Raw genomic sequence first — 57671 nt, forward strand, 5'->3', positions numbered from 1 at the left:
CGCCGCCGACCCAGCCGAGATGGGCATAAAACAAGAGCAGGCCGACCATGCCCACCCAGAAGATCGGCGTGGAGTAACCCGCCAGGCTGATGATGCGCACCAGATAGTCAATCACGCTGTTGCGACGCGCGGCGGCCCACACGCCCAGCGGGACGCCGAGGCCGGTACCGATCACAATCGCCAGCGTTGCCAGTTCCACCGTGGCCGGGAAGACGCGCAGGATATCGTTGATCACCGGCTGGCCGGTCAGCAGCGCCAGCCCGAGGTTGCCGTGCAGCAGGCCTTGCAGATAGATACCAAACTGCACCCACAGCGGTTTATCGAAGCCGAGCTGGTGATAAACCTGCTGATAGGTGTTGTGGTCGGCATCCGGCCCGACAATCGCCAGCACCGGATCGAGCGGCATCACGCGACCAATAAAGAAGGTCAGCAGCAGCAGGCCAAACAGCGTGATCGCGACCTGCACGCTGCGGCTACGCAGGCGTCGCCAGTGGCTTTTTGTTAGCTTCATTGCGCACCTCCCGCCAGGCTGTCTGGCGTTTTCCAAACGTCACGCAGGAAAGTGGTGGCCGACGGATGCGGCACGTAATCCTGCACGCGATTATTCACCACCACCGAATCGGTCATTTGCGAGATTGGCATCAGCGCCGGAATCAGCTGGTCGTAGCGCTGCTGGATGGCGAAGTAATCCTGCTGTTGCTGTTTTATATCGCGCTCCAGCAGCGCTTTATCGATCATGCTGTTCAGCTGCGCGTCATAAAAACCGGTGCGCCAGCCCTGAAAATTGGTGAGTCGCGCGCTATCGGCATTATTCGGGTTATACACCAGCGCGCGCAGGCTGGAGTGCGGATGCGGCTCCACGCCGCTGCCGCCGCGTCCCACCAGCAGGTTGAACTGGCGTTCACGCATCGCACCGTAAATCTGGTTGCCGGTGCCGGTGATGATTTTGGCGCGAATCCCGCCCTGCATTAGCGTGGACTGAATCGCAATGGCGACATTAAGGAACGGCTGATCGGCCAGCACGCGCAGCGTGGTATCAAAACCGTTGGGATAACCGGCGGCGGCGAGCAGCGCTTTGGCGCGTGGCACATCCAGCTTGTAGCCCGGATCGGGCAGCGTCGCCGGCATGCCGGATTGAATCGGCCGCTGATGCAGCGTGCCGTAACCGGCCATCAGCGTTTTGTTAATCCCCTGATAATCCACCAGATAACGCAGCGCTTCGCGCACCTGCGGATTGGCGAAGTGATCGTCTTTCATGCTCATCGCCAGGTAATAAATCGTGCCTTTTTGTACCGCGTCGATGGTGAGATCGGGATCGTGGCGCAGCGCTTTCACATCGGGGATCGCCATATTGCTGGCGATATCAAGATCGCCTTTTTCCATCATCAGGCGCAAGGTTTGCGACTCCTGCAGATGACGGAACACCACGCGCGTCAACTTCGGCGCACCGCGCCAGTAATTGGCATCGCGGCTGATGCGCAGCACATCTTTGGCCTGCCACACATCCAGGCGAAACGGCCCGGAACCCGCTTCATGGGTGGTGAGCCAGCGATTGCCCCAATCGTTATTCACCGCCTGCGCCTGCACGGTTTTGCTGTCGAGCACCACCATGCTGCCGAGCGCTGCCAGCGAGTAGAGCACCAGCTTGGGATCGTTAGGCTTGGGCAGGCGAATCACCACCGTGCGCGCGTCCGGCGCGGTGATCATCTGATCCACGTTCTCTTTGCTAAAGCCGTAAGATTTCCATACCGACGCCTGCGCCAGATTAAGGTGCAGCACGCGGCGCATCGACCAAATCACATCGGCGCTGCTCAACGGATTGCCGGAGTGGAAGGTGACATTGTCACGAAGATGGAAGGTGAGTTGACGATTGTCGGGGCTGATCTCCCAACGCTCCGCCAGCGCCGGGCGCACGTTGGTGAGCTGTTGCGGATCTAACTCGACTAAACCGTCATAGAGATTAACCACAATGCCGACCACTTCATTGCCGGTCATGGCGGCGGGATCGAGTGTGAGTAAGTTGTTCATGTTCATGCCCACAATTAGCTGGTCGTCTGGCGTGGACGCCAGTAGCGACGGGCTACAGGTGAGCAGCAGCAGCGCGGCGCACCACGCTCTGCAGGGGTTCATCAGGTTCATAAGCAAAGTCCAGCAGGTCAGAGGTTTATAGTTTTTTGCCGTACTGCTTGTGTTGGGCGCTTACCAGCGATTTAGCGTGTGCGTCTCAATCCACGCGAAATTGATGTCCTCCCCAAGTCCAGGGCGCGTTGGCAGATGCACAAAACCGTCGGCATCCATCGGATCGACCAGCGCGTTGAGATAGGCGGGTGGCTGTTCGTAATCAAGGAACGGATGCAGCAGACCGCGTTCGTACCAGCGGCAGTTGCGGATGGCGCCAACCACCGCGATGCTGGCGGCGCCGTTGCCGTGCACTTCGCAATCCATACCAAAGGCTTCGGCGAGACTGGCTACCTTCATGGTGGCGGAGATGCCGCCAACGCCGTTCGCACCGGCGCGCAGAATGTCGCAGGCACCGGCACGCACCCAATCGGCGCGGCTGTGGTGTTTACCGCCGAGACTTTCCGGGCCGAGCACATCAATACTGAGGTTTTCCGCCAGCCACGCGTACGACGCCATGCTTTCTTCTTCCATCGGCTCTTCGAACCAGGCGAAATTGAGTTTTTCCAATGCTTTACCGATGGTGAGCGCATCGCTGCGGCTGTACCAGTGATAGCCGTCGAGCATCAGGGCGATGTCTGGACCAACCGCTTCGCGCACCGCAGCGCAAGCTTTGATGTCCATTTGTGGACTTGGCGCGAATGACACCGGCGGCATCCAGGTGTGCAGTTTGATGGCTTGATAACCGCGCGCGACCAGCTTTTCGGCAAACTGCGCGTATTCGTCGGGGGTGGATAAACCGCCCTCCAGCTCATCGCCGCACATGGTGCTGCCGTAAGCAGGGATTTTCTCGCGATAGCCGCCGAGCAACTTATGCACCGGCTGCTTGAGTTTGCGGCCAATCAAATCCCACAGCGCCTGTTCCACCGCCGATAACGCGCGTTCGGTGAGTTGATGGGCGCTACCGCGCTGCCAGTGCACCAAATCCTGCCACAGACGTTCGCGATCAAAGGCATTTTGCCCAATCAGCACTTTGCGGAAGAAGGCGTTTACCACGTGCGGACGAATCACTTCGGCCGGGGCGAAGGCGTAGCCGCAATCGCCATCTTCGCTGGTGATGGTCAGCAGCGCCATTTGCGCATCGGTCTCTGCGCCGGGATGCGAATGTCCGGCGCTGTCAGAGACGCGGCGCGTAGGGTAGCTAAACAGGGTGACATCAATGGCACTGATCTTCACGGTAACTCCTCCTTCAACTCGGTAGCTTGCCCAGTTGGGCATTAACATAAAAAATAAAACGCCGTTTCATTTTGTAATTTAGCGTTCACATTTTGTTTACGCATTAGCCAAAGCGCGGGATAGCGCGGCGATTAATTGGGCATTTGCCCGGTACACTGTGAGGTTTTTCACGAATGAAGGGCATTTTGTGAGCGATTGCACAGTGGGAAATCTCTGAGGGAATGTAAAAAAATGTGTCTCCTGGGCTTTTCATTTGCTGTCAGCCAGGTAATAGTGACGCCGCGAAATTTTAATAATAATCATTATCATTCCGGGTAGATCAAATGAAAAAATGGCTGTTTGCACTGGGGTTACTGGCGGTGGCGAGTTACGCTTCTGCTAAAACGATTACCGATGTGGCTGGACGACAGGTTGAAGTCAAAGAAGAATCCAAACGCATCATTCTCGGCGAAGGTCGTCAGATGTATCTGCTGGCGGCGTTTGATACTGCCGCGCCGTTCCAGCGCGTGGTGGGCTGGCGCGACGATTTCCATAAAGCCGATTACGACGGCTATATGGCGTATGAGAAGAAATATCCGCAGATCAAAAAGCTGCCGACCTTTGGTGGCGCGAAAGATGGCACCTTTAACGTCGAGCAGGCGCTGACACTTAAGCCGGATTTGGTGCTGATGAACCTCGAATCCAAAGCCGCGACCGACGAAGGCAAGTTGATCGAGAAGTTGCAAGCGGTGGGCGTGCCGGTGGTGTTTATCGACTTCCGCGAGAAGCCGATGGAACATGCTGAGCAAAGCATTCGCATTATGGGCGAGCTGGTCAACAATCCGCAGCGCGCCGAAGAGATCGTGGCGTTCCGCCGTGCGCAAATCGAAAAGGTGACCGATCGCCTGAAGAACTTCAACGGCACGCGCCCGAAAGTGATGATTGATCGTGCTGGCGGCTACACCGACGAGTGCTGCATGTCGTTTGGTAACGAGAACTTTGGTCAGATGGTGGAACTGGCGGGCGGCAGCAATATTGCCAAAGACCTGATTCCAGGCACCTTCGGCACGCTCAATCCTGAGCAGATCATCGCTAGCCGTCCCGATGTGGTGGTGGTAACCGGTGCGAACTGGAAAAACTACAACACCGTTGGCAAATGGGTCGGCGTGGGTCCCGGTGCGGATGTGAAAGAAGCGACAGCGCGTTTGCAGCTGCTGATGATGCGTGATGCCTTCAAAACGCTGCCGGTAGCGCACAACGGTAACGCGCATGCCATCTGGCATCAGTTCTACGACAGCCCGTATCAGTTTGTCGCGATTCAGGCGCTGGCGAAGTGGCTGCATCCTGAACTGTTTGCCGATCTCGATCCGGACGCCACGTTCCGTGAGTTCCACGAAAAGTTCCTGCCATTGCCTTATCAGCCCGGTTATTGGGTAAGCCTGCCGGCAGATAAGTCTTAAGTTTGAACGTGTTAGATAAGTGTTAAACGTTACTGTTTATCTTTACTAATATTTCACAGGTGGTGGCGCGTTGTTTCAGAAAAGCGAAACGCGTGCACCATCTGATGTTAATACGGTAAAAGGGAGAGAGTAATGTTTCATACCTCAGGAAGATCGGTGTTCGGTGTGACGTTGTATACGCTGCTGGAACCGTTGCCGCTGGGCTTTTTTGTTGCCGCCTGGTTTTTCGATATCCTCTATTTGCAAACCTTCGTCATCATGTGGACCAAATCGGCCAGCTGGCTGATCACCATTGGTCTGGTGCTGGCTATCCTGCCACGATTAATCAGTTTGATTTATTTATTCCGCGGCGCGCGGCCAAACGAGAAAACCCATTTCTGGCTGTCGCTGCTGGCAATCGTACTGGCGGTGGTTAATGCCTTTATTCACAGTCGCGATGCGTACGCGGTGGTGCCATTGGGCGTGACGCTGTCGACGTTGGTGGTAGCGCTGCTGCTGATCGCTAACGTGCAGCTGGTGTTGCGCGAACGTCGCACGCAAGGAGGTCGCGTATGAAACACTTACTCAGCGCGGTAGCCATCGCGATGCTGCTCAGCGCTTGTGACGACGGGGCGCTGATCGATCCTCAAAAGCAAATTGGCCCAAATCCTGAACTGCCGCAGGCGCAAAACTTCTTTATGCCGCCGATGCAGGTTCCGGAAGGCACGCCGTGGAAAGCCGGTGAAATGCCGAAAGTGGCGGATGGGTTGAAGATCGAAAAGATCGCCGAAAATCTGCAGCATCCACGTCAGGTGTTGGTGCTGCCGAACAATGACGTGCTGGTGGCGGAATCCAATGGCATGGCTAAAACCATCAGCGCGCCCAAAGAGTTGATCATGGGACTGGTGCAGAAAGCGTCCGGCAAAGGCGGCGCGGGCGGTAATCGCATCACCTTGTTGCGTAACGTTAACGGCAAATGGGAGCAACATCGCTTCATCGAAAATCTAACCGCACCGTTTGGCATGCAGCTGGTGGGCAACACCTTGTATGTGGCGAATGCCGATAGCCTGGTGAAATTCCCGTATGAGACCGGGCAAACCGAGATCCGCACGCCGCCGGTGGAAGTGACCGAACTGCCGGGCGGGCCGATTAACCATCACTGGACCAAATCGCTGCTCGCCAGCCCCGACGGCAGTAAGCTTTATGTCGGCGTGGGATCGAACAGTAACGTGACGGAAAACGGCATTGGCGAAGAGTATCGCCGTGCGGCAGTGCTGGAAGTGGATGCGGCCAGCGGCGCCAGCCGGATTTATGCCAGCGGCCTGCGCAATCCAACCGGCTTACAGTGGGAGCCGCAAAGCGGCAAGCTGTGGGCTGTCGTTAATGAACGCGACGAGATCGGTTCGGATTTAGTGCCAGATTACCTGACGTCGGTGCAGGACAAAGGCTTCTACGGCTGGCCCTACAGCTATTATGGCCAGCATGTAGATGAACGCGCGCAGCCGCAAAGGCCAGATTTGGTGGAGAAAGCGATCAAACCGGATTATGCCCTGAGCTCACACGTTGCACCGCTCGGCCTGTTGTTCTACGGCGCGGATAATATGCCGCAGTATCGTGGCGGCGCGTTTATCAGCGAGCACGGCAGCTGGAACCGCACGCCGCTCAACGGCTATCAGGTGGTGTGGGTGAAATTCGAGAATGGGAAACCGGTAGGGCAGCCACAGCCGGTAGTGACTGGTTTCCTGACGGACGATCAGAAGCAGGTGCGCGGTTTGCCGGTGGGTTTAGCCACCGATCAGCAGGGCGGCGTGTTGATTGCCGATGATGCGGGAAATACCATCTGGCGTATCAGTTCCGCCAGATAATCAATCGCGGGCAATAAAAAAGGATTTGGCATTAAGCCAAATCCTTTTTTTTATGTTCGCTAACCGGCTGGTAACCGCGCCGCGAACGGGGTGCTCAGCACTCCTCACAAAGGCGATAATAAAATGTGCGGCGATATATTTCAAGTTTTGCCATAATACTGTATGGTTATACAGGTGTTGAGTGACGAGCGAAGCCTCATTGTTTTTCTGATGACTCCAGGGGCGCGGATAGTCAAATCCCGGCAGGTTTCAGGTGGTGCTGGCCTGTGGCTTTTACAATGAGAGCCGCTCAGCACTCCTCACAATTGTGCTTAGGCGGTCGGCGGGTGGAGTCAAAGCCCCGGCAGCTGAAAGGCGCGCTCCTCTCAGAGGAGAAGGAAAGTGATGGAACTTGTTCGATTGCTGCTGGACATCGTCCGCATCATTCTTCAAATCATCGTTGCCCTTTTGCAACTGACCGGTCAGGCACACTGATCGGAACTTGAGACAAGGCGGAGCTCACCCCTCCGCCTTTTTTCGCGTGGATCAAAATCCGCTGCGCTAAAAACGCTACTATCCTCATCTCATTCTGTAATGCGAGGAAGTGCATCATGGCAATCACGTTTGGGCCGATTAGCGCGCCGGTGAAGTTCAGCGACGTGGAACCGGTTTTTCTCACCGATGACACGCTGTTGCAGCGCAAAAACACGCTGCTGGCGGGCATGCAGCGCGAGGGTTTTGACTGGCTGGTGATCTACGCCGACAAGGAACACGGCAGCAATTTCGAATATCTCACCGGATTTATCCCGCGTTTCGAAGAAGGATTGCTGCTGCTGAATCAGTTCGGGGATTGCACGCTGGTACTGGGTAACGAAAACCTCAAAATGGCGCGCTTCTCACGCACCTCTGCTGCGCTGGTGCACACGCCATACTTCTCGCTACCCAATCAGCCCATGGACAATGAAGCGCCGCTGGAAAGCCTGTTCAAAGACGCTGGCTTAGCCAACGGTGATAAAGTCGGGCTGGTGGGCTGGAAGATGTTTACGCCTGCTGCGGGCAATGGGCGCGCTATGTTTGATCTGCCGTACTTTATTGTCGACGCCATCCAGCGCACGCTCAGCCATAACGCCTTATTAGAAAATGCCATCCACTTGTTTATTGGCGATCACGGCGCGCGCACCACCTGCAATGCCAATGAAATCGCGCATTACGAATATGGCGCAAACCTCGCATCAAATTGCATGCTGGAGGCGCTAAATGCCATCGAGGTGGGCGTGCGTGAAACCGAGTTGGGCGCGTTACTTCAGGCGGAAGGGCAATGCAACACGGTGGTGACCATCGCCGCGACCGGCAGCCGTTTCGACAAGGCGAATCTCTATCCGACTTACAAAAAAGTGCAACGCGGCGATCCGATCTCGCTGACTACCGCCTTCAAAGGCGGGCTCTCCAGCCGCAGCGGTTTCGTCATTGCCGAGCAAAGCGAACTGCCGCCAGGCCAGCAAGATTATCTGGATCGCATCGCCAAACCCTATTTCTCGGCGGTGGTGGCGTGGCTGGAAAATATTCGCTGCGGCATGAGCGGCGGGGCACTGTATCAGCTTATCGAGCAGATGTTGCCAAAAGAGCGCTTCGGCTGGCATCTCAATCCGGGACATCTGGTGGCGGATGAAGAGTGGATGTCTTCACCGATTTATCATCATTCCACCGAATTGCTCAAAAGCGGCATGATGCTGCAAATTGATATCATCCCATCGGTGCCGGGCTACAACGGTGCCAGCGCCGAAGAGTGCGTGCTGCTGGCTGATGCGGCGCTGCAAAGCGACATCCGCAATCAATATCCGGCGCTGTGGCAACGCATCGAAACCCGCCGCCGTTATTTGCGGGAAACCATCGGCATTCAGCTCAGCGATGAAATCTTGCCGCTGTCGAATAGCGTGGCATATTTGCGGCCGTTCTTTTTGGCGAAGGATTTGGCATTGAGCGTGGTGAGTTGATGTTATTAGCTGAGGTCGCCATGAATGGCGACCCTACAAAATCGTGCTCATTGTAGGGTCGCCATTTATGGTGACCTAAAGGCTCAATTGACGATCTTTCAGCCCTTATATTTAATGGCTTCAATCAATTTCTCAAACGCGGCGGTGTGCTGTTTGCGGCTCGGATAATAGAGATAATATCCGCTAAAAGGTTCGCTCCAGTCTTCAAGCAGGCATTGGAGTTCGCCGGTGGCGATGTGCTGTTTAACGGTATCCTCGGGGACATGAGCGATACCCATGCCGGACAGTACCGCATCAATACGCGAAGCCAGATTATTAAATATCAGCTGCCCTTCAACTTTAACGCGAATATCTTTGCCATCTTTGCTGAACTCCCAGCTATATAATCCTCCCAGCGTAGGAAGGCGCATATTAATGCAGTTGTGATTCTGCAATTCGTAGGGCGTGGTGGGAATGCCGTGTTTTTGCAAATAGTCAGGCGATGCAACAGTTACCATTTTCCAGTCAGGCCCGATTCGCACCGCCACCATATCTTTCTCAATGCTTTCACCCAGTCGCACGCCAGCATCGAAACGCCCGCTGACAATATCCGTTAAGGTGTTATCGACAGAGAGTTCCACATTCACTTCTGGATAGGTTTGCAGAAACGGTTTGAGCAGCGGCCACAACGTCGAAGACAACGCATGTTCACCAGCGGTAATACGAATATTCCCTGACGGCTTGCCCTGATTATCGGCTAGTTGCAGCAGAGCTTTCTCAATATCGGCCATCATCGGCGCCACACTTTGAATCAGGTTTTCACCGGCTTCGGTTGGCGCGACGCTGCGCGTGGTGCGCGTTAATAAACGCGTGTTTAATCGCTCTTCAAGACCGCGAATCGAGTGGCTTAATGCCGATTGCGACACGCCTAATTTAGCTGCGGCGCGCGTGAAGCTACATTCGCGCGCCACCATCACTAAATAGATCAGGTCGTTGAAGTTTTCCCGCAGCATGTGGTTGACCTTATTACTGTCGTAGCGTCAAAAGAGGAAACGCAAATTAGTTAGGCGGATTATGGGTGGCGTACAGCGGCCAGGATTCAAACAGATAACCATCGAAATCGATATCATCGACGTCTGAGAACTCCAGCAGCCGTTGTTTCACGTTTTCCAGATGTTGCCACATCGCCAGTTTGGCGGCGCGCGCGTCTTTTTTGATCAGCGTCGCGAGGATCTTTTTGTGATCGTCGAGCCACTGTTTGCGGTAATTGTTGTTGACCAGGTGGCGATGCAGTTGGCTCCACATCACGTTATCTTCACGCCATTGCCAGGATTGTTTAAACAGCTCAACCAGCATGCTGTTGTGCGTGGCTTCAGCAATCGCCAGATGGAAATCACGATCGCCATTTTCGCTTTGGTTGACCGCACCGGAAGCCAGCTCTTTCTCTTCCAGCTCCAGCGCCTGGCGCATCTTCATGATGTCTTCACGCGTGGCTTGCAGCGCAGCAAACTCAGCGATATTGCTCTCCAGCAACTGGCGCGCCTGCAACATCTCAAAGGGTCCGGCATCGTTGCTGGCCTTGTGAAGCGAAACGGGCTGTTGCGGCGAGTCGTGAATCACGTAGATGCCCGCACCGCGACGCACCTCGATTAATCCTTCCAGCTCCAGCATGATCAGCGCTTCACGCACCAGCGTGCGCGTCACGTCCAGCAGCGCGGCGAGTTCGCGCTCCGGCGGCAGCCGTTCGCCCACCGCATACTGCTTCTGCGTGATCATCTGGCGGAGCATTTCCCCGACTTCCTGATAAGGGCGCTGTGCTGAAGTTTGAGTTTTCATCGTGCTCTTTTCTGTGTGTTAAAGGATTCACAACCTCTGATACAGCCTCACTCAGAGACGCGCACTATAGCATAGCGAATAAGAATCGGCCTGGTCACGACGTGCAGTGACTAGGCCTTAATGACTAAGCGTTAAGTGCGAAATAGCGTTCGGCATTATTGAAGCAGATGTCGCGCAGCATGCTGCCAAGCATCGGCTCATCATGCGGCACAATGCCATCTTCCACCCACTGCGCCAGCAGATTACACAGAATACGGCGGAAGTATTCGTGGCGCGTGTAGGAGAGGAAGCTGCGCGAATCGGTCAGCATGCCAACAAACTGGCTAAGTAAGCCGATTTGCGACAGCTGCTCGAGCTGACGTAGCATGCCGTCGCGCTGATCGTTGAACCACCAGCCGGAGCCAAACTGCACTTTGCCAGCGATACCCGCGCCCTGAAAGTTGCCCGCCATGGTGGCCAGCACTTCGTTATCACGCGGATTGAGGCAATAGAGAATGGTTTTTGGCAACTGATCGTTGAGGTCCATTGCATCCAGCAGGCGCGCCAGCGGCCAGGCGATATTGTTATCGCCAATCGAATCAAAACCGCTGTCTGGCCCAAGCTGGCGGAACATGCGCGTACTGTTGTTACGGATCGCGCCGATGTGCAGCTGCATCACCCAGCCGCGCCGCGCATATTCGCTGCCGAGCCACACCAATACTGCGCTACTGAACTGGGCGATTTCCAATTCATCCAGCACATCGCCACGGCGACGTTTCGCCAAAATTGTATCGAGCACGCTGTCTTCAGGCACCGGCGCAAAGCGCAGGGTTTCGATACCGTGATCCGATGCGCGACAACCGTGAGCGGAGAAGTGGTCAAGGCGTCGTAACAGCGCGCGGCGTAACGCATCGAAGCTGTCGATGGCGACATCGGCGGCGGCTTCCAGACGACCAAGATAGTCGACAAAACCCTCCAGCTCGATTTTGAAGACTTTGTCCGGACGCCAGCTCGGCGCAACGTCGATATCAAAGCTGCTGTCTTCGGCGATTTGGCGGTGATAGCGCAGCGAATCAACCGGATCGTCGGTGGTGCCCACCATGCGCACCTTCATCTGGCGCATGATGCCGCGCGCGGAAAATTCCGGCGTCGCCAGTTGTTCAGCGCAGCGCTGCCAGATAGCAGGCGCGGTGTCCGGGCCAAACAGCGTATCAGTGATGCCAAACGGACGACGCAGCTCAAGGTGCGTCCAATGATAAAGCGGGTTGCCAAGGGTTTTGGGCACCGTTTGCGCCCACGCGAGATACTTGTCGTAGTCGCTGGTGTTCTTGCCGGTAATTAACGACTCATCCACGCCCGCAGCGCGCAGCGCGCGCCATTTGTAGTGATCGCCTTCCAGCCAGATTTGGCCGAGGTTGGCAAAGCGACGATCTTCAGCAATCTCCTGCGGATTGAGGTGACAGTGATAATCGTAGATCGGCATGTCCGCAGCGAAGTCGTGGTACAAGCGCCGCGCGATGTCGCTCTGCAGCAGAAAATCTTCATCCATAAAGCGCATTATTGGGCTTCCTGAGCAAAATAGGCGCGGTGGATCGCCAGTTCGACACCGCGAATTTCAGCCAATCCTTTCAGTCGACCAATCGCCGAGTAGCCGGGATTGGTTTTCTTCTTCAGGTCATCCAGCATTTGGTGGCCGTGGTCGGGACGCATTGGAATCAAATCTTCCTCGCCCGCAGCTTTACGGCGCTGTTCCTCTTCGGCAATCGCCTTGATCACCGCAAACATATCCACATCGCCACCTAAATGCGCGGCCTCGTGGAAGCTGTTGGGGTTCTCTTCACGTTTGGTGGATCGTAGATGCGCGAAGTAGATGCGCGGGCCGAAGCGTTTGACCATGCCGGCTAAATCATTCTCTGCCAGTACGCCGTACGAGCCGGTACACATGGTGAATCCGTTGGCGGGGCTGCTGACGGTATCGATCATCCACTGCAGATCGTCAGCGTTGGAAACAATGCGCGGCAAACCAAGAATCGGCCGCGGCGGATCGTCCGGATGCACCGCCATGCGCACGCCCACTTCTTCCGCAACCGCAACAATGGCACGCAGGAAAGTGGCAAAGTTCTCACGCAGTTCGGCTTTACCGATGCCTTCATAACGCGCCAGCTGGGCGCGGAATTGATCCAGCGTGTAACCTTCCTCAGCGCCCGGCAAACCAGCAATGATGTTACGCATCAGGCGGTTACGGTGCTCTTCACTCATCGTTGCAAAGCGTTCAGCGGCCTGGGCGATCTCTTCCACGCTGTAATCCTGCTCCGCGCCGGGACGTTGCAGAATGTGCAGTTCGAATACCGCGAACTCAATCTGATCAAAGCGCAGGGCTTTCGCGCCATCCGGCAGCCGATATTCGAGATCGGTACGCGTCCAGTCGAGGATTGGCATGAAGTTATAGCACACGGTTTTGATGCCGCACTGCGCCAGATTACGCAGCGACTGCTGATAGTTGCTGATCCAGTGCTGACAGCGGCCGCTGCCGGTTTTAATCTCTTCATGAATCGGCACGCTTTCCACCACCGACCACACCAAACCTGCGGCTTCGACCAGCGCCTTACGCTGCATGATTTCGTCGACTGACCACACTTCGCCGTTGGGAATGTGATGCAGTGCGGTGACGATGCCGGTTGCGCCCGCCTGGCGCGCATCGGCCAGAGAGACAGGATCGTTGGGGCCGTACCAGCGCCAGGTCTGCTTCATGTTGTTACCTCACTCACGATTGGTTGACCAATATTCCTTGCTAGCGTGTTACTTCAAACATTAACCACGCGATTCGCGGTTAAAACTCTGCTCTTTGTCCGGTTAAGTCAACCTGGTGAGTGATTTTGGTTAACCAGATCACATTTGCGACATCGAGCTGGCGACCACTTTTCGCAACTGTGGTTCACTCCTGGCGGATGGTTAGAAATGACTCACTAACGGAGAATCAGATGAACCGCAGTTTAAATCCAGGGATAACCGCCGCTGGCACCAAACGCACCTTCCGCCATTTGCGCTGGTGGGTGCTGGTGCTGTTCTTAGCCGGCGTGACGGTCAATTACATCACGCGTAACTCGTTAGGGCTGCTGGCCCCAGAGCTCAAAGACAGCCTTAACATCACCACCGAGCAATATTCCTACATCGTCGGTGCCTTCCAGCTGGCCTATACGTTCTTCCAACCGATTTGTGGCTGGTTGATTGATGTGATTGGCCTGAAAGTAGGCTTCCTGATCTGCGCCTCGGTGTGGGCCATTGCCTGTTTATTCCATGCTGGAGCGGGCAGTTGGCTGCATCTGGCGATTCTGCGTTTTGTTATGGGCAGCGCAGAAGCCGCTGCCACGCCAGCCAACGCCAAAGTAATTGGTGAATGGTTCCCGAAAAAAGAGCGTCCTATCGCCGCGGGTTGGGCGGGTGTCGGATTCTCCCTCGGCGCTATGCTGGCACCGCCGATTATCTACTTTGCCCATGCGGCGTTTGGCGGCTGGCAGGGCGCATTCCTGTTCACCGGCGCGCTGGCACTGGGTTGGGTGTTGCTGTGGTGGTGGCTGTATCGCGATCCCGATCAGCACCCTAATTTGTCGAAATCCGAACTGGATTTCATCCGCCAGGACAACGAACCACCGGCAGTGAAACTGCCATTCTTTACCGCGTTGAAAACCGTATCGAAGAACAAGCGTTTCTACGGCATTGCCATTCCGGCATTCATGGCCGAACCGGCGTGGGGCGTACTGAGTTTCTGGGTGCCGCTCTATCTGGCAAAAGAGCTCGGCATGGATCTGAAACAGATCGTCATGTTCGCCTGGCTGCCGTTCCTCGCCGCCGACCTCGGCAGCGCCGCCAGCGGCTATTTGACGCGCCTTTACACCAAAATTTTTGGCTTCACCCAGGTGAACTCGGTAGTCGCCAGTTCAGTTACCGGCGCGTTCCTGATGCTGTCTCTGGCCGCAGTGGCGATGACCAAAGATCCGTATATGGCGATTGCGTTGATCTCAATTGGTGGCTTCGGTCATCAGATCATCTCCTGCATGCTGAGCGCGCTGGTGGTAGAGAAGTTTGATAAAGGCCAGATGGCCACCGTCAACGGCATGCGCGGCTCGTTCGCGTGGATTTCCAGCTTCCTGTTCTCACTGCTGATCGGCGTTACCGCCGACACCATTGGATTTAATCCGCTGTTTGTCGCCATGGGCTTCTTCGACCTGATTGGCGCCATATTCCTGATTGCTTTTATTGCTGAACGTCGCGCACAGCGCGCATGAAAAAGTAGGTAACGATGAAAACGTTAAAAAATTGGTCATTAGCCGGTTCCGATGCGCACCACGTGGCGTTAACCGTCGACGGCAAACACACGCTGTGTCTGTATGTGCTGGAAACGGGCATGTTCCGCGTGGTGATTAAACGTCAGGGCGCGTATAGCCTTGACCGCACCTGGAGCATCGCGCCTGAAAGCGATGTGCCGTGGGAAGGGCGTCAGCGCGACAGCTTGGCCGGCTTCGCCTTGCCATCGTTCACGCTGGAAGAAGAGGGCGACACGCTGGTGGTCGCCACCGATAAGCTGCGGGTGATCGTGCATCAACCGCTGGCGCTGGAGTGGCAATATTGCGACAGCCACGGCGCATGGCAGTTGCTGACCTGTGACCGTCCAACCAGCGCTTATCAAATCAACGCGCACGGCGATGGCGTGGCGCACTATCAGTGCCGCATGAACGACGATCGTTATTACGGCCTCGGCGAGAAAAGCGGCGATTTGCAGCGTAACGGTCAGCGCTACGAGATGCGTAACCTTGACGCGATGGGCTACAACGCCGCCGCGACCGATCCGCTGTACAAGCATGTGCCGTTTACCATCACGCGCCGCACCGACGTCAGCTTTGGTCTCTATTACGATAACCTCAGCAGCAGCTGGTTTGATCTCGGTAATGAGCTCGATAACTATCACAAGCCGTATCGCCGCTGGCAGGCTGAAAGCGGTGATATCGACTATTACCTGTTTGTCGGTGACAAGGTGCTGGATATCACCAAAGCCTTTGTGCGTCTGACCGGTAAAACGCTGTTCGGCCCGAAATGGAGCCTTGGCTACAGCGGTTCAACCATGCATTACACCGATGCGCCGGACGCGCAAAATCAGCTGATGAACTTCATCCGCCTGTGTGAAGAACACGATATTCCGTGCGATTCGTTCCAGCTCTCGTCCGGTTACACCTCGATTAACAACAAGCGCTACGTGTTCAACTGGAACTACGACAAAGTGCCGCAGCCGGAAGTGATGAGCCAGGCGTTTCACGACGCGGGCTTGCGCCTTGCCGCTAATATCAAACCGTGCCTGTTGCAGGATCATCCGCGTTACAACGAAGTGGCGGAACAAGGCCTGTTTATTCGTGACTCGGAAGAGGATGCGCCCGAGCGTTCGGTGTTCTGGGATGATGAAGGTTCACATCTCGATTTTACCCATCCGCAAGCCGTTGTCTGGTGGCAGGAAAACGTCACGAAACAGCTGCTGGAAAAGGGCATCGATTCCACCTGGAACGATAACAACGAATATGAAGTGTGGGATGGCGAAGCGCGCTGCCATGGTTTCGGCACGCCGATTGCCATCAAGCACATTCGCCCGGTGATGCCGCTGCTGATGATGCGCGCCTCCATGGAAGCGCAGCAGCGCTTCGCGCCAGAAAAGCGTCCGTTCCTGATTTCCCGTTCGGGCTGCGCCGGGATGCAGCGCTACGTGCAAACCTGGAGTGGCGATAACCGCACCAACTGGACCACGCTGCGCTACAACATCCGCATGGGATTGGGCATGAGCCTGTCCGGTTTGTACAACGTGGGACATGATGTGGGTGGCTTCTCTGGCGATAAGCCAGATGCAGAACTATTTGTGCGCTGGGTACAGAACGGTGTGATGCATCCGCGTTTCACTATTCACTCGTGGAATGACGATCACACCGTCAATGAACCCTGGATGTATCCGGCGGCCACGCCAGCGATCCGCGCCGCAATTGAGCTGCGTTATCGTCTGCTGCCTTATCTCTATACGCTGCTGTGGCAGGCGCATGCTGACGATGAACCGATGCTGCGTCCGACTTTCCTCGATCATGAACAGGATACGCAGACGTTCGCCGAGTGTGATGAGTTTATGCTGGGCCGCGATCTGCTGGTGGCCAGCGTGGTTGAGCCCGGTCAGCGCGAACGTCGCCTGTGGCTGCCTGACAACCAAACCGGCTGGTATGACTTTGCCACTCAGCAATGGTACAGCGGCGGTCAATGGATCACGCTGGCAGCACCGCTGGAAACCCAGCCGATGCTGGTGCGTGCCGGTGCGGGCTTACCGCTCAGCGAGCGCCTGCGTCATGTTGATGCTAAAACTGACGATCGCCGCACCTTGCAGCTGTTCCCGCTCAAAGGCAAAGGCGTCAGCCACGGTGTGCTGTTTGAGGATGATGGTGAAAGCTGGGGTTATCAGCAGGGCAATGCGCTGTGGCTCAACTGGGAAATGCGCAGTGATGCTGAGGCAATCCACCTTAACTTCCAGCGCAAAGGCAGCTTCCAGCCAGCCTGGCAAACGCTGAACGTTACGTTGCCGCCGGGTGAACAGCGTCAGTTGTTTATTGATGGCGTAGCGGTGGATAAGGCGCAGGCAGAAGCGGTGTTGGCAGATATTGCTGCGGCGTAATCTTTGTTATGGGTCGCCATGAATGGCGGCCCTACATCGATGTTGTATTCGCAGGGTGCACATTAATGCGCACCTGGAATAAAGCCGATAGATCAGTCGATTAACCTTTTCGCACGCGCCAATAGAAACGCGGTCACCGACGTTGCGTCGGTGATCTTTCCTGCCAGAATCAGTTCAAGAAACGCATCGATTTTAATTTTTTTCGCGGTTAATCCAATCTCTTCTGCATCCAGATTTTGTCCCTGATAGCTCAGGTTGCGCGCCAGGTAAATGTGATAGCCCTGTGCGGAGTAACCTTGCGCTAATTTTTGATAACCCACGTGTTCAAGCTGCCCGGCAATGAGCCCGGTTTCTTCTAGTAGCTCGCCAGCGGCAAGATCTTCAGGCGCGGCATCGGGCGCAAGTTCCCAGCTTCCCTGTGGCAGTTCAATAGTGCGTTCACCCAGCGGATAACGGAACTGTTCAACCACGTAAATGTAGTCATCCTCGACTGGCAAAATCACCACAAAATCATTCTTCTCAATCACCGAATAGATGCCTTCGCTGCCATCGGCGCGCTGGATTTTGTCCTCTTTCAAGGTTAACCAGCGGTTACGGTAAATCTCAGTTGAAGCAAGCGTATGGATTTCAGGTTTCACTGTTGGCCTCCGTGATCTCAATAAGTGAATAACTATAACCACGATCGCCGTTAGCTTTTTCTGAATTCTCACGCCATCGCCTGTTTCAGGGCATTCAGAAAGACCGTGACGCGCGTTGGCAAATGGCGAGCGGTGGGAAACAGCGCCCAGACGCCGAGCAGCTGCGGTTGCGCATCTCGCAAGGCAATCTCAATAGCACGCGCGGATTCCAGCTCGGCGGCGCTGGAGCAGGGCGCGGATTATGTATCGATTGGCAAAAGCGCACTGGCGAATCCCGACTGGCCGATGCGGATTCGTGATGCTGTAGAACTGCGCGTCTTTGATAAAAACCTGTTAGCGCCGTCTGCGGATGTGAAAAACTGCGAGTTGGTGTAACGTCTGGCAAAAGTGCTGATTAAGCGTAATTTTTGATTCAAGCATTAATTTGCATATGTATGCAGGTGCGCATGAATGCGCACCCTACGAAAAACGCGGCAACCTTTTGTACGGTCGCCATTTATGGCGACCGTATGGTTAATGTGCGAAGGCCCACGTCAATTTGCCGTCATCGGAGATCAGCTTTTCCAGCTTCTTCTCGTTCACTTTCTTGCGTGCGCCTAACCGATCCGCCGTCAGCGGGCCGCTATCGCTGTGCGCAATTACCATGTCTTTTGGCACGCTGGTCATCTTCTCAGCGATGATTTCCAGCGCTTTGGCGTAACCGCCGCGATTGTTGAGATCAAAGTTCTTCAGTGGGAGCTGAGTTTCCAGCCATTTGCCCCAGTAGAATTCGAGGAACGGCGGCGGATTTTGCTCTTTATCAAAGCCAATATCGCGCACGAAATAGACCAGCGAGCGATATTCATCATTCTGCATGTGCTGGCGGCCCAGCTCTTTCGGCAGCGCATCCGGTTTAATTTTGCCGGATGGCGTGTCCAGCCACACCAGATGTGCCGCTTCCATTTTTTGCCAGAAGGCGGACATGGTTTTCAGACTGCGGAAGTCGTTGGTAATGCGTACCTGCACCGGCGTGTTGAGACCGGCGATATCGGCGAAATTACTGAAAGTATGATGACCATCGGTAAGGTACAGCACATTATCCGGTGCAATCACCGCCGTTTTCATCGGGCCAGGTTCGCTGCCGACCGGCGCTTTACAACTGAAGCTGCTGGGCTGCGAGAGACGTGATTTACTATCAAATTTATCGACGCCTTTCTGACCCATGCTTTCGCAATAATCATCAAACAGCTTTTTCGGTTCGGCTTCATAACGATGTTGTTTGTAATCCAGCTGACGATAGCCAATCGCGGCCTGCGTCGGATGGAGTTGCGCTAACTGCACTTGCACAATATCACCGGCTTTAATGTCGGCGGGCAGCGCGGCAGATGCCTGTCCGGCTGACCACAACAGCGCCAGTATTGACCACGGTGTTCTCATTCCCTTTCCTCAAATCGCCCATTGCAGATGCGCACAATAGCATTTCTGTCATCTTGTCGCTGTAGCGTGATGGCTCGCGGTTGCCCAGTCGCAACCGCTTATCCAGACATCTGACCACACGGAGCTTTGATTATGGCACTCGCTGCTGTGCAACCGGCAAAACTGCAACACACCGTTATCGATCCCAGCGTGCGTATGCGCGAAACCCAGATTGGCGCGCAATGTGAAGTGCTGGCCGAAACCTATATCGAATATAGCGAACTCGGCGATTTCTCCTATCTCGGTGAGCACTGCTGTGTCGCCGATGCGCAGATTGGGCGCTTTACCGCCATTGCCAATCATGTGCGGATTGGCGCGCCCAATCATCCGATGGACCGCGCTTCGCAGCACCGTTTCACCTACTGCCCGGAATACTACGATGGGCAGGCGGAGCGCGATAATGGCTTCTTTGCCGAGCGACGCGCCGATCGCGTGATTATTGGTAATGACGTGTGGATTGGGCATGGCGTGATCGTTCTGCCGGGCGTAACGGTGGGGGATGGCGCGGTGCTGGCGGCCGGTGCGGTGGTGACGAAAGATGTACCGCCTTACACCATTGTCGGTGGCGTGCCAGCCAAAGTGATCCGTGCGCGTTTCGCTGCGGATATTGCCGCACAACTGCAGGCAATTGCCTGGTGGAACTGGCCGCTGGAGAAATTAATGACGAATCTGGCGGATTTCCAGTCATCCGATCTCCGCGCTTTCTGCCAGCGACACGGCAGCTAAGCGCGCTGCAAGCGCCATTTGTCGTCGCAGCTAATATCAAGTAAACTCAAAATACACTGTTTTTGAGATTGCTTGAGATGAAACTGCGTCGTCCGCCTGCTCAACTTATTGATTCGTTAAGTATCAGTGAGATTAATTCGCTCCTCGCTAGTCATGCCGAGTGGGATGAGCGCTATCTGCATTTCGATGAATTGTATCGTCGAGTCAGTGATGGCCAGATGCGTGAGAAACTGTGGAGCGCATTGAAATTCAAGCGCCGCAGCAGCGCGCAGCACTTTGTGATCGCCGATCAAACCGTGACCTGTAACCTCACGGCCAAAATCACGGCGGCGATGTCGGTGGTCGATCGTATGACCTTTGCGCGCAATGGCGAACCGACGGATGAGGACGCGGCTTCTTACCTGATGTCTCAGCTGATCATGGAAGAGGCGATTTCCTCCAGTCAGTTGGAAGGCGCGGCGACAACCTCGCGGGTGGCGATGGAGTTGCTGGCGGTGGGGCGTGCACCGCGCAACGAAGATGAAAGCATGATCATGGGCAATTGGCGGTTAATGCAGCACATTGCCACGCTGGGTGATGCGCCGTTAACACGCGCCGATATTCTGGAAATTCATCACATTGCCTGCGCTGGCATTAATGATGACAAATATCGGCCCGGCGCCGTGCGTGACAATAACGATGTGTTTGTTGCCGGGCGGGATGGCGAAATCATTCATCAGCCGCCGGATTATCAGCGGCTGAATAGCCTGCTGGACGCGTTATGCGCCGAAGTTGCGTGGCTGGAGCAGCAGGGCACGCATCCGTTGCTGGTCGCCTGCGTAATGCACTTTGCCATCGGCTACATTCATCCCTTTAATGATGGCAACGGTCGCACCGCGCGCGGGCTGTTCTACCATCATCTGATTCGTCACGGTTATAGCGCATTCCGCTACATCTCTATTAGCAAGCTGTTGAAAGCCGCATCGGTAAAGTACGGCATCTCCTATCTGTACAGCGAAACCGATGAGATGGATCTGACCTATTTCGTGCAGTTTCAGTGTGAAGTGGTGATGCGCGCGGTTAATGCATTCACCGAGCAAATCGCCACGCTGCACAAAGAGCGGGAGCGTCTGGTGACGTGGGTGGAAGAGAATATGACCTTAGCCAAAGGTGAGCTGGATATCATGGCAATCGCACTGAATGCGCCGGGTTCATTACTCAGTTCTGCCGGGATTAAATCGCGGCTCGGCATTGCGGATAACACCGCGCGTGCGCGCCTGAAAAATCTCACCGAACAGGGATTGTTGCGTCCACTCAAGGAGGGGAAAGGAACGGTGTATCAGGCGCCTGTTTCACTGCGCAAGCTGCAAGAGTGGCTGAAAAAGCGCGAAGGGTAACAACGTCATCGCAAGCAATCTCAAAATACCCTGTTTTTGCGATTGCTTGCGATGTGGATTAGACCGGCGGATGCATCACCATCGCCGACAGCACCGCTTCCTGTGGCAGCCCGACATGCAACAAAATCTGCTGGCGATAGTGCTCATCGGCGTCGCGCGCATCGTCGCTGAGCAACACGCCAACTTCATTGACGTTCTTGCCAGCCACCTGCACCTTGTCACGCGCGGCACTACGCATCCATTCATACTCGATATCAATGTGGCCGGTATCAATACAGCGAATGCCATGCTGGCTGAGATCGTAAGCCAGCACCGTTGCGGTGGGGCCGAGCGACATCAGTACCATATCGTACTCGCGTGCGTGCGCCAGGACGGCGCTGTAGAGATCGTTGTAAACCGAGAAGGCGTTGCGATTGAGCGTGGTGATGCGCTTAATCTCCCGCGCGCCGCCGAGCAAATCGTTGCCGATGCCGAGACGCGTGCCGCTACCTTCCACAATTAATATCTTTTTGTCACTGAACAGTTGCCTGAACTTATTAAACACACGAGCAGCCTGTTGCTTATCCTTATAATCATGATAGGGACGCGTAACTGAAGTATTACCGTAGCGATAATCTTTCTTTAATAACGCTTCATAATGGCGGAAATAAAACGCTTTATGAAAAAACCAGAATAGGGCCGAACCAAAACGCATATTCGAGGTGCCGCGAAAAGCATCGGGCAAACACAATAAGCACGTATTCTTCGGCTGGCTTCCGCGACGTAATATCTCTTTAAGACGAATCGAGAGACGTTCATCGAAAGATTGAAAACCGATATTCTTGAACAAGGTCATTTCCAGTTCGCCGTCGCCATAGCGGCTTATGGAGAGCTTGTCGTTGTTGAGCAGCAGGTCAATGGTTTGTTCAGGCGACATCACCTGATATTGCCGGGCATGCGCGTTGGCAACCGGAAACTTAAAAGCAGCGTGTGTGAGTTTAAAAGGAAAACGTAATTTACGATAAAAGAAATCTGCGCTAATCATCATAACCTTCTTTTTTATAGCGGACTTGCCGCAGAGCAGTTATGTGATTTATATCACGCTCAATCGGTGATAACAGGCTGAGGAAACTCTCAAAAAGGTATTGGGTCGTAATAGTTAATCAATTCAAAAAATCTTAAATAAAGACTACGGAAATGAAAATGTAATAAAAATGCGCTTATTCGCACCGCTGCGATAATCGTTGCCAGGAATAATCGCAGCGGTGCTTTTATAATCTATTAAGTTATTTCAATTAATGTCTAACTGTGAAAGCGATTTTCCGGCTTTACTAAGCCTAAACGATCGCGCAGCGTACCCGGCTGATAGTCGTTGCGGAAGACGCCCGCGTCCTGCAGGCGCGGTACAACCTGTTCGAGGAAGCGATCTTCGTTCTCATCAATGTAGGTGGGCAAAATGACAAAACCATCGCAGGCCTGATGCTGATACCAGTCAATCATCTGCTGCGCAATGCTATCCGCTGTGCCGGTCGGCGCCGGGAAAGACAAGCTTTCCGCGTAGCGTTTCGCCATCTCACCCAGCGTCAGGTTCTGCTCAATGGCGCTGGCAATCACGTACTGGAAACGGCCTTTACTGCCGGTGATCTTTTCACGCAGATCCGGCACCGGACCGTCAATCGGATACTGCGACAAATCGATATTCATGCTGGCCGAGACAAAGCTCAGGCCCGATTCCACGGTAATCAATGATTTTAGGTATTCCGCACGCTCCTCGGCATCGCGCTGCGTGGTGCCGACAATCGGCACCATGCCAGGCAGAATGCGCAGTTGATCGGGCTGACGCTGATACTGCAGCGCACGCTGTTTCAGGGTTTGATAGAACTGCTGCGCGCGTTCCCGATTGGGTTGCACCACAAACAGCACTTCCGCCTGTTGCGCCGCCAGATCGATAAAGGCCTCCGAGACGCCAGCCTGAATCACCACCGGATGCCCTTGCGGCGGGCGCGGCAGGTTCAGCGGGCCCTGCACGTCGAAAGATTCACCCTGATGATCAAGTCGATGGAAGCGCGATGCATCGGCAAAGTGCGCCTGGGCTTTATCCAGAATCAGCGCGTCCTCTTCAAAGCTGTCCCACAGCGCTTTCATGACGTCGATAAATTCGGCCGCGCGGCGATAGCGATCCTCATGGCTGAAGTGTTCGCTGCGACCAAAGTTGCGCGCTTCGGCGTGGCTCAGCGAGGTAACCACGTTCCACGCCGCGCGCCCGCCGCTGATATGGTCGATGTTGGCCAACTGACGCGCGGTGGTATACGGCACCGAATAGGAAGAGGAAACCGTGCCGCCGAGTCCGATGTGGTCAGTCACCGCCGCCAGCGCGGCTAATAATGTTAAGGGTTCAGACCAGCCAACCTGACGATGCTGCACGGTGTGTGCCAGATGACCGCCATAAACATCATCAATCGCCAGCTTGTCAGCGACAAAAATCATGTCCAGCTTTGCGGCTTCGGCGCGCTGGGCGATTTTGCGATACAGCGGCCAGCTGCTGCCACCGGTCGCAGCCGAATCGGGATGACGCCAGCCGCCCTGATGAATACCGGAGTCGAGGTAGAGCGCCAGATTCATCATGGTTTGGCGGCCCCGTTGGCGTTAAAGAAGGAGGCATCCACCAGTTTGTCGGCTTTTAAGCCGGGTTTGATCAGGCCGCCGCGGGTAAAGGTATCAATCGCCAGTTGCTGGCGTTTTTCCACCAAGGCGTAATCTTCTACCGGCGCGTTGTTTTCACGCTGTACTTTGCTCAGCGCAACCGCATCTGGCAGACGCAGCAGTTTGGCGATCTCGCTGGCGTACGCTTGTGGATGCGCCACGCCCCAAGCGCGTGCGCGGATCAGGCGCTGACGGAAGTCTGCGAGCTGCTCTCGCTTGCTGGCGATGGCGCTATCGGTCGCCACCAGATAGTTTGAAACCGGAGAGTTTTTGCCATCGATGGCGATACGATCGCCGGATTGCGCCACGGCAAATGACACATAGGGTTCCCAGGTTGCCACCGCATCCACCGCGCCATTATCCAGCGCCAGCGTTGCTTCCGACGGCGTAGTAAAGACAAAATTGACGCTGTCGTCTGGCAAACCCGCTTCGTGCAGCGCATTCAGCACCATATTTTGTCCGGACGATCCTTTTACCGTCGCCACTTTTTTACCTTTTAAGTCGGCGATGCTGTGCAAGGCGCTGTTGTTTTTCACCCCGATGGCATTGCCGAGATATTGCGATGCCTGAATGGCGCGGATCTGCGCGCCCGCCGCCACGGCAAATGACAGCGGACCATCGCCGACCAATCCGGCATCCAGATGCTGGGAATTGAGCGACTCCAGCAGTGGCGCAGCGTTGGGGAACTCATACCATTTGATTTCATATGGCACATTGTTGAGCTCGCCGGCGGCGGACATCACCGCGCGAGCATTACCTTTTTGATCGCCAACGATCAGTTCGTTGCTGGCAGCCTGTGAAGTCACCGTGAGGAGCAACAATGAGCAAGCTAATAAAGTGATTTTCATAACGTTTCCCGGGTAAAAAGAAAACAGCGTAAGTTTTCAACTACAGCGGGCGTAGTAATAAATCCGCACAAGGTTATGTCTCAGGCGCAAAAGCCAGCAAATCGCGTACTCTCGCCATTTCCCGTTATCAAAAAATGCGAATTTTCCTGACTAATGATTAATTCTCTCAACGAAAATGAAACGTGATTTCAGTCACGCATTGAGCGAGGCGGTAGCTGGCAGCCATTAGCCAAACTACATTCATTAGCGGAGCTAACGACACACCTCGCAACGGGTTTTTACTAAACGGTAACGTACGTTAAAATTCTGTTGATTTTATGTGGGGTTATTTTTGAGGTTTTTCGATGAAAATGGTTGAGGGATTAGCATGGTTAACAAACTAACCAGTATCGTGCTCGCGATTCTGGCGATTGCCTTGCTGTACATGGGCGGCAAGCTGTTAATGCTGGGTGGCAGCGCCTTCTATGCGCTGATGGCGGTGGGCTTACTTATTACCGCAATTTTACTGTTCCGCAACCAGCGCAGCGCGCTGGCGCTGTATGCGGTGCTGATGTGGATTACGCTCGCCTGGATTATCTGGGAAGTGGGCTTTGATAAATGGCAGTGGATCCCACGCGGTGACCTGTTCGGTGTGATCGGCCTGTGGCTGGCGATGCCGTGGGTGGTGAAACCGCTGTATCGCGGCGAACGCCGTTTCCACGGCTTCCTCGGCGGCACCGTGATTATCATGATTGTGGTGGTGATTGGTCTGTGCTTCTACGATCCGATTCCGCAGCAAGGCACCATCAGCAATGCCCGCGAACAGAACAGCGAGCAGGGCGCTGCTAACGACTGGACCGCGTACGGTGGTTCGTCTGACGGCCTGCGTTTCTCATCGCTGAATCAGATCAGCAAAGAGAACGTCAAAAACCTCGAAGTTGCCTGGACTTATCATACTGGCGATCTGCGTCAGGATGCGGATGCTACCGAATACACCTTCGAAGCCACGCCGCTGAAAGCCAACGGCATGCTGTACTTCTGTACGCCGCATAACGAAGTGCACGCGCTTGATCCGGAAACCGGCGCGGTGAAGTGGAAATTCACGCCGAATAAAGATCGCTCTTACCTGCAGCAGCATCAAACCTGTCGCGGCGTAAGCTACTACGAAGAAACCCCGGTTGCCGCGCAGGATAGCGCAGCGAATCCGGCTATCTGCCGTAAGCGTATCTTTAACGCCACCACCGATGCGCAGCTGATTGCGCTGGATGCCGATACCGGTAAACCGTGTGCTGATTTCGGTCAGAACGGTGTGGTTGATCTGCACGCCAATATGGGTGAAGTGCGTCCACATGCGCTGATGCAAACTGCTGCACCGCTGGTCGCGGGCAAGCTGGTGATCGTTGGCGGTTCCGTGATGGATAACGGCTTCAACAGCGGCAACCCGTCAGGCGTGATTCGTGCGTATGACGTGCAAAGCGGTCGTCTGGTGTGGAATTTTGATCCGGCCAACCCGGAAAACACCGCACCAATCGCTGCCGGTCAAAACTACCCGCAGGACACGCCAGTGGCGTGGGGCACGCTGAGTGCTGACCTGAAAAACGGCGTGGTATACGTACCGTTTGGTAACGCTTCACCGGATGAAGTGGGCATTGAACGCGATCCGAACAGCAACACCGAGAAGTTCCGCGATGCGCTGGTGGCGCTGGATCTGCAAACCGGTGCGTTCAAATGGCGCTATCAGAGCTCCAACCACGATTTGTGGGACCGCGATAATCCGTCACAGCCTTCGCTGGTGGACATCGATTATCAAGGCCAGAAGCAGCCTGTGGTGATCCTGCCGACCAAAACCGGCAACCTGTTTGTGCTGAACCGTCTTACCGGCCAGCCGGTGTATCCGGTAAATCAGGTGAAGGTCTCCACTGAAGGTGGCGTCGCAGGCGAGAAATTTGCGGCAACCCAGCCGGTTTCCAGCCTGAACTTCATCCCGCAGCCGTTGACTGAGAAGTCAATGTGGGGCATCACGCCGTTTGACCAGATGTCATGCCGCATGGATTTCCGAAGCTTGCGCTATGATGGCAATCCGTGGACGCCAGCAACTGAAGGTGGTTCGCTCATCTTCCCTGGCAACATTGGTGTGTTCAACTGGGGTTCTGTTGCCGTCGATCCGCAGCGTCAAATGCTGATTGCCGCGCCAGTACGTCTGGCTTACAAGTACAACCTGATCAAACGCAGCGAGCAGACCGCCACTGAGCGCCTGTTCACCAAAGATGGCACGCCATACTGGAATGAAAACTTCCACGGTGATTACGCGATTCATATCCAGCAGATGGCCTCTGGCCTCGGTATTCCATGCGTTGCGCCACCTTGGGGCCGCATGGTGGGCGTGGATCTGAAGACCGGTAAAACCGAATGGCTGCGTCGCGTCGGCGTCACCAAAAACCTGAAGACCAGCTTCCTGCCTGGCCGCTTCCCAATCGGTTTCCCGATGGGCATGGTGGCGCACGGTGGTCCATTGCTGACTGCGGGTGATTTGGTGTTCCACGGTGCAACCGCGGATAACTTCTTCCGCGCCTACGACAGCACCACCGGCGAACTGCTGTGGCAAACCGAGCTGAGTGCCGGTGCGCAAGCCACGCCGTCTACCTTTATGGGCAAAGACGGTAAGCAGTACGTGGTGATTGCAGCAGGCGGTCACGGTTCGCTCGGCACCCAAGCGGGTGACAGCGTTGTGGCATTTCGTTTGAAGTAATCGCAACAAAATAGATCAAGGCGCCCGTTGTGGCGCCTTTTATGTTTTCATCAGGTTATATTGAGCCTCTGTGCGAGACGCCACTGATAAGGAATTGTATGACCATCGCCTGCCTGCATACCGCCGCCAGTAATATCGCTATTTTCGATGACGCTGCGCGCTCATTGGCCCTCCATAATCCCCTTAGCCATATTGTTATGCCGCATTTGCTGGCGGAAGCCGAGCTGACAGGTGGCATGACAGCGCCGCAACAGCACAAGCTGGAACAGTTGTTACACAGCCTGATGCCATGGTTCGACGCGATTCTGATTACCTGCTCGACGCTGGGCCCGGTTGCCGATGGTTTTCACGCTGAAGGGCATGATTGCCCGGTTTATCGCACCGATCGCATGCTGGCCGATGCGGTGCACCGTTTGCCGGGAAAATCGCTGGTGCTGTGTGCGGCAGAATCCACGCTAGCGGCGACGCGCGCGCTGTTTTGCCCAGCGACGCTGCCGGTTGAACAGCATCCTGACGTGCAGCTGATTTCTGGCGCCTGGGCGGCGTTTAAAGCTGGCCAGCAGGATGTGTATTTGCAGATGATTGCGCAAGCGGTGGCAGAAGGTAAACAGCAGGGCGCGGATCACGTGGCGCTGGCCCAGGTCTCGATGGCGGCTGCGGCAAAGCTTTTTAGCCCCGGTAGTCAGCCATTAACCAGCCCGCAGCTGGCGTTGAAGGTTGTAAGTCATATTTCGTAGGGGGCGCATTTATGCGCACCTGGCTTGAGGTCGCCATAAATGGCGACCCTACAGCTTACCTGTAAATAATAATCATTTGCATTAATGCTTATTACTCATTATCTTTAGCAACACTTTGTAACCTATCGCGATTTAACCACTATAAATCCTCAATCAAAGAGGACGCTTTTCTGCTGCCGCTTTTCAGGATCGCTCTTTTCATTTTCCTGACATACGCCCACTTCTGCGATTTGGTAGACTTAAAACTGAGAATGAACGTTCACTACAGGATTATTCATGAAGAATTTTCAGCGCACGGCCATCGCCGGGCTGGTGTTATTGCTCGCCGCCTGTGACCAGAACAGCGCCCCGCCAGCGGGCGAGATGACCACCGAAGTCGGCGTGAAAACGCTGCAAACCGAGCCGGTGACGCTCGATAGCCAGCTCACCGGACGTGTAGTGGGCAGCATGGTGTCGGAAGTGCGTCCGCAGGTGGACGGCATCATCCAGAAACGCCTGTTTACTGAAGGCGATGAGGTCAAGGCTGGTCAGGTGCTTTATCAAATTGATGCGGCCAGCTATCAGGCCAGTTACGATCAGGCCGTTGCGCAGTTGAAAAATGCGCAGGCGTTAGTCAAAAGCAGCCAGTTAAAATCCGCGCGTTACAGCGCGCTGGTGAAAGAGAACGGCGTGTCGCGCCAGGATGCCGACGATGCGCTGGCAACCTATCAACAAAACGTGGCGTCGGTTGATCAATATCGTGCCGCCGTCGAAAGCGCCCGCATCAACCTCAACTACACGCAAATCAAAGCGCCGATTTCAGGCCGCATCGGCATCTCGTCGGTAACGCCGGGCGCGCTGGTGACCTCAGCGCAAACCACCGCGCTAGCGACCATTCGCGCGCTCGATCCGATCTATGTCGATCTCACGCAATCCAGCGTGCAACTGCTGAAACTGAAACGTCAGCAGGCTTCTTTACAGCAGAGCGGCGATGTGGTGCCGGTGACAGTAAAACTGGAAGACGGCAGCAATTATGATCATCCCGGCAAGCTGGAGCTGACCGAAGTAGCGGTTGATGAAGCCACCGGAACCGTCACGCTGCGCGCGATCTTCCCCAATCCTCAGCATGAATTATTGCCGGGCATGTATGTGCGCGCCAGCGTCACCAACGGGGTTAAAAACGATGCGATTCTGGCCCCGCAGCAGGGCATCACGCGTGATGCCAAAGGCAACGCCACGGCGCTGGTGGTGGATAAAGAGAACAAAGTGCAGAGCCGGGAAGTGGTGACCGATCGGGTTATCGGCAACACCTGGCTGGTGACCAGCGGTTTGAACAGCGGCGACAAGCTGATTGTTGAAGGCACCGCCAAAGTGCAGGCCGGGATGACGGTGAAAGCAGTTGAAGTGACGCCGAACAGCGCCAGCAGCGGAGGCCAGTAATTATGTTGGCTCAGTTCTTTATCCGCCGCCCGGTATTCGCCTGGGTGATCGCCATCTGCATCATGATGTTCGGCGTGCTCAGCATTAAAAGTCTGCCGATTGCGCAGTATCCCGACGTCGCGCCGCCGCAGATCAGTATTCAGGCCACTTACACCGGTGCATCGGCGGAAACGCTGGAAAGCAGCGTCACGCAGGTGATCGAGCAGCAGCTCACCGGCATCGACGGCTTGCTCTATTTCGATTCCACCAGCACCGCTTCAACCGGCCAGGTTAAAATCAACGTCACCTTCCAGCAGGGCACCGATCCGGACATTGCGCAGGTGCAGGTGCAGAACAAAGTGCAGCAGGCCGAAAGCCGCTTGCCGACGTCCGTCACCACGCAAGGCGTGACGGTAGAGAAGGCGCAAAGCGACTTCCTGCTGATTCTGGCGCTGTACGATAAAACCAACAAAAGTACTTCAGCCGATGTAGCGGACTACATGGTCAGCAACATGGAAGACTCGCTGGCGCGCGTGCCGGGCGTCGGCAGCGTAGAGGTGTTTGGTGCCGAATACGCCATGCGCATCTGGCTCGATCCCGCCAAACTCGCCTCCTATTCGCTGATGCCTTCCGATGTCACAAGCGCGCTGGAGAGCCAGAATACCCAGGTTTCATCGGGTCAGCTAGGTGCGCAACCGGCCAGCAAAGAGCAGCAGCTGGTGGCGACCGTGCGCTCGCGTTCGCGTCTGCAAACGCCGGAACAGTTCCGCAATATCGTGCTGAAAAGCCAAAGCGACGGCTCGGTGGTGCATCTTAGCGATGTGGCACGCGTAGAAATGGGAGATGAGGATTACAGCGCCAACGTGCTGGCCAACGGTCATCCGGCTTCGGGGATTGCGGTGCAGCTAGCGTCCGGCGCCAATGCGCTGTCAACCGCTGAACAGGTGAAAGCCACCATCGACGAATTCCGCAGCAGCATGCCAGCGGGCTATGAAGTAGCGTATCCGCTCGACAGCACCGACTTCGTGAAAATCTCGATCGAAGAGGTGGTGAAAACCCTGATTGAGGCGGTGATTTTGGTGGTGATCGTGATGTTCGTGTTCCTGCAGAACATCCGCACCACGCTGATTCCGGCGATTGCCGTGCCGGTGGTGTTGCTCGGAACCTTTGGCGTGCTGTCGCTGTTCGGATACTCGATCAACACCTTAACCATGTTCGGCATGGTGCTCGCCATCGGGCTGTTAGTGGATGATGCGATTGTGGTGGTGGAGAACGTTGAGCGCGTGATGCGCGAAGAGGGTTTACCGCCGCGTCAGGCCACCGAGAAATCGATGAAAGAGATCACCGGCGCGTTGATTGGTATCGCGCTGGTGCTGTCGGCGGTGTTCCTGCCGATGACCTTCTTCAGTGGCTCAACCGGCGTTATCTATCGTCAGTTCTCCATCACCATTGTTTCCTCGATGGTGCTGTCGGTGATTGTGGCGCTTACGCTGACGCCAGCGCTGTGCGCCACGCTGCTCAAACCGCATAACGAAGAAGGCGGCAAAAAGGGCTTTTTCGGCTGGTTTAATCGCAGCTACGAGCGCGTACAAGCGCGTTATCACAACGGCGTTGGTCACGTGCTGCACAGTTCGGTGCGCTATCTGCTGCTCTATGCGGTGCTGCTGATTGGTTGCGCGGTGATGTACATGCGTTTGCCGACCGGCTTCCTGCCGACTGAAGATCAGGGCTACATCATGGTGCAATATCAGCTGGCACCGGGCGCGACGGAAAACCGTACCAGCGAGGTTCGTCGTCAGGTACAGGAATACTTTGCCACTAAAGAAAAAGACAACGTCAACGTCAGCATGCTGGTGAACGGCTTCAGCTTTGCCGGCAGCGGCCAGAACGCCGGGATTGGCTTTATCTCGCTGAAGAACTGGAGCGAGCGAAAAGGTACAGAAAACAGTGCCGATGCGATTGCCGCACGTGCCATGGCGAGCCTGGCCAGCATTCGTGATGCGCAGATCTTCGTGCTGTCGCCACCGTCGGTGTCCGGTTTAGGGCAGTCGGACGGATTCACCTTTGAGCTGCAGGCGCGTGGCACCACCGGGCGAGACCAGTTACTGAAGATGCGCAATCAACTGATTGCTGAAGCCAATCAGGATCCGCTGCTCAGTGCGGTGCGTGCCAACACCTTGCCGGATTTACCGCAGCTGCAGGTCAATATCGACGATGAAAAAGCGCAGTCGCTGGGGCTCACCATCAGCGACATCAACGACACGCTCAGTGCGGCGATTGGCGGCAGCTACATTAACGACTTCACCGATCGTGGCCGAGTGAAAAAGGTCTATATGCAGGGCGATCAGCAATTCCGCAGCAAGCCGGAAGATATCGATCACTGGTACGTGCGCGGCAGCGATAGTAACAGCAATACCACCATGGTGCCGTTTGCGTCGTTTGCCTCGTCCGAATGGGCGTACGGCCCGGATGTGCTGTCACGCTATAACGGCCTGGCCTCCTACGAAATCGAAGGTTCGGCGGCGGCAGGCAAGAGTTCCGGGGATGCGATTAGCGCGATGGAAAAACTGGCGGCGAAGCTACCGGCGGGCACCACTTTTGCGTGGAGCGGCTTGTCCTATCAGGAAAAACTCTCCGGCAACCAGGCGATGTCGCTGTATGGCATCTCGCTGATTGTGGTGTTCCTGTGTCTGGCGGCGTTGTATGAAAGCTGGTCGGTACCGTTCTCGGTGATGATGGTGGTGCCGCTCGGCGTGATCGGTTCGTTGCTGGCGATCAGCCTGCGCGGACTGGAAAACGACGTCTATTTCCAGGTGGCGCTGTTAACCATCATTGGCTTGTCGGCGAAGAACGCGATTCTGATTGTTGAGTTCGCCGAAGACAATTACCGCAAAGGGGAAAACCTGGTGAAGGCGGCGACGCACGCGGCATCGATGCGCCTGCGCCCCATCATCATGACCTCGCTGGCATTTACCGCTGGCGTATTTCCGCTGGCGATTTCCACTGGCGCGGGCGCCAACAGCCGCATTGCGATTGGTACCGGCATTATTGGCGGCACGCTGACCGCTACCTTACTGGCGATCTTCTTTGTTCCGCTGTTCTTTGTTCTGGTGCGTCGCGTCTTCCCGGCGATTCCGCATGACGATAATCATCAATCTGTGGCGAAGGCGGGGGGAATAACATGTCGGCAAAACTCTTAATGGTATTAATTCCCGCGCTGCTGTCGGGTTGTGTCTCACTCGATCCGCACTATGACCGCCCGCAAGGCGCGGTCAGCAGCCAGATGCCAAGCGGTGATGCCTATCGTTCCCTGCAAGGCACGCAGGCCAGCAACTACCGCGACCTGAGCTGGCAGGATTATGTGCTCGACGCCAAACTGCGTCAGGTGGTGGCGATGGCGCTGGATAGCAGCCGCGACTTGCGTGAAGCGGTGGCCAGCGTGAAGTCTGCACATGCTCAATATGGCGAAGAGCGCGCCAATCTGTTCCCGACCATCAGCGCAGGCGTGAGCGGCACGCGTTCACGCGCTTTAACCGGCGAAGGCAATCAAACCGCCATCAGCAATAGCTATTCGGCGGAAGGCAGCGTCAGTTCGTTTGAACTCGATCTGTTTGGCAAAAACCAGAGCCTGACGCGCGAACAGTATGAAACTTATCTCGGCACGCTGCAGGGCGCGCGCAGTACGCGTCTGACGGTGTTGTACAACACGGTGGATTACTGGCTGCAACTCGCCGCCGATCGCAGCAATCTGGCGATTGCCAAAGAGACCGCCGAGAGCGCGCGTCAATCGTGGCAGGTCACGCGTAAGCAGATGGAAAATGGCATCGCTTCGATGGTGGATGTCTCGTCTGCGGAAACCACTTATCAATCTGCGCAGGCCGATGTCGCCAGCTACACCACGCTGGTGGCGCAGGATAAAAATGCGCTGGATTTAGTGGTGGGCCGCAGCGTGCCGGATAATCTGCTGCCTGACAGCATTGAATCGATTGGTAACGCCTTGCGTGAGGTGCCGGCGGGCGTCTCATCGGATGCGCTGCTGAATCGCCCTGATGTGTTGCAAGCCGAGCACAATCTTAAGTCTGCCAACGCCAGTATTGGTGCGGCGCGTGCCAACTTCTTCCCGAGCATTACGCTGACCGGCAGCGGCGGCGTCGGCAGTGCTGATCTCTCGACGCTGTTTAAAAACGGAGCGGGCATTTGGTCGTTTGCGCCGAGCATTTCGCTGCCAATTTTCCAGGGTGGCTACAACGTTTCTTACCTGAAATACACCAAAGCACAGAAAGAGTATTACGTGGCGGCGTATGAGAAAGCGGTGCAAACCGCCTTCCAGGAAGTGGCGGATGCGCTGGCGCGTCGCGGCACCATCAACGATCAGCTCAGCAGTCAGCAGAGTAATGTGGCGGCGTCGCAAACCTATTACCATCTGGCGGATTTGCGCTATCGCAACGGCGTTGATACTTATCTCAATGCCTTGACTGCGCAGCGTACGCTGTACAGTGCCCGCACCAGTCTGGTGAGTACGCAGCAAGCCTACTACCTGAATTTGATCACCTTCTATAAAGTGATGGGCGGCGGCACGGCGTTGAAAGAGTCTGAAATAATGAGCACGCAATAATTGCGTAATGCTCGTCAGTTAATCGTCTTTCGGTCGCCATAAATGGCGACCCTACAAAGGATTGGCGCGTTTTTCGTAGGGTGCGCATTTATGCGCACCAACCGCAAATATTGGAAACATTGTCATGGTTTCTCACCGGATACGCATCGCGTATGATAACGCAATTAAAACGATAAATTCTTTTTCGGAGCCAATGTGAGCCACTCTGAACATGACGAATTCTTTTTGCAGCGTCAGCAGCAGATTATTAATGCGGCAAAAGTCTGTTTCAGTCGCTGCGGATTTCATGGCGCCAGCATGGCGGATATTAGCCGTGAATCCGCTTTAGGGGCAGGGCAAATATATCGTTACTTCAGCAGTAAAGAGCTCATTGTCACGGAAACAATCAAAAGCATCGCGCACAACTGGCGCCAGTTTTTAGTACAACATTTACCTGCGCAACAATCGACTCAGGATATTATCAACGCCGATTCCCCATTCTGGCAGCATTGGCCGAGTCAGGACCGGAAATTATTACTGGAAATGTATTCTGAGGCGTCGCGAAATGAATCTGTGCGCACTATTCTGGCCCAGCAAGAGCAATTATTACTTGCCGAATTAGACGTGCGTTTTGCCGTACAAACAGCTGAAACCAACGCAACGCAACGTGCCAACCGCATTCAATTTTTATTGCTGCTGGTGGATGGTGTCGCCTGCCGCGCCTTTGGCGATAGCGACCTTGATCAGAATGAAATGCAGCGCGTGAACGGCATTCTCAGCCAGCATCTGTTCGGTTGAAATCAGGCAGCACTGTGCGGGTAGACGTCATTCACCACCGCATTGAAAAATGGCATAAAGACCGGCGCGATATCGCGCTGCTTCATACAACGGCGAATAATGATGCCATCAATAATCAGCGACATTACATATAAGCGGGTGTGAATGGCATTGGCGTCCTGCTCGGGATGCAGCGCCTGCTCCTGAGCGATAAAGTTATTTTTAAGCTCATGCCATGCATCGAACATAATTTGCTGAATACGATTATTACGCGTGGCTTCAGACGACACTTCCATCAGCAGAATAATACTGTTTTCCACGGCCGCCGGCACAATATCTTCCGCTTCGTGATACTGTCCTTTCATATGCGCGATACGTTCGAAATCGGCATTCAATAGCGCGATCATCCGCTGCACCACACTGGTGACTAATGCCTCAATGATCGCCTCTTTGTTTTTATAATATTTATAAATTAAACCGATGCTGACGTCGGCCTGAGTGGCAATATTCTGAATCGATGTCTGGTGAAAACCTTTTTGCCGCATGCACTGCTCGGCGGCGGCCAGGATCTGTTCGCTTCGGTTCATGATTATTACACTCGCAGAATAAAGCGGCTATTTTACGCAATTAAACTTGCGCTGGCGATGAATAAAAGCATTAACCTGCTCTGATTATTGCGGCACTTTATCGTCGTTCAGTTTTTTTGGTTTAAGCGAGCAGTTTTGCCTGCTGTTCATGGTTTTCCCGATCTCTATGATGGTGGACAGAGAAAAATCATTGAGGAATAACACCATGAACATCCTGCGTGCCCAACGCGATCAGCTGTTTGAATATGGTCCTTTTAACATTCGACGTCAGCGTCCCGGTGAAGCGTTTGGCCCGCTGGAGATTGTCGATCAAATGACGCTGCAGCTGGATGCCACCATTCCGCTGCATTCGCATCAGGACAGTGAGATTTTCAGCTACGTTTGGCGCGGTTCGCTGCTGCACAGCACCGAGCAGGGAGAAACGCATTCCCTCAACGCCAAACGCGCGCTGCTGCTGAGTGCCGGTAGCGGGATGCGCTTTGCCGAGTCTGCGCCTTTTATCGAAACCGAACTGCTGCAGGCCACCATTCGCCCAGCGCAAACCGGCGGTGAACCGCAGGTGAATACCTTTACCCGTGTGGACGGTGCGGCAGCAAACGCATGGACGTTACTGGCAGGGCCGCACGGCAGCGAGGCGCCGCTGGCGCTCAATCAGGCGATATACATTTATGACCTGAAACTTGAGCGCGGCCAACAGGTGGATGTGCCACAGCGTGCAGGCTATTCCAGCTGGATTACCGTGCTGGACGGCATTGTGCGTATCGATAATGAACGGTTGCATAAGGGCGATTCCGTGAGCGATACCGCGCCATTACCCGCGCTGACGGGAGAAAGGGATGCAACGCTAATCGCCTTTCTGGTGCAATAATACATGTAGGGTCGCCATTCATGGCGACCTAAGCCCATTGATGCGCACCTAACCCTTCCTCCGCATAACATCGTGTTATCATCTGCGAACACAACAAAGGAGCAGGCTAATCCCATGAAAAAGAAAGAGTTCATAATCCAGGATTTGCTAAGCAAGATCTATCAGGAAGATACCTCCGCACCCCGCAAATTACCGCCTGAACGCCAGCTGGCCGAAGAGTATGGCGTATCGCGTTTCACCATCCGGCAAGCACTGGAGAAGCTGGTCAGTATCGGTGCGGTGCGTATCGTGCAGGGATCGGGCATTTGGATTAACGAGACGGTGCGCAATAACCCGCTGGTGTATAATTCGATCACCGAAAAGCGTTTCGATCAAATGCGTTATCGCACCATCAGTCTGCGTAAAAGACGCCCGGACAGTGACGAGCAACAGATATTCGCTATTAACGACGATGCTTTTATCTGGGAGTTTTCCCGCCTGCGCTATGTGGATAATGTGGCAGTGCAGATTGAAATATCGCGTATGCCAGCAACCTTATTTAGCGATCTCAACGGTGACATTATTGAGCGATCGATACAGCAATATGTGTTGTCCAAAGGCTATCAAATCTCACATTTACTCACCAGCTACCGTGCGATTAGCGTTAATCGCGAACAGGCGACGTTACTGGGCTGTAAAAAGGGCAGTCCGGCAATGCACATTATTAACCGTGGTATTTTGCAAGGCGGGCAGGTGTATGAAATCAGCGACATCGTTGATATTAATTACACCTGCACCTATTTGATTCCGCATAACCCGGATAATCTACGTTTCCGCCAGCAACAGCGCTAAATTATGGCGTGTGAATGGTGCCGTCTGGCAGTCGACTTTGCGTCCATTCATGCGGACGATAAACCACCGGATGTTTTTCCGCTAACGCTTGATCAAATCCGACGCCAATACCTGATGCTTGTGGCGGATAAATATAGCCATTTTTAATCTCCGGCGCGCCAGGGAAAACTGCATCCGTCAGCGTTGAGCGCGGAATAAATTCCTGAATCGCAGCATTGTGCAGATGAATATTCAGATGCGTATTTACCGCTACGCCAATCGGCGTCATATCGCCCGGTCCGTGCCATGCCAGTCGCACGCCAAATGCCTGACACAGCGCTGCCAGTTTTAACGCTGGCGTAATGCCCCCAATCTGCGAGACGTGACAACGAATAAAGTCGATGCGACGATTCACAATTAACTCGTGCCATTCCGCTGGATTATTAAATAATTCACCTAGCGCTAATGGCACCGCGCTTTGCTGACGCAGCTGCTCCAACCAGCCGGTTTGCGCGGGAGGAAGCACATCCTCAAGGAAATAGGGCATATACGGCTCAAGCTGTTTCACCAGTTGAATCGCCTGCTGCGGGAATAGGCGCTCATGCACGTCATGCAGAATTTCGAAACGATGTCCGTATTTCTCTCTTAACGCACGGAACATCTCAACCGTATTTGCCATGTACTCTTGCTGCGAATAATAAGCGCCTGACGTGCTATTTTCCGGTGCGTTGAGTTCTTTGGGCGTTCCGCCGTAAAAACCCAGCTGACAGCGGATATGGCGATAGCCTTTCTCTAAGGCGTTATCGACTGAGGTATAAAGTTCGTCCAGTGTTTCACCGCTGGCATGGGTGTAAGCCGCAATTGCATCGCGCGCTTTGCCGCCCCACAGCTGATAAAGAGGCATATCTGCTAACTGCGCCTTGATATCCCACAACGCCATATCCACACCCGAAATGGCATTGTTAGTTACCGGCCCGTTACGCCAATAGGCATTAACGTTCATCATCTGCCACAGATCTTCAATATTGTTGGCATCGCGTCCCATTAATAGCGGCACCAGATACTCATCCACCATGGTTTTTACCGCTAAAGGACGCTGTTGAAAGGTGGCGCAGCCGTGACCGGTAATCCCTTTATTGGTGGTGACACGTACGGTAATAAGATTATGACGATCGGGGCGGGTAATAAAACACTCAATACTTTCAATAATGGTTGGGGTCACGAGAAATACTCCTGTGGTGCAGTGACTGCACGCAATATCAAGGCATGTTGATAAGCTATTTTTGCCGTATCATTACTGGGTTTTTATTGCGACGCAAACCCTTTTTTGGGCAATAAATATTGGTCAGTAAATCAGAGTTTTTATCGCTATAAAACAGACCAATCTGCCAATTTATGGCTTAATGGCCCTGATGCGGCGGGTTTTGTGATCGCAGTCATGATTTATTGGTTTGTTTTGTCTGGTGTCATTTATTACCATCCAGTGCAGATTTCATCAGGCTGTTTTTCTTCCCTCAGGAGCATGTATGGGAACGCAGGAAGTAATAAAAAATATAATCCACTTAGTGGGTGGGAAGAATAATATCAATAAAGTCTGGCATTGCATGACGCGTCTGCGCTTTGACCTTATTGATGACAATAAAGTTAACCAGAGCGAAATTAAAACCTTGCCCGGTGTACTCGGCGCGCAAATGCAGAGCGAACAATTCCAGATTATTATCGGGCCCAAGGTCAATAGCTGGTATGAGCAAATCGTTCCGGTATTAAATAACGATGGCGTACAAACTGCGCAAAATGAGAAAACACGTAAAAGCCTGATATCGCTGTTTATGGATACCGTCTCGGGCGTGTTTGGACCGATTGTTCCCGCCATTGCCGGCGCAGGGATGATCAAAGGATTGCTGGCTGGATTAGTGGCGTTGCAGCTGGTCTCGGCCAAAAGCGACACGGTGATGGTGATTGATTTAATCGCCAGCGGCGTGTTCTATTTTCTGCCGTTCTTTTTAGCGGTCTCCGCCGCCAAAATATTTAAAACCAACGAGTATTTAGCCGCGGCCGTGGCGGCTTGTTTAATGTATCCCTCTTTAATCGATGCGGCAAAAGCGCTGGCGGCGCATCAGGAGGGCGCAGTGAGCGCGTTTTGGCTGATGGGCGTGCTGCCAGTTTCGGTATTTAATTATGCCTCCAGCGTTATCCCGGTCATCTTCTCTATCCTGGCGCTCAGTTATATTCACCGCTGGGTGGATCGCATTATGCCGGAAGTATTGAAAACCGTATTTACGCCAACCTTAACGTTGTTCCTTGCAGCATTGACCGCGCTGGTGGTGATTGGCCCGATGGGGATTTGGCTTGGCAAAGGTCTGGCGCTGTTTATTGAGGGCTTATTCAGTATTTCAGCGAGCTTTGCTGGCTTAATTGTCGGCGCCATTCGCCCGGTGGCGGTGCTGACCGGCATGCATCACGCGATGACACCGATTGCGCTACAGAACTTCAGCGATCGCGGTTATGACATGTTGATGCCGATGATGTTTATGGCAAATATGTCGATTGCCGGCGCGACATTTGCCATCTGGAAATTAAGTAAAAATCGTCAGGACAAAGTGGTCACGCTTTCAGCCGCGATTTCAGCATTGTTAGGCATCACGGAACCAGCGCTGTTTGGCGTGTTAACGCGCTACAAAAAAGCCTTTATCGCGGCAACGGTTTCCAGTGCGCTGGCTTCAGCCTTTATCGGTTTCTTTGGCGTGCGTTTATATGGCTACATTCTTTCCAGTATATTCAGTTTGCCGGCCTATATTGGCCCGTACTTTATCTGGGCCGTTTCCGGCGTCGCCATTGCGCTTATCATGTCATTTAGTCTGACGTTGATTTTGGTGGGTAAGGAACCTGATTTAGTCGCACAGCCCGAGAATAAGTAATGTAGGGTCGCCATTTATGGCGACCGATTTCCACTTAGCTCACACTCGCCACCAACCAACTCTCCAGCTGGCTTAATTCATTAAGCTGTTCCGGATATTCCGTTTTCAACAGCGTTAATTGCGCCAACATGGTTTCAGGACGATATACCGCGCCCTGCAGACGTAATGCCAGCGCTTCTAATGGCGAAGGGTTCAGGCTGTCGGTGAAAATCAGGCAGCGAGAAATCACGCCGCGCTCCACATCAAAATGGATCTCTACACCGCCCCAGACAAAGCGCTCATTAAGCAGATGCGAGAAATCCGGTGCATTACCAAAATTCCATTCCCAGCTGCTTAGCCGCGCAAATTGCTCTTCGAAACCGGGCAAATCAGGCAGTGCGGCGGGGGAGATATGCTCCGGTTCGCACTCTTCCTGATAGTAAGCAAAATACGCGGCAATCACCTCACGGCAGATTGCGTCAAAGCTGATGCCCGGCACCAAATCGGCAATGTTGGCCACGCGTGAACGCACCGAGGTAATGCCTTTCGCCTGTAATTTTTTAATGTCTGGATTGAGGTAATCGGCGAGACGCGAAAGGTCGGCATCCATCAAAAATGTGCCGTGATGAAAACCGCGATCCGGCGTTTCACGATAGGCAGATCCGGAAATCTTGCGCACCTCGCCATCCACATTCACCACGATATCGTTGCGACCCGAAGCCTCAGCTGGAATGCCAAGCTGTTCCAGCGCGCGCAGGATAATCGCCGTTGACACCGACTTATCGTATTCCGGTTTGCCAGCCATAAAGGTAAAGCAGCAGTTACCCAAATCGTGAAACACCGCGCCGCCGCCGCTGCTGCGCCGTGCCAGCTTGATGCCGTCTTCCGCCATCCGCCGCGTATTGCACTCTTTCCACGGATTCTGGGCGCGGCCGATCACCACCGTTTCGGCGTTCTGCCAGAGAAACAGCACGCGCTGCGTTGTCGGCATCTGGCGGAAAATACACTCTTCTACCGCGAGGTTGAACCAGGGATCGTGTGAGTCAGAAATCAGCAAACGCAGGGTGGACATGATTTTTCGGTTCCGTGAGAAAGGGCAAATCGGGATAGAGTACGCTTAAGCTAATCGAAAGATAAGAAACAGCGGCGCATTTCATTTCAGTAAAAAAATGATTTAGCCACTAGACGACTGGTCTATTAGCTGTTACTTTGAATTCAAGCGCTAGACGACTGGTCTAGTTTAGATGTTTAAATCCAGCAAGCAGGAGATTGATGATGAAGATTCTTATGGTTTTAACCTCACACGACCAATTGGGTAATACCGGACGTAAAACCGGTTTCTGGCTGGAAGAGCTGGCCGCGCCTTACTACGCATTCAAAGATGCTGGCGCAGAAATCACGCTGGCGTCGCCGAAAGGGGGCAACCCGCCGTTAGATCCTAAAAGCAATGAGCCCGATTTCCAGACCGAGCAAACGCATCGTTTTGAAGCGGATGCCGCAGCAACCGCGCAACTCGCCTCTACTGTACGTCTCGACAGCGTATCGCCAGCCGATTTCGACGCGGTGTTTTACCCAGGCGGCCACGGCCCACTGTGGGATTTAGCAGAAGATCAGCACTCCATCGCGCTGATCGAAGGCTTCCTGGCCGCGAATAAGCACGTTGCGCTGGTGTGTCATGCGCCGGGTGTGCTGCGTCACGTCAAAACGCCGCAAGGAAAACCGCTGGTAGAAGGCCGTAAAGTCACCGGCTTTACCAACAGCGAAGAGGAAGCGGTCGGCCTGACTCAGGTGGTGCCTTTCCTGGTGGAAGACGAGCTGGTTGCGAAGGGCGGTCTGTATTCGAAAGGCGCGGACTGGAGTTCTTATGTAGTCAGCGATGGTTTGCTGATTACTGGACAAAACCCAACTTCTTCAGCAGAAACGGCGCAACAGTTGATCAAGCAACTGGCGCAATAAACGCATCGGGAGGCGAACCGCTGTCCGCCTTCTTTGTTTTGCATCGTGAAAATTGTGGAGAGAAAAATCATGTTTAAAAAATCATTAACCACGTTAGCGTTAGGCGCAGTGCTGTCGGTGTATGCGCAGGCGTCACTGGCTGATCCGGTGAAAAACATTGTGCTGGTTCACGGTGCGTTTGTGGATGGCTCGGGCTGGAATCCGGTGGCACGCATTCTCGATAAAGCCGGTTATAAAGTGTCGATTGTGCAGGAGCCGCAAACTTCGCTGGCTGATGATGCGGCGGCCACCCGACGCGTTCTGGCATTGCAGCAGGGTAAATCGCTGCTGGTCGGACACAGTTACGGCGGCATGATTATCAGCGATGCGGGTAACGATCCGTCGGTTGCTGGCTTAGTGTACATTGCCGCGTTCCAGCCAGATCAAGGGGATTCGCTGTTGAGTCTGGCGAAAAAATATCCGCCCGCCGCGCAATCCATCGCCGAAACTCCTGACCATTATCTCTATTTGAAACCGGAAAAATTCCACGCTGATTTCGCCGCCGATCTGCCCGTTAAAGAGACCGACTTGCTGGCGCGCTCTCAGGTTATGCCTGCCGTCGCGGCCTTTGCTGCACCGGCCGGTGCGCCAGCCTGGAAAACCAAACCCAGCTGGGCGGTGGTAGCAACCGAAGATCGTGCGATCAATCCGCAGCTGGAACGCTTTATGGCGCAACGTGCGCATAGCAGCGTAACGGAGTTGAAAGGGAATCATGCGATTTATGCTTCACAGCCGAAAGAAATTGCGGCCGTGATCGAGAAAGCGGCACGCAGCTTATCGCAGTAGTAAACGCATGTTCAGTGCATAGACGACTGGTCTAGTATTTGGTAATCTAACGCTATGACTACTTCATCCCAATTGCATAGCAATGAAATCCGCGATCACATCCTTGCCACTGGCCAACGCATTATGGCCGGCAAGGGTTTTTCGGCTGTCGGATTAAATGAAATCCTCACCGATGCCGGTGTGCCAAAAGGCTCGTTCTATCACTACTTCAGCTCGAAAGAGGCTTTTGGGGTGGATATGCTGGCGCGCTATTTCGATGATTATCTGGCTGAGCTTGATGCGACATTAAGCCAGCCAAGCCTGACGATGGCGCAGCGGCTGATGAATTACTGGCAGTTGTGGCGTGAATCGCAATCGTTCTCCGATTGTCAGGGCAAGTGTCTGGCGGTGAAGCTGGGCGCGGAAGTTGCCGATCTGTCGGATAGCATGCGCGGCACGTTACAGACGGGCACGGCCGGCATTATCGCGCGACTGGCGGAAGCGTTAGAAGCGGGTGTTGAGGAAGGTTCGTTAGTTATCGATGATAAACCGAGCCGTGTGGCGGAAAGCCTTTATCAGCTGTGGGTGGGGGCCAGCGTTATGGTGAAAATCGTGCGCAATACCAGCCCGTTTGATTCCGCCATGAGCATGACGCAAAAAATTATTCGTATTACCGCGTAGTAAAAAGGGCGACTCAACTGAGTCGCCCTTGATTTTGTCGGATCGCCATTGATGGCGACCAGGTGCGCATGAATGCGCACCCTACGAAAACCGCGCCAAAAAACCGTAGGGTCGCCATTTATGGCGACCTCAAATCACAGAATCGATTTCGCCGTTTTAACCACGTTCTCAACGGTGAAACCAAACTCTTTGAACAGCTGATCCGCAGGCGCTGACTCACCGAAGGTGGTCATGCCGACGATCGCCCCGTTCAGGCCGGTGTATTTGAACCAGTAATCCGCGATACCCGCTTCAATCGCCACGCGGGCGGCAACCGCTTTCGGCAGCACGAATTCACGATAAGCCGCATCCTGCTTGTCGAAGGCGTCAGTGGATGGCATAGACACCACGCGCACCTTGCGACCTTCCGCCGTCAGCTGCTCATAAGCAGCCACCGCCAGCTCCACTTCTGAACCGGTGGCGATCAGGATCAGCTCTGGCGTACCTTCACTGTCCTTCAGCACGTAACCACCGCGCGCCACGTTCGCCAGCTGCTCAGCGCTGCGATCCTGCTGCGCCAGGTTCTGACGCGAGAAGATCAGCGCCGACGGGCCGTCAACACGTTCGATAGCGTACTTCCACGCCACCGCTGACTCAACCTGGTCGCACGGGCGCCACAGGCTCATGTTCGGCGTCACGCGCAGGCTGGCCATCTGCTCAACCGGCTGGTGCGTCGGGCCATCTTCGCCCAGACCAATCGAGTCGTGGGTGTAGACCATGATCTGACGGATTTTCATCAGCGCGGCCATACGTGCGGCGTTGCGCGCGTACTCGACGAACATCAGGAAGGTGGCGGTGTACGGCAGGAAACCGCCGTGCAGCGCCAGGCCGTTGGCGATGGCGGTCATACCGAACTCGCGCACGCCGTAATGAATGTAGTTGCCCGCCGCGTCTTCATTGATCGGATTAGAACCGGACCACATGGTGAGGTTGCTTGGCGCCAGGTCAGCGGAGCCGCCCAGATATTCCGGCAGGATTTTACCGAAGGCTTCGATGGCGTTCTGCGAGGCTTTACGGCTGGCAATTTTCGCCGGATTGGCCTGCAGCTGCTCGATAAATTTCTGCGACTCGCTGGCCCAGTTAGCTGGCAGCTCGTTGTTGACGCGACGTTTGAACTCCGCAGCCAGTTCCGGATGTGCAGCGGCGTAGGCCGCAAACTTCTGGTCCCACGCAGACTCTTTCGCCTGGCCGGCTTCTTTGGCATCCCACTGCGCGTAGATGTCTGAAGGGATTTCAAACGGATCGTGGTTCCAGCCCAGCTGCTTGCGGGTCAGCGCGATTTCATCGGCACCCAGCGGCGCGCCGTGCGAATCGTGCGTACCGGCTTTGTTCGGCGAACCGAAGCCAATCACGGTTTTGCACATCAGCAGCGAAGGTTTGTCGTAAACCGCTTTGGCTTCTTCAACCGCTTTCTTAATTGCGTCTGCGTCGTGACCGTCCACGCCGCGCACCACGTGCCAGCCGTAGGCTTCAAAGCGTTTAGCGGTGTCGTCGGTGAACCAGCCGTCAACGTGACCGTCGATGGAGATGCCGTTGTCATCATAGAAGGCAACCAGCTTGCCCAGCTTCAGGGTACCGGCGATGGAGCAGACTTCGTGTGAGATGCCTTCCATCATGCAGCCGTCGCCCATAAACACGTAGGTGTTATGGTCTACGATGTCATGACCCGGACGGTTGAACTGCGCCGCCAGCGTGCGCTCGGCAATGGCAAAACCGACTGCGTTCGCAATGCCCTGACCCAGCGGGCCGGTGGTGGTTTCAACGCCTGCGGTGTAACCGTATTCCGGATGCCCCGGCGTTTTGGAGTGCAGCTGGCGGAAATTTTTTAATTCGCTGAGCGGTAAATCGTAACCGCTCAGGTGCAGCAGGCTATAGATCAGCATTGAGCCGTGACCGTTCGACAGCACAAAGCGGTCGCGGTTAGCCCAGTTGGGATTGCGTGGATTGTGCTGTAAAAAGTCGAGCCACAAGACTTCAGCGATATCCGCCATGCCCATCGGGGCACCCGGATGTCCCGAATTGGCTTGTTGTACGCCATCCATACTCAAAGCGCGGATGGCGTTGGCTCTTTCCCGGCGTGTAGACATAAGGTTCTCCAGAGGTGCGACGTCGGCGCTTATTTAGCGTGAGATACTTGTTCGTAGTAACCGATCTTCTCAACTTTGGCGGTTGAGCCGCCACCTTCAAACTCCGATGCCAGCCAGGCATTCACGATGTTCTTCGCCAGCTCAGGCCCGATGACGCGCGCGCCCATGGTCATGATCTGCGCATTGTTGCTCTTGCGAGCACGCTCGGCAGAGAAGGTGTCGTGACACTGCGCTGCACGCACGCCTTCCACCTTGTTAGCAACAATCGCCACACCGATACCGGTGCCGCACAGCAAAATGCCGCGCTCAAATTCATTCTTCTGGATGGCGGTGGCGAGCGCAAATGCCACATCCGGGTACATCGGACGGTCGTTTTGCGCGTCATTGGTGTAATCCGTCACCACATACTTTTTCTCTTCCAGCAGCTTTTTAATCACATTTTTCAATTCGATAGCCGCATCATCGGCGCCAATTGCGATAGTTTTCATCGTCGTTCTCCAGCAGGGTGTGCAATGACGCCTGCACGTTTGTTCAGCAGGCGAGAAGATGTTCATGGTTAGCCTGCCATAAACACAATCATATGTTCAATGGTTGTTCATATGAATTGCCTTCAGGATCGCGCCTGAATTCCTCAGGAAACCCTGCTAAACCGCCTGTGCCGCGCCGCATGGGCGCAGTAATCCGATAAATTGACCAAAATCAAATCTCATGAAGCCGCTCACACTTTCGCGTGTTGCAGTTGAGAGATGCACAAATATCCGTGTAGTGTTCATATGTTCGCATGACTATACCAATGTACAAGAAGACCCATCGAGGACTCGAACATGTGTCATTTACACCGTACCTCTCAGTACTCCTGCAGCCAGCGCCCCTTTGGCGTTTGGTCAACACCACATAAAGAAATGATCACTCACGCACGTCGTGGAGGTGCGTTATGAACCAACAAACAATGACGGCGGTGGAACAATCCACCATCAGAAAAATCTCCTGGCGCTTAGTGCCGTTCGTGGCGCTGATGTTCTTTATCAACTTCCTCGATCGCACCGCGATTTCGTTTGCCGGCCCCAACGGCATGACGCAAGACCTAGGCCTCACCGCGCTGCAGTTTGGCCTGGCGTCGGGCATCTTCTTTATTGGTTACATCCTGCTGGAAGTACCAAGCAACCTCGCGCTGCATAAGTTCGGCGCGCGTCGCTGGCTGGCGCGCATCATGATCAGCTGGGGCATTGTCTCGCTGCTGTTCACCTGGGTGAGCAGTGTGGAAGGCTTGTATACGCTGCGTCTGCTGCTGGGTATCGCCGAAGCCGGCTTCTTCCCTGGCGCGATTCTCTATCTCAGCATGTGGGTGCCGGGACGTCATCGCAGCAAAATCCTGTCGCTGTTCTATCTTGCTCAGCCGCTGACGGTGGTGTTCGGTGCACCTTTAGCCGCGTCACTGATTCAGCAGCACGGCCTGTTTGGTATGGAAGGCTGGCGCGTGATGTTTATGGGTGTCTCAATTCCCGCGATTCTGATTGGTATCGTCGCACTGTTCTGGTTGGTGGATTCGCCGCGTCAGGCCAAGTGGCTGACCGCCGAAGAGAAAACCTGGCTGACCACCGAACTGGAAGCCGAGCATCAACAGAAGCAGGGCCATCAAAAACACAGCCTGCGTTCGGTGATGGGTAACGGCCGCGTGTGGATGTTGTGCCTGATTTACTTCGGCTTTATTTATGGCCTGTATGCGCTGGCGTTCTTCCTGCCGACCATCATCGCGGGCTTCCAGCAGCAGTTTGGCACCATCTTTAACGTGATGCAGAAAGGGCTGATTACCGGCGTGCCGTACCTGATCGCGGCGGTGGTGATGTTCTTCTGGTCGAAAGATGCCACACGTCGCGGCTGCAAAACCTGGCACATCGCCATTCCGGCGCTGGCAGGCGGCATCAGCGTGCCGCTGGCGCTGTATATGGATTCGCCGTTCACCACCATCATGGTGATTGCGATTACTGCCAGCTCCATCTTCGCCGCGCTGCCGAACTTCTGGACCTTACCGACGCAATTCCTGACCGGCGCATCTGCCGCCGCAGCCATTGCCTTGATCAACACCTTAGGAAACGTAGCGGGCTTCTCTGCGGGCTACATCACCGGCGCACTGCATGACGCCACCAACAGCTACGCCTTGCCGATGTTTGTGGTAGGTGGATTCATGCTGCTGTCCGCGTTCCTCATGCTGTTACTTAATCGCCGTCGCTCGCCGTCTCAGCCGACCTCTTTAGCTCAGGAGCATTAATATGACGTACCTGTTTAACCAACCTTCAGCCTTTGCCGCTGAGCTTATCGAAGGCTTTGTTGCCGCCAACGCCGATAAAGTCCGTCAGGTCGCCGGAGGCGTGGTGCGCAGCACCCGCAGCCAGCCCAATACGGTGGCGGTGATTGTGGGCGGCGGGTCCGGTCACTATCCGGCGTTCGCCGGGTTGGTTGGACAAGGTCTGGCGCACGGCGCGGCGATGGGCAACTTATTTGCATCGCCGTCGGCGCAGCAGATCTACAACGTGGCGCGTGCGGCCCATAACGGCGCGGGCGTGTTGCTGATGTTCGGTAACTACGCTGGCGATGTGCTGCACTTCGGCCAGGCCTGCGAGCGTCTGCGCGCGGAAGGCATCGCTTGTGAAGTGCTGGCGGTAACCGACGATATCTCCAGCGCGGGTAAAGATGAGCTGGAGAAGCGTCGCGGTGTGGCAGGCGATCTGTGCGTGTTCAAAGCCGCCTGCGCCGCAGCTGAAGCGGGTCACGATTTATCACAGGTGTTGCAGCTGGCACAGCACGCGAATAACCGCACGCGTACATTTGGCGTGGCGTTTTCCGGTTGCAGCTTGCCAGGCGCTTCGCATCCGCTGTTCGAAGTAGAAAAAGGGCGCATGGCGCTGGGACTCGGCATTCACGGCGAGCCGGGGATCAAAGAGACCGACATGCCAAGCGCGGATGAGCTGGCCGAAATCTTCGTGGAGCGCTTGCTCAATGAACTGCCAGCCGATATCCCACAGGCCGAAGGTCAGCGCGTGGCGGTGATCCTCAATGGGCTGGGCTCGGTGAAATATGAAGAGCTGTTTGTCGTTTATCGTCGCGTTGCACAACTGCTGGAGGCGGCTAAGCTGCAGGTGGTTGAGCCCGACGTCGGTGAGTTTGTCACCAGCTTCAATATGGCCGGTGCGTCACTGACGCTGATGTGGCTGGACGATCAGCTGGAAACTTTGTGGCGTGCGCCGACCAATACGCCCGCTTACCGTAAAGGCAGCGTATTGGTGGCCGAGCCGTTAAGCGCCTCAGAGTTGGTTGAAAGCACGGAAGAAGCCTTGCCATCAGCTACAGCCGAATCGCAAGAGAGCGCGAAACGCGTGCTGCAACTGCTCGAAGCAGTGGCAGAAATGTTACAGCGTAACGCTGAGCGTCTTGGCGATATCGATGCGGTGGCCGGCGACGGCGATCACGGTATCGGCATGGAGCGCGGCGTACTGGGCGCGGTTGAGAAGGCGCGTGAAGTTGCGGCGCGTGGTGCCGGTGCGGGCAGCTTGCTGTGCCGCGCGGCGGATGCCTGGGCCGATAAAGCCGGTGGCACCTCGGGCGCATTGTGGGGCGTGGCGCTTACCGCGTTGGGTACCGCGCTTGGCGATCGTCAAACGCCAGATGCGCAGCGCGTGGCCACCGGCGTACGTGAAGCGAAAGAAGGCATCATGCACTTTGGTAAAGCGCGCGTCGGCGATAAAACCATGGTTGATGTGCTGGTGCCGTTTAGCGACAGCCTGAACGAAGCGGTTGCCGCTGGCGCGTCGTTAACCGACGCCTGGCTGAAGGCTGCGCAGGTGGCCGATAAAGCTGCGCAGGACACCGCGCAGCTGGTACCAAAAATGGGGCGCGCGCGTCCGCTGGCAGAAAAAAGCGTTGGCACGCCGGATGCCGGAGCGATTTCGCTGGCATTGATCGTCAATACCGTCGGCGATCTGCTAAAAGAACACAGTGCCTCTGAACAAGGAGCTTGAAGCATGTCTCAGCCAAAAATCTGGCTCGGCGTCAGTTTGAAAATGTACTTCGGTTATCAGCAAACTTTGCAATGGTGTCGCGATGTGGCGGCATTAGCCAATCATGCTGCGGTGAAAAACGGCGAAGTGGGCTTGTTTGTGTTACCGGCTTATCCGGCGATTCCGGCGGTTGCAGAGATCTTCGCTAACACACCGGTGCGCTTTGGCGGCCAGGATGTTTGCCAGGCGGAGAACGGCGCCTGGACCGGCGAAGTCAGCGCCAGCATGTTGCAGGAGTTAGGCTGCTCGCTGGCCGAAATTGGTCACGCTGAGCGCCGTCGTCATTTCCACGAAGATAAAGTGCAAATCGCCGCCAAAGTGGCGATGTCGCTGCGTCACGGCATCACGCCGGTGTTGTGCATCGGTGAAGAAGTGCAGTCAGAACCGCAGCAGGCGATCGCGCTGTGCCAGCAGCAGCTGGCCGAAGCGCTGGCCGAGTCGGCGCAGCAGGGCTTAAAGGGCGAAGTGTTCTTTGCCTACGAACCGCAGTGGGCGATTGGTGCGCCGCAACCGGCACCGGACAGCTACATCCGCGCAGTGTGCGCCGGGTTGCAGCAGCTCGCCACGCCGTCCGGCATCACTCTCAAAATCATCTACGGCGGCAGCGCGGGGCCGGGACTGATTCAGCGCCTTGGCGCGGACGTAAATGGCCTGTTCCTGGGGCGCTTTGCTCACGATCCCAACGCGTTGGCACAAATTATTGATGAAGCCAGTGAGCTGGCTCAGGAGCTCGGTTGATGAGCCGTATCGGACTCAGTACCTACGCCTTTTTCTGGCGCATGTCGTCGAAAGTACCTCATCCGCTGACGCTGGAGCAGATGCTGCAACAGACCGCCGATCTCGATGTGTCGGTGTTTCAAATCTGCGACTACCCGGCGATTGAAAGCTGGTCTGACGCACAACTGCTGGCGCTACGTCAGCAGGCCGATGCGCTCGGTATCACGCTGGAACTCGGCACGCGCGGCCTTGGCACCGAGCATCTGCGTCGTTATCTGCATATGGCGGAAATCCTCGATGCGCGCGTAATACGTTCGATGTTCTACACCGCCGATCACCGTCCTTCGCTCGACGAAGCTGCCGCGTTGATTGGCGCGGTGTTGCCAGATTTTGCCCGCCAGCAGGTGCGTCTCTGTCTGGAGACATACGAACAGGTGAACAGCGGCGCGATGATGTCGGTGATCAACAAGTTCCTGTCGCCGTGGCTCGGCGTGTGTCTCGATCCCGCCAACTGTGTCGCTGGACTCGAATTGCCAGAGCAGGTGATTGCCAACACCGCCGCGCGCGTCGGCAATCTGCACATCAAAGACTTTGCTTTCACCCGACGTGATGGCTGGGTTGGCTTTACCTTTGCCGGTTGCCCGATGGGCGAAGGCTTGCTGGATTACGACCGGATGATCGCCAGTGTGCGCCCGGCGGATAAAGGCATTAACCAAATCGTCGAACATTGGTTGCCGTGGCAGGACGATGCCGCGCTGACCTGCGAGCGAGAAGCCGAATGGACTCGCCGCACCGTTGAATTCTTACGTAGTAAACAAGATCAGGAGTAACAACATGAGCGTGCAACTTAAAACCATCACCGTGATTGGCGCGGGCGGCAAAATGGGTATGCGTATTTCTGCCAACTTCCAGAAAAGCGATTACCAGGTGTTTTACTGTGAGAACTCACCGAAGGCGCAAGAGCAGGTAAGCGCGCAGGGGCGTGAACTCTCTGATGCGGCCTCCGTGGTGCCATTGAGCGACGTGGTGATTCTGGCGGTGCCGGATATCGTGCTGGGCAAAGTCTCTGAAGGCGTGGTGCCACAGATGAAAGCGGGCGCGATTCTGCTGACGCTGGACCCCGCAGCGGCATACGCCAATTTGATTGCCCATCGCGATGGCATTGAATACGCGGTGGCGCATCCTTGCCATCCGTCGGTATTCCTTGAGCGTTACACCAAAGAAGAACATGCCGATGCCTTCGGCGGGATTGCGGCGGTTCAGCACGTAGCGGCGTCGTATGAAACCGGTTCAGATGAGCAGAAAGCCGAGCTGAGCAAGGTGATCAGCGTGATGTACGGGCCGGTGGAGCAAGTGCATTGGGTCACCGTGACGCAGCTGGCGTATCTGGAACCCACGCTGGTGGAAACCGTGGCCTGCATGGTCGGCGCGTTCATGAAAGAAGCGCTGAACGAAACAGTGAAACACAGCGGCGTGCCGGAAGAAGCGGCCAAAGCGATGTTGTACGGCCACATTCAAATCGCGCTGGCCGTGGCGTTCCGCGCGACTAACCCGTTCTCGGATGCCTGCATGATCGCCATGGAGTACGGCCGTGAGAAGATTGTGAAACCTGACTGGAAACAGATCTTCGATCAGAAAGAGCTGGATATCGTGATTGCCCGTATGCTGAAAATCGACGCCATCAAGCGCTAAGCGTGATGCTCGATCGACTCGCGGCGCTGTTGTCTGGCGAAGCGAGTCGTATCAATGATATAACTCCTTCCCAAAATCCCTGGTCGCCATTAATGGCGACCCTACAACGATCCGCTTGCGCCCGTGCGCACGATTTCAACAAAAGACAGGTTACGGATGGAAAAAAACACGCTTTCTCAGGACTCCGAGCTACTGACGGAAATAGCTGTCGCCTATTATCAGGACGAAATCACCCAGGAGGAGATTGCGCGTAAGTTTGGTATTTCCCGCATTAAAGTCGGTCGACTGCTCAAACGCGCGCGCGAAGAGGGCATCGTCGAAATCAACGTGCGTTACCATCCCGTCTTTAGTACCCGCCTTGAACAACAGCTGCAAAATCGCTTCCCACAACTGCAACGTGCGCTGATAGCGCTCGATCAGCCCGATCAGGAAGAGCAGCGACGTCAGGTTGCCGCGCTGGTGTCGTCACATTTAGCGCAGTCGCTGAAAGACGACGCCATTGTCGCCGTTGGGCAAGGGCGCAACGTTGCCGCTGTCGCCGATTATCCCGGCCAGGTACCGACGCGTAACTGCCTGTTCATCAGCGGCATTGGCGGCACGCATCGTCCAGGCGATGCCATCAATGCTGATCATATCAGCCGTCGTCTGGCGAAGAAGTTTGGTGGCATCAGCGAAACGCTGTATGCGCCCGCCTATGTTGAAAACCGCGCGCTGCGCGATGCCTTTATGCAAAACGGCACCATCAAAGAGACGCTGGACCGCGCGCGCAAAGCGGATGTGGCGCTGGTGGGCATCGGTGACATGAATGAAAACAGCTATATGGTGAAGCTCGGCTGGTTCACGCCGCACGAAATCATCGACGCCAGCGTTAATCAGGGCGTGACGGGCGATGTCGCCGGCTATGACTTCTTTAATTCACAGGGACAACACGTCGATACCGTGATGAACGATCGCGTGATTGGTCTGAGCATTGATGAGCTGCGCAAAATCCCCTGCGTGATCGCCATTGCCGCAGAAAATACCAAAGCGATGGCGATCCTCGGTGCACTTCGCACTGGCGCGATCGATATCATTGCTACCACCGCGCAGAATATCCGCACCATTTTGAGTTTGTCGCAGGAAAAGGTTTAGTTAAACGGCCAACCACTGCTTAGCATCGCGTTTGATGTTTTGCTCCAGTTCACTGCCGCGCGTAGCAAAAACGCGCTGTAACGGGAAGCCGCTCTTCTCCAGCAGATACGCCAGTGTGGCGTATTCACGCGGATATTTCGCTACCACGGCGTGGTCTATTTCCACCAGACCCAGCGGGAAGGTAAAGGTCCCCATATCGTAAATACTTTGGCGACGCACCAGTCGCCACACACCGTCGCGTTTTTCAGCCATGTCATAAAAGCGGTTGTGGCATTCACAGCCGACATTCAGTTGCACATTCTCCGCAATGATCATCGCATTGGTTTCAAGAATCGCTTTGTTGCCACTGGCGTTGAAGGTGATCGCTGGAGAGGCAATGAAGTGTTTGGTGCGAAGATCGGATTTCCCCATGCGCATTGAACCCGTGACAAAGTCACTTGCCAGCCCTTCAAACCAGGTAATTTCAATCGTGCCATCGGCGTGGAACAGATCGCGTAATTGATCCCATTCGCCCAAATCGCGGTGCATCCAGCCATTCATAAGGTCATTGAGTTGTTGGCGATCCTGAAGTTGGTTTTGCATGTTGTAGCTCCTGTAAGTTGACGGCGTTCAGTTTGTGCGCTGACTACGCTAAACTCAAATAGATAGAAATTACGGATCAATCATTTTTAGTGATTAATGGGGCGAATATGGAATTGCGTCATCTGCGCTACTTTTTAACTGTTGCTGAAGAGGGCCATTTTGGCCGCGCGGCGCAACGGCTGAATATTGTGCAACCGGCATTGAGTATGCAGATTAAAGCGCTTGAAGCTGAGCTAGGCGGCCCGCTATTTTTACGCACCAGTCGTCGCGTCGAACTCACCGAAGCGGGCTTGCTATTGCAGGCCGAGGCGAGACGGACGCTGGAGCAAGCTGAGCACACCCGTCACGTGGTTCAACGTTCAATGCGCGGAGAAATTGGTCGGGTACGCGTTGGCTTCGCTGGCAACGCCGTGTTTAGCGGCAGATTGATGCGCGACATACGCGCCTTTCATCATGCATATCCGCAGGCGGAACTGGTGTGTCAGGAGATGGCGCCGCATCTGCAACATGAGGCGATTAACAACGGCATGCTCGATGTCGGATATATGCCTGACTATCATCCAGAACCGACGTCTGCGCTGGCGTATGACTTAATTGGCGAGTGGCCACGCGTGGTGGTGATGTCCAGCGATCATCCGCTGGCGGTGAAGCCGCGCGTAACTATTGAGATGCTGGCGCATCAGCCACTGATTATGTACGCCACCCATGAAGGTCAGTCACATTTTGACGCCGCTTTACATCGACTGTTAGGGGACAGGCTGCATATCGCGTATCGCATCTCCAGCACGCTAAGCGTGCTCGCCATGGCCGGTGCCGGGCTGGGTATCGCGCTGGTGCCAGCACCGTTAACACAAGTGGCGATCCCCGGCGTGGTTTATCGAACGCTGGACTCAGCTGAGTTATCGGCGAATTTAATGATGGTCAGTCGTAAGGATAAGTGCAGCGGCGCGGTGTTGGCGTATCTTGCTACTGCGCGGGTAACTGCGCATGAAGCCTAATGCTAAATAATTTGCAGAACGCTCTTCAACTTATTAACTGAAGCCGTATGTTTGGATTTGGGCATATTCGCTAAGTTTTGCAGTTTCCAGCGAACGGCAGGAAGTTGATCGATATTCGATAACTCCAGAAGCGACCAATCGGGTTGGCCATTTTTGAAAGAGAGGAGAAACCTGCGTTCTTTATCCGTAATTGCAGTATTAATCGTATCAATTAAATGACCTCTGGCTCCTTCAAGTTCATGCAAGGGTACATCTATTTCCGCCATGTTACGAAATTCGCCATCATAGATGCCTGAAATGTCCTTTAACTGCGGTTGCAGCAGTTCGGCTAGCGGGCGAGGGTGACTGATCAAATAAACCAACAATGCTTTGCGTAACGCCTCTGTTAACCCTTCATTTTCGAGCAGGAATTTGACATCGAACAGGTCTCTGGGATGTTGTCGATCAAGCGCCGCACAAATCTTTCCCGCATACAGGTCGGCAAATGAAACGACGTTGGTTTCACTAAAACCAAACTCATCTTCAACCAATTCACAGACCTGCATTATTCTGGATTCATACACGGTTCCACGTAACACCGGTGACAATTCAATTTTAATTTGCACGCCGGCATGATTCACAGTAAGCCGTAATGCATCATTTTTATCTTCATAAGAACGAATAACGCTGCTGCCGACTAGCTTGATGCTTATTTCTTCAGCAATCTCATTCAATGCACTTTTTATCGCAGCTAATGCTTCGATGCGATCTAATGCCGGTAAAAATACGAGGTCGATATCCACAGATAAACGCGGTAATTCCCGGATGAAAAGATTGATTGCCGTTCCACCTTTTAAGGCAAAACAATCATGTAGAGAGATAAATGGCAGAATTTGCAGCAGCAGTTGTACCTGCCGATAATAGATACTCGTTCTGTCCATCGGTCACATCTCCTTTGGAACAGTAATGTTCCATTTACTATCAAGTCGGCCAGATCTGGCGAGCTCACGTTTTCCGGCGCCAAAATCATACGCTTCCGGCTGCAGGTGTTTAAGCCATGCATGATTATGTCTTTCAGCCAGCCACATAAATAATCGCTTTGCTTTAATACTGGAGCAGGCTCGCAAAAGTGCGTCTATTTTACGTGGCGACAATGTTGAGAGTCCTTGCATGAGTTGATCTGCATGTTCAAAACTGATCGTTTTGGGTACATCGGTTAACACTTCCAATATGGCTTTTTCAGGGCCGGAATAGCGCAAGGCAGGTAAAGATTCATGCCACACCTCTTCGCGGAGAAATTTCCTCTCATACATGAGTGATTGCGGCCAAATTTTGCGTGTGCCGTGGTAATCAAAATCCGTATTGATATCGAGTTTGTTTAACCAGGCCGGCAGCTGCGCCTCTGAGTAGATCTGAACACTGGTTAATTTTCCACGCGACTGATAGTGCGCCAAACCTTCTAACTCCAGAGCGGTTAATCCTCCGACATGAACGGGATGTTCCTGCATTCTTTGCAACGAAGTCATCACGCCTTTCCACTGTAGAGGTTCAGTTTCACGCGTATAAACACCGGGTTTAAGCGATATCAAGGTGCCGCTCTTCACTGCATTATCAACAAAATGGGGGTTTAAACCTTTCTCTTGCAGCCATGCTTTCGTCGCGATTAACCCAGAAGGAATCAAGGTCCTTAGCAGTTTTCTACTTTCAGCATTGAGCATAGGTCACCAGTTTGAAAATCATGTAATTGGCGGCAATGATTGCCGTCGATATGGATAAATATAAACCAATGGTGTGAAAAAGTTTACCATTTTGCTCATCGACGGCGATTATCGCCGTTAATATGGAATATGTTAAACCCATCAAGCACGCTTATTCCGCAACACGCAGTGCCATAACCGAACGGTCTTGTTCGTGCTATGTTCAGGATATATCCTGTATTTTTCCTTGTTGAGAATCCCTGCCAGATGACTAACACGCGCTTGCTCTCGGTTGAAAACCTCTCGCTGCACACTCACGATCAGCGCTTGCTGGTGGATAACGTCTCTTTTGATCTTGATCGCAAGGAAATCCTGGCGTTAGTCGGCGAGTCGGGCTCGGGTAAAACCTTAACATCGCTGGCGCTGATGAGCTTGCTGCCTACGGGCGTGCAGCAGAGTGGTGGCCGCGTGGTGTTTAATGGTGAGCCGCTGGATACGCGTAAGACCCAGCAATTACGCGGCTGCCGCATCGCCACGGTGTTTCAGGAGCCGATGACCAGCATGAATCCCACGCTGCGCATTGGTGAGCAGATTGCCGAAGTGCTGGTGCGGCATCGACAGTTCAGCTGGAAACAGGCGCAGCAGGAAGCGATAGCGCTGCTGGAACGCGTTGGCATCGTCAATCCCGAACAGCGTGCGCGGCAGTATATTCATCAGCTGTCGGGCGGCATGCGTCAACGTGTGATGATCGCCAGTGCCATTAGCGGTCAGCCGGAATTATTGATTGCCGATGAACCGACCACCGCGCTGGACGTCACTATTCAGGCGCAGATTCTGGCGCTGCTGCAGGAACTGCAACAAGAGATGGGCATGGGGATCTTATTGATCACCCACGATCTCTCTGTGGTGGCGCGCTACGCCGATCGCGTCTGCGTGATGCAGCAAGGGCAACTGGTTGAACAGGGCGCGGTGCTGAGCACGCTCGGCGCGCCAACGCATCCTTACACACGCAAATTGATTGCCGCTTCAGCGAC

49 protein-coding genes (2 of these 49 running past the window's edge) are annotated in these 57671 nt (G+C 54.7%); 29 read left to right on the forward strand and 20 right to left on the reverse strand.

The genetic code is table 11. From position 1 onward, the window contains the following. The 3 genes in view from NR302_RS09145 to NR302_RS09155 are tightly spaced (at most 60 nt apart) and all read right to left on the reverse strand, a layout consistent with a single transcriptional unit that may run on beyond the window. Positions 1 to 511 carry the 5' portion of an ABC transporter permease gene (locus tag NR302_RS09145; RefSeq protein WP_258145052.1) on the reverse strand. It extends 515 nt beyond the left edge of the window, so the window shows 511 of its 1026 coding nt (coding positions 1–511); it begins with the start codon at positions 509 to 511; its stop codon lies beyond the left edge, outside the window. Next, a complete protein-coding gene (locus tag NR302_RS09150; RefSeq protein WP_258145053.1) occupies positions 508 to 2139 on the reverse strand; it encodes an ABC transporter substrate-binding protein in 1632 nt (543 codons plus the stop codon). Before NR302_RS09150 ends, NR302_RS09145 begins: the two co-directional genes overlap by 4 nt. A gap of 60 nt (positions 2140 to 2199) precedes the next feature. Beyond that, on the reverse strand, positions 2200 to 3354 hold the full coding sequence (locus tag NR302_RS09155; RefSeq protein ID WP_061720100.1) for a mandelate racemase family protein: 1155 nt from the start codon (positions 3352 to 3354) through the stop codon (positions 2200 to 2202). Between the two features lie 323 nt (positions 3355 to 3677). Here NR302_RS09155 and NR302_RS09160 point away from each other — a divergent pair, with 323 nt between their 5' ends. From NR302_RS09160 to NR302_RS09175, 4 genes are all read left to right on the forward strand, one after another. Further along, entirely contained in the window at positions 3678 to 4793 is a 1116-nt protein-coding gene (locus NR302_RS09160; protein ID WP_258145054.1) for an ABC transporter substrate-binding protein, read from the forward strand. Between the two features lie 132 nt (positions 4794 to 4925). Beyond that, the gene (locus NR302_RS09165; protein ID WP_258145055.1) at positions 4926 to 5348 is read left to right on the forward strand and encodes a DUF2231 domain-containing protein; all 423 of its coding nucleotides are present in this window, start codon (positions 4926 to 4928) and stop codon (positions 5346 to 5348) included. Next, a complete protein-coding gene (locus tag NR302_RS09170) occupies positions 5345 to 6637 on the forward strand; it encodes a sorbosone dehydrogenase family protein (protein ID WP_258145056.1) in 1293 nt (430 codons plus the stop codon). Before NR302_RS09165 ends, NR302_RS09170 begins: the two co-directional genes overlap by 4 nt. Positions 6638 to 7227: 590 nt before the next feature. Beyond that, a complete protein-coding gene (locus NR302_RS09175) occupies positions 7228 to 8610 on the forward strand; it encodes a Xaa-Pro peptidase family protein (protein ID WP_258145057.1) in 1383 nt (460 codons plus the stop codon). Between the two features lie 98 nt (positions 8611 to 8708). On the opposite strand, the gene NR302_RS09180 is transcribed toward NR302_RS09175, so the two are convergent. The 4 genes from NR302_RS09180 to uxuA form a co-directional block, all read right to left on the reverse strand. Continuing rightward, positions 8709 to 9602, reverse strand: coding sequence for a LysR family transcriptional regulator (locus tag NR302_RS09180; protein WP_258145058.1), 894 nt, complete (start codon positions 9600 to 9602; stop codon positions 8709 to 8711). Between the two features lie 46 nt (positions 9603 to 9648). Further along, complete coding sequence (gene uxuR / locus NR302_RS09185; protein ID WP_073980699.1) at positions 9649 to 10425, reverse strand: Uxu operon transcriptional regulator; 777 nt, start codon at positions 10423 to 10425, stop codon at positions 9649 to 9651. A 124-nt stretch (positions 10426 to 10549) separates the two neighbouring features. Then, entirely contained in the window at positions 10550 to 11965 is a 1416-nt protein-coding gene (gene uxaC / locus NR302_RS09190; RefSeq protein ID WP_258145178.1) for a glucuronate isomerase, read from the reverse strand. Then, the gene (gene uxuA / locus NR302_RS09195) at positions 11962 to 13155 is read right to left on the reverse strand and encodes a mannonate dehydratase (RefSeq protein ID WP_258145059.1); all 1194 of its coding nucleotides are present in this window, start codon (positions 13153 to 13155) and stop codon (positions 11962 to 11964) included. Before uxuA ends, uxaC begins: the two co-directional genes overlap by 4 nt. A 230-nt stretch (positions 13156 to 13385) precedes the next feature. Here uxuA and NR302_RS09200 point away from each other — a divergent pair, with 230 nt between their 5' ends. Together NR302_RS09200 and NR302_RS09205 are read left to right on the forward strand one after the other, a co-directional pair. Next, positions 13386 to 14690 (forward strand): MFS transporter, encoded by a 1305-nt coding sequence (locus NR302_RS09200; protein ID WP_258145060.1) that lies wholly within the window; start codon positions 13386 to 13388, stop codon positions 14688 to 14690. 14 nt (positions 14691 to 14704) lie between these two features. Then, the gene (locus NR302_RS09205; protein ID WP_258145061.1) at positions 14705 to 17098 is read left to right on the forward strand and encodes a glycoside hydrolase family 31 protein; all 2394 of its coding nucleotides are present in this window, start codon (positions 14705 to 14707) and stop codon (positions 17096 to 17098) included. Between the two features lie 92 nt (positions 17099 to 17190). Here NR302_RS09205 and NR302_RS09210 read toward each other — a convergent pair whose 3' ends face one another. Beyond that, positions 17191 to 17736, reverse strand: a complete 546-nt coding sequence (locus tag NR302_RS09210) for an NUDIX hydrolase (protein WP_258145062.1) — start codon at positions 17734 to 17736, stop codon at positions 17191 to 17193. Positions 17737 to 17841: 105 nt separating this feature from the next. On the opposite strand from NR302_RS09210, the gene NR302_RS09215 reads away from it, so the two are divergent. Beyond that, positions 17842 to 18111 (forward strand): hypothetical protein, encoded by a 270-nt coding sequence (locus NR302_RS09215; RefSeq protein ID WP_258145063.1) that lies wholly within the window; start codon positions 17842 to 17844, stop codon positions 18109 to 18111. A 138-nt stretch (positions 18112 to 18249) separates the two neighbouring features. On the opposite strand, the gene NR302_RS09220 is transcribed toward NR302_RS09215, so the two are convergent. Then, positions 18250 to 19152, reverse strand: coding sequence for a ParB/Srx family N-terminal domain-containing protein (locus tag NR302_RS09220; protein WP_258145064.1), 903 nt, complete (start codon positions 19150 to 19152; stop codon positions 18250 to 18252). A 132-nt stretch (positions 19153 to 19284) separates the two neighbouring features. On the opposite strand from NR302_RS09220, the gene NR302_RS09225 reads away from it, so the two are divergent. Together NR302_RS09225 and NR302_RS09230 are read left to right on the forward strand one after the other, a co-directional pair. Next, positions 19285 to 19917: a DapH/DapD/GlmU-related protein gene (locus NR302_RS09225; protein ID WP_008104126.1), complete on the forward strand. Its 633-nt coding sequence runs from the start codon at positions 19285 to 19287 to the stop codon at positions 19915 to 19917. A 77-nt stretch (positions 19918 to 19994) separates the two neighbouring features. Further along, positions 19995 to 21293 (forward strand): Fic family protein, encoded by a 1299-nt coding sequence (locus NR302_RS09230; RefSeq protein ID WP_154156135.1) that lies wholly within the window; start codon positions 19995 to 19997, stop codon positions 21291 to 21293. 58 nt (positions 21294 to 21351) lie between these two features. On the opposite strand, the gene NR302_RS09235 is transcribed toward NR302_RS09230, so the two are convergent. From NR302_RS09235 to NR302_RS09245, 3 genes are all read right to left on the reverse strand, one after another. After that, complete coding sequence (locus NR302_RS09235; RefSeq protein ID WP_258145179.1) at positions 21352 to 22317, reverse strand: GT-D fold domain-containing glycosyltransferase; 966 nt, start codon at positions 22315 to 22317, stop codon at positions 21352 to 21354. A gap of 257 nt (positions 22318 to 22574) precedes the next feature. Continuing rightward, positions 22575 to 23897 carry an NtaA/DmoA family FMN-dependent monooxygenase gene (locus NR302_RS09240; protein ID WP_258145065.1) on the reverse strand — a complete coding sequence of 441 codons (1323 nt, stop codon included), beginning with the start codon at positions 23895 to 23897 and terminating at the stop codon, positions 22575 to 22577. After that, on the reverse strand, positions 23894 to 24823 hold the full coding sequence (locus tag NR302_RS09245) for an aliphatic sulfonate ABC transporter substrate-binding protein (protein ID WP_258145066.1): 930 nt from the start codon (positions 24821 to 24823) through the stop codon (positions 23894 to 23896). The genes NR302_RS09240 and NR302_RS09245 overlap by 4 nt, the downstream gene beginning before the upstream one ends. 367 nt (positions 24824 to 25190) lie before the next feature. On the opposite strand from NR302_RS09245, the gene NR302_RS09250 reads away from it, so the two are divergent. From NR302_RS09250 to NR302_RS09275, 6 genes are all read left to right on the forward strand, one after another. Further along, on the forward strand, positions 25191 to 27551 hold the full coding sequence (locus NR302_RS09250; protein WP_154193428.1) for a membrane-bound PQQ-dependent dehydrogenase, glucose/quinate/shikimate family: 2361 nt from the start codon (positions 25191 to 25193) through the stop codon (positions 27549 to 27551). A gap of 98 nt (positions 27552 to 27649) precedes the next feature. Continuing rightward, entirely contained in the window at positions 27650 to 28288 is a 639-nt protein-coding gene (locus NR302_RS09255; RefSeq protein WP_258145067.1) for a glutamate racemase, read from the forward strand. Positions 28289 to 28564: 276 nt separating this feature from the next. Beyond that, entirely contained in the window at positions 28565 to 29707 is a 1143-nt protein-coding gene (locus NR302_RS09260; RefSeq protein ID WP_258145068.1) for an efflux RND transporter periplasmic adaptor subunit, read from the forward strand. Between the two features lie 2 nt (positions 29708 to 29709). Then, the gene (locus NR302_RS09265) at positions 29710 to 32886 is read left to right on the forward strand and encodes an efflux RND transporter permease subunit (RefSeq protein ID WP_258145069.1); all 3177 of its coding nucleotides are present in this window, start codon (positions 29710 to 29712) and stop codon (positions 32884 to 32886) included. Beyond that, positions 32868 to 34301, forward strand: coding sequence for an efflux transporter outer membrane subunit (locus tag NR302_RS09270; RefSeq protein WP_258145070.1), 1434 nt, complete (start codon positions 32868 to 32870; stop codon positions 34299 to 34301). Before NR302_RS09265 ends, NR302_RS09270 begins: the two co-directional genes overlap by 19 nt. Before the next feature lie 195 nt (positions 34302 to 34496). Then, a complete protein-coding gene (locus NR302_RS09275) occupies positions 34497 to 35078 on the forward strand; it encodes a TetR/AcrR family transcriptional regulator (protein WP_258145071.1) in 582 nt (193 codons plus the stop codon). Positions 35079 to 35080: 2 nt separating this feature from the next. Here NR302_RS09275 and NR302_RS09280 read toward each other — a convergent pair whose 3' ends face one another. Next, entirely contained in the window at positions 35081 to 35644 is a 564-nt protein-coding gene (locus tag NR302_RS09280; protein ID WP_154193317.1) for a TetR/AcrR family transcriptional regulator, read from the reverse strand. Positions 35645 to 35849: 205 nt separating this feature from the next. Here NR302_RS09280 and NR302_RS09285 point away from each other — a divergent pair, with 205 nt between their 5' ends. Together NR302_RS09285 and NR302_RS09290 are read left to right on the forward strand one after the other, a co-directional pair. After that, a complete protein-coding gene (locus NR302_RS09285; RefSeq protein WP_258145072.1) occupies positions 35850 to 36512 on the forward strand; it encodes a pirin family protein in 663 nt (220 codons plus the stop codon). A gap of 114 nt (positions 36513 to 36626) precedes the next feature. Next, entirely contained in the window at positions 36627 to 37343 is a 717-nt protein-coding gene (locus NR302_RS09290) for a GntR family transcriptional regulator (protein WP_258145073.1), read from the forward strand. A gap of 1 nt (position 37344) precedes the next feature. On the opposite strand, the gene NR302_RS09295 is transcribed toward NR302_RS09290, so the two are convergent. Then, complete coding sequence (locus NR302_RS09295) at positions 37345 to 38544, reverse strand: enolase C-terminal domain-like protein (RefSeq protein ID WP_258145074.1); 1200 nt, start codon at positions 38542 to 38544, stop codon at positions 37345 to 37347. Between the two features lie 304 nt (positions 38545 to 38848). On the opposite strand from NR302_RS09295, the gene NR302_RS09300 reads away from it, so the two are divergent. Further along, positions 38849 to 40240 (forward strand): PTS transporter subunit EIIC, encoded by a 1392-nt coding sequence (locus NR302_RS09300; RefSeq protein WP_258145075.1) that lies wholly within the window; start codon positions 38849 to 38851, stop codon positions 40238 to 40240. A gap of 34 nt (positions 40241 to 40274) precedes the next feature. Here the strand turns inward: NR302_RS09300 and NR302_RS09305 are convergent, their stop codons facing one another. After that, positions 40275 to 41291: a lipoate--protein ligase A gene (locus NR302_RS09305; protein ID WP_258145076.1), complete on the reverse strand. Its 1017-nt coding sequence runs from the start codon at positions 41289 to 41291 to the stop codon at positions 40275 to 40277. Between the two features lie 203 nt (positions 41292 to 41494). Between NR302_RS09305 and NR302_RS09310 the strand changes: the two genes are divergently transcribed. From NR302_RS09310 to NR302_RS09320, 3 genes are all read left to right on the forward strand, one after another. Beyond that, positions 41495 to 42175: a type 1 glutamine amidotransferase domain-containing protein gene (locus NR302_RS09310; RefSeq protein ID WP_258145180.1), complete on the forward strand. Its 681-nt coding sequence runs from the start codon at positions 41495 to 41497 to the stop codon at positions 42173 to 42175. A 69-nt stretch (positions 42176 to 42244) separates the two neighbouring features. Beyond that, positions 42245 to 43000 carry an alpha/beta fold hydrolase gene (locus NR302_RS09315; RefSeq protein WP_258145077.1) on the forward strand — a complete coding sequence of 252 codons (756 nt, stop codon included), beginning with the start codon at positions 42245 to 42247 and terminating at the stop codon, positions 42998 to 43000. A gap of 54 nt (positions 43001 to 43054) precedes the next feature. Beyond that, positions 43055 to 43660 (forward strand): TetR/AcrR family transcriptional regulator, encoded by a 606-nt coding sequence (locus NR302_RS09320; RefSeq protein WP_258145078.1) that lies wholly within the window; start codon positions 43055 to 43057, stop codon positions 43658 to 43660. Positions 43661 to 43794: 134 nt separating this feature from the next. Here the strand turns inward: NR302_RS09320 and tkt are convergent, their stop codons facing one another. Then, a complete protein-coding gene (gene tkt, locus NR302_RS09325; protein ID WP_258145079.1) occupies positions 43795 to 45786 on the reverse strand; it encodes a transketolase in 1992 nt (663 codons plus the stop codon). A 29-nt stretch (positions 45787 to 45815) separates the two neighbouring features. Beyond that, the gene (locus tag NR302_RS09330; protein WP_258145080.1) at positions 45816 to 46274 is read right to left on the reverse strand and encodes an RpiB/LacA/LacB family sugar-phosphate isomerase; all 459 of its coding nucleotides are present in this window, start codon (positions 46272 to 46274) and stop codon (positions 45816 to 45818) included. 446 nt (positions 46275 to 46720) lie between these two features. Here NR302_RS09330 and NR302_RS09335 point away from each other — a divergent pair, with 446 nt between their 5' ends. The 6 genes from NR302_RS09335 (at position 46721) to NR302_RS09360 (ending at position 53381) form a co-directional block, all read left to right on the forward strand. Beyond that, positions 46721 to 48055 (forward strand): MFS transporter, encoded by a 1335-nt coding sequence (locus NR302_RS09335; RefSeq protein WP_258145081.1) that lies wholly within the window; start codon positions 46721 to 46723, stop codon positions 48053 to 48055. A 1-nt stretch (position 48056) separates the two neighbouring features. Further along, complete coding sequence (locus NR302_RS09340) at positions 48057 to 49802, forward strand: dihydroxyacetone kinase family protein (RefSeq protein WP_258145082.1); 1746 nt, start codon at positions 48057 to 48059, stop codon at positions 49800 to 49802. 3 nt (positions 49803 to 49805) lie between these two features. Beyond that, positions 49806 to 50579 carry a triose-phosphate isomerase family protein gene (locus tag NR302_RS09345; RefSeq protein ID WP_258145083.1) on the forward strand — a complete coding sequence of 258 codons (774 nt, stop codon included), beginning with the start codon at positions 49806 to 49808 and terminating at the stop codon, positions 50577 to 50579. Further along, on the forward strand, positions 50579 to 51388 hold the full coding sequence (locus NR302_RS09350) for a sugar phosphate isomerase/epimerase (protein WP_258145084.1): 810 nt from the start codon (positions 50579 to 50581) through the stop codon (positions 51386 to 51388). The genes NR302_RS09345 and NR302_RS09350 overlap by 1 nt, the downstream gene beginning before the upstream one ends. Positions 51389 to 51392: 4 nt before the next feature. Beyond that, positions 51393 to 52250, forward strand: a complete 858-nt coding sequence (locus NR302_RS09355) for a phosphogluconate dehydrogenase C-terminal domain-containing protein (RefSeq protein WP_258145085.1) — start codon at positions 51393 to 51395, stop codon at positions 52248 to 52250. A 156-nt stretch (positions 52251 to 52406) separates the two neighbouring features. Then, positions 52407 to 53381 carry a sugar-binding transcriptional regulator gene (locus NR302_RS09360; RefSeq protein WP_008104043.1) on the forward strand — a complete coding sequence of 325 codons (975 nt, stop codon included), beginning with the start codon at positions 52407 to 52409 and terminating at the stop codon, positions 53379 to 53381. Here the strand turns inward: NR302_RS09360 and NR302_RS09365 are convergent, their stop codons facing one another. After that, positions 53382 to 53963: a nuclear transport factor 2 family protein gene (locus NR302_RS09365; RefSeq protein ID WP_258145086.1), complete on the reverse strand. Its 582-nt coding sequence runs from the start codon at positions 53961 to 53963 to the stop codon at positions 53382 to 53384. 107 nt (positions 53964 to 54070) lie between these two features. Here NR302_RS09365 and NR302_RS09370 point away from each other — a divergent pair, with 107 nt between their 5' ends. After that, positions 54071 to 54961: a LysR substrate-binding domain-containing protein gene (locus tag NR302_RS09370; RefSeq protein WP_258145087.1), complete on the forward strand. Its 891-nt coding sequence runs from the start codon at positions 54071 to 54073 to the stop codon at positions 54959 to 54961. Between the two features lie 2 nt (positions 54962 to 54963). On the opposite strand, the gene NR302_RS09375 is transcribed toward NR302_RS09370, so the two are convergent. Next, entirely contained in the window at positions 54964 to 55881 is a 918-nt protein-coding gene (locus tag NR302_RS09375) for a nucleotidyl transferase AbiEii/AbiGii toxin family protein (protein ID WP_258145088.1), read from the reverse strand. A 3-nt stretch (positions 55882 to 55884) separates the two neighbouring features. After that, positions 55885 to 56658 (reverse strand): type IV toxin-antitoxin system AbiEi family antitoxin, encoded by a 774-nt coding sequence (locus NR302_RS09380; protein WP_258145089.1) that lies wholly within the window; start codon positions 56656 to 56658, stop codon positions 55885 to 55887. Between the two features lie 246 nt (positions 56659 to 56904). On the opposite strand from NR302_RS09380, the gene NR302_RS09385 reads away from it, so the two are divergent. Then, positions 56905 to 57671, forward strand: the 5' portion of a protein-coding gene (locus tag NR302_RS09385) for an ABC transporter ATP-binding protein (RefSeq protein ID WP_258145090.1). The gene runs 841 nt beyond the window's last position; only the first 767 of its 1608 coding nucleotides appear in the window; the start codon lies at positions 56905 to 56907; its stop codon lies off the right edge, out of view.

The sequence above is a fragment of the Pantoea sp. SOD02 genome (assembly GCF_024707505.1).
GTDB lineage: Bacteria > Pseudomonadota > Gammaproteobacteria > Enterobacterales > Enterobacteriaceae > Pantoea > Pantoea symbiotica.

Excerpts from the sequence above, each read along its gene's own strand:
- NR302_RS09150 (WP_258145053.1), bottom strand. The coding sequence starts at position 2,139 with ATGAACCTGATGAACCCCTGCAGAGCGTGGTGCGCCGCGCTGCTGCTG.
- NR302_RS09160 (WP_258145054.1), top strand. The coding sequence starts at position 3,678 with ATGAAAAAATGGCTGTTTGCACTGGGGTTACTGGCGGTGGCGAGTTAC.
- NR302_RS09165 (WP_258145055.1), top strand. The coding sequence starts at position 4,926 with ATGTTTCATACCTCAGGAAGATCGGTGTTCGGTGTGACGTTGTATACG.
- NR302_RS09170 (WP_258145056.1), top strand. The coding sequence starts at position 5,345 with ATGAAACACTTACTCAGCGCGGTAGCCATCGCGATGCTGCTCAGCGCT.
- NR302_RS09175 (WP_258145057.1), top strand. The coding sequence starts at position 7,228 with ATGGCAATCACGTTTGGGCCGATTAGCGCGCCGGTGAAGTTCAGCGAC.
- NR302_RS09180 (WP_258145058.1), bottom strand. The coding sequence starts at position 9,602 with ATGCTGCGGGAAAACTTCAACGACCTGATCTATTTAGTGATGGTGGCG.
- uxuR (WP_073980699.1), bottom strand. The coding sequence starts at position 10,425 with ATGAAAACTCAAACTTCAGCACAGCGCCCTTATCAGGAAGTCGGGGAA.
- uxuA (WP_258145059.1), bottom strand. The coding sequence starts at position 13,155 with ATGAAGCAGACCTGGCGCTGGTACGGCCCCAACGATCCTGTCTCTCTG.
- NR302_RS09200 (WP_258145060.1), top strand. The coding sequence starts at position 13,386 with ATGAACCGCAGTTTAAATCCAGGGATAACCGCCGCTGGCACCAAACGC.
- NR302_RS09205 (WP_258145061.1), top strand. The coding sequence starts at position 14,705 with ATGAAAACGTTAAAAAATTGGTCATTAGCCGGTTCCGATGCGCACCAC.
- NR302_RS09220 (WP_258145064.1), bottom strand. The coding sequence starts at position 19,152 with ATGAGAACACCGTGGTCAATACTGGCGCTGTTGTGGTCAGCCGGACAG.
- NR302_RS09225 (WP_008104126.1), top strand. The coding sequence starts at position 19,285 with ATGGCACTCGCTGCTGTGCAACCGGCAAAACTGCAACACACCGTTATC.
- NR302_RS09230 (WP_154156135.1), top strand. The coding sequence starts at position 19,995 with ATGAAACTGCGTCGTCCGCCTGCTCAACTTATTGATTCGTTAAGTATC.
- NR302_RS09235 (WP_258145179.1), bottom strand. The coding sequence starts at position 22,317 with ATGATTAGCGCAGATTTCTTTTATCGTAAATTACGTTTTCCTTTTAAA.
- NR302_RS09240 (WP_258145065.1), bottom strand. The coding sequence starts at position 23,897 with ATGATGAATCTGGCGCTCTACCTCGACTCCGGTATTCATCAGGGCGGC.
- NR302_RS09245 (WP_258145066.1), bottom strand. The coding sequence starts at position 24,823 with ATGAAAATCACTTTATTAGCTTGCTCATTGTTGCTCCTCACGGTGACT.
- NR302_RS09250 (WP_154193428.1), top strand. The coding sequence starts at position 25,191 with ATGGTTAACAAACTAACCAGTATCGTGCTCGCGATTCTGGCGATTGCC.
- NR302_RS09255 (WP_258145067.1), top strand. The coding sequence starts at position 27,650 with ATGACCATCGCCTGCCTGCATACCGCCGCCAGTAATATCGCTATTTTC.
- NR302_RS09260 (WP_258145068.1), top strand. The coding sequence starts at position 28,565 with ATGAAGAATTTTCAGCGCACGGCCATCGCCGGGCTGGTGTTATTGCTC.
- NR302_RS09265 (WP_258145069.1), top strand. The coding sequence starts at position 29,710 with ATGTTGGCTCAGTTCTTTATCCGCCGCCCGGTATTCGCCTGGGTGATC.
- NR302_RS09270 (WP_258145070.1), top strand. The coding sequence starts at position 32,868 with ATGTCGGCAAAACTCTTAATGGTATTAATTCCCGCGCTGCTGTCGGGT.
- NR302_RS09280 (WP_154193317.1), bottom strand. The coding sequence starts at position 35,644 with ATGAACCGAAGCGAACAGATCCTGGCCGCCGCCGAGCAGTGCATGCGG.
- NR302_RS09285 (WP_258145072.1), top strand. The coding sequence starts at position 35,850 with ATGAACATCCTGCGTGCCCAACGCGATCAGCTGTTTGAATATGGTCCT.
- NR302_RS09290 (WP_258145073.1), top strand. The coding sequence starts at position 36,627 with ATGAAAAAGAAAGAGTTCATAATCCAGGATTTGCTAAGCAAGATCTAT.
- NR302_RS09300 (WP_258145075.1), top strand. The coding sequence starts at position 38,849 with ATGGGAACGCAGGAAGTAATAAAAAATATAATCCACTTAGTGGGTGGG.
- NR302_RS09305 (WP_258145076.1), bottom strand. The coding sequence starts at position 41,291 with ATGTCCACCCTGCGTTTGCTGATTTCTGACTCACACGATCCCTGGTTC.
- NR302_RS09310 (WP_258145180.1), top strand. The coding sequence starts at position 41,495 with ATGAAGATTCTTATGGTTTTAACCTCACACGACCAATTGGGTAATACC.
- NR302_RS09315 (WP_258145077.1), top strand. The coding sequence starts at position 42,245 with ATGTTTAAAAAATCATTAACCACGTTAGCGTTAGGCGCAGTGCTGTCG.
- NR302_RS09320 (WP_258145078.1), top strand. The coding sequence starts at position 43,055 with ATGACTACTTCATCCCAATTGCATAGCAATGAAATCCGCGATCACATC.
- tkt (WP_258145079.1), bottom strand. The coding sequence starts at position 45,786 with ATGTCTACACGCCGGGAAAGAGCCAACGCCATCCGCGCTTTGAGTATG.
- NR302_RS09330 (WP_258145080.1), bottom strand. The coding sequence starts at position 46,274 with ATGAAAACTATCGCAATTGGCGCCGATGATGCGGCTATCGAATTGAAA.
- NR302_RS09335 (WP_258145081.1), top strand. The coding sequence starts at position 46,721 with ATGAACCAACAAACAATGACGGCGGTGGAACAATCCACCATCAGAAAA.
- NR302_RS09340 (WP_258145082.1), top strand. The coding sequence starts at position 48,057 with ATGACGTACCTGTTTAACCAACCTTCAGCCTTTGCCGCTGAGCTTATC.
- NR302_RS09345 (WP_258145083.1), top strand. The coding sequence starts at position 49,806 with ATGTCTCAGCCAAAAATCTGGCTCGGCGTCAGTTTGAAAATGTACTTC.
- NR302_RS09350 (WP_258145084.1), top strand. The coding sequence starts at position 50,579 with ATGAGCCGTATCGGACTCAGTACCTACGCCTTTTTCTGGCGCATGTCG.
- NR302_RS09355 (WP_258145085.1), top strand. The coding sequence starts at position 51,393 with ATGAGCGTGCAACTTAAAACCATCACCGTGATTGGCGCGGGCGGCAAA.
- NR302_RS09360 (WP_008104043.1), top strand. The coding sequence starts at position 52,407 with ATGGAAAAAAACACGCTTTCTCAGGACTCCGAGCTACTGACGGAAATA.
- NR302_RS09365 (WP_258145086.1), bottom strand. The coding sequence starts at position 53,963 with ATGCAAAACCAACTTCAGGATCGCCAACAACTCAATGACCTTATGAAT.
- NR302_RS09370 (WP_258145087.1), top strand. The coding sequence starts at position 54,071 with ATGGAATTGCGTCATCTGCGCTACTTTTTAACTGTTGCTGAAGAGGGC.
- NR302_RS09375 (WP_258145088.1), bottom strand. The coding sequence starts at position 55,881 with ATGGACAGAACGAGTATCTATTATCGGCAGGTACAACTGCTGCTGCAA.
- NR302_RS09380 (WP_258145089.1), bottom strand. The coding sequence starts at position 56,658 with ATGCTCAATGCTGAAAGTAGAAAACTGCTAAGGACCTTGATTCCTTCT.